Below are 43974 nucleotides of genomic sequence, written 5' to 3'. Positions count from 1 at the left end.
GGGGGGGGGGGGGGGGGGGGGGGGGGGGGGGGGGGGGGGGGGGGGGGGGGAGAGAGAGAAATGAGCGTGCGTGCACTGGTTCGTGTGATGAGCGTGATGGTGGTGGTGTTCCTTTTGCTGTTCGGGGCGTCGACCGCGGGTGCGCAGGAGTTGGCGGCTCCTGTGGATCGAGTCGAGGTGTCGACGGGCTCCTACAGGCTCGAGCTGGTCATGGACCGGCCCCTCACGGCCGCGCAGGTGGCCCGGTATGAGCAAGAGCTTCGCGGCATGCTCCGCCACGAGCAGCAGGTCGATGGGCCGGTGGACATGGACTGTGGCGCAGTCTTCAGTCCTGCGGACGAGAACGGGCGAGCACGCATCGAGCGGATCTGCGATCGGAGGCAGCTGAGGTGGACGTACCGGATTTCCTCGCAGGTGCGCATGATCATCGTTGGCCCGGTCACGGAGACGGGGTTGTGGTACTTCATCAACGGGGTGCGGCAGCCGCGGAACTCTCCGCACGTCGAGCCGTCCGACTACCTCTTCCACGGTACGATGAGTGGCGTCGATGCCGGCGTACAGGTTGACTTCCAGGACTACCTCACGTTCCGTCACAACATCGGGCCTGGCGGGGCTGGGTCGATCACGTTCGCTGGATCTGCCAGGATGGTCTGATCGTCCATCGACGTGGTTGAGTAATCCTGCAGCTGTCCGGCGCTCATCGAATATTTGGGGGCATAATGGTACGCGGGGTTGTCCGGGAGTGGCATCGCGACGATGGATGGGGAGTCATTGAATCGCCGGAGACGCCAGGTGGATGTTGGGTCCTATATTCGCACATAGACATGCGTTCACCTGCAGAGCTTGCTGTTGGCCAGCAGGTTGAATTCACGTTCGAGCAGGTCACCTCGCAGGACGGGTATCGGTGGCGTGCGATCACCGTGCTGCCCGATGGCCCTGTTTCGTCGAGTGACCGCCATGAGGTTCCCGATGGGCGAGGGGCTTTTCGTAGTTCCTTGCGGATCGAGTTCGACGAGTCGGACTCGAAAAATTCTGGCCCGGGTCGGTAGACGAAGAGGACGCTGGAAGAAATTTGGGCTGTCCGGGCTCAGTGGGTCATCAAGCTCGCCGAGGACGGTGCGGAACTCGCCTGTGTCGATCGCGCGGATCCGCGCCTGACGCGGCCGAGGCTGAGCCGGCCGCCGCCCTCGCCGCCGAGCGCTGTCGCCCGAGCGCTGGGTGAGCCTGGCGTTGCCGTCGACGTGAAGGTCTAGCGTCGCTGACGTGCGGATCGGTGAGTTGGGGCGACGCGCCGGGGTGAGCACCCGGGCGCTGCGCCACTACGAGGAGCTGGGACTGCTCGAGGCGCGGCGGCGGGCCAACGGCTACCGCGACTACGACGAGCGCGACCTGCAGGTGGTCGCCGAGATCCGGTCGCTTGTCGAGCTGGGGTTCGCGCTCGACGAGACGCGCCCGTTCGTCGAGTGCCTACGGGCCGGGCATCCCACGGGGGCGAGCTGCCCGGACTCGCGCGCCGTCCAGCGCCGCAAGCTCGCCGAGGTGGACGAGTGGATGGCGCGGCTGTCGGCCGTGCGCCGCGAGCTCGTGGCCCAGCTCGGCGATCCGCCCGTCCCGCGGTGCGCGGTGACACCCGACGAAACCTGGGAGAACCGATGATCCTCTCCGTCTCGGACGCCACGTTCGAGGAGCTGGTGCTGCACGCCGAACTGCCGGTGCTGCTCGACTTCACCGCCGACTGGTGCCCGCCGTGCAAGATGATCAAGCCGGTGCTGCGCGAGCTCGCCGAGGAGCTGGCGGGGCGGCTCGTCGTCGCCGAGCTCGACGTCGACGCGAACCCGGCCACGGCGCGCGACGCAGGGGTGCTCGGGATGCCGACGCTCAGCCTCTACGTCGGCGGGCGGGTGGTCACGCAGGTCGTGGGGGCGCGGCCGAAGGCGTCGCTCCTGCGGGCGCTCGACGAGCACCTCTCGCTGCCTGCGGCCTGACGGCCCGCACCACGACGGCGAGCCGGCAACCGTTCGGGTGGGGACTCGAGCCAACTGCGTCGCGGTCGCGGGCGCCACTCACTACGGTCCGCCGCATGGACGTGCCCGAGGTCGTACGGGCCAAGGCTCTGCAGGCGGGTGTCGGCGCCTGGCTCGGCGAGCTCCCCGACCTGGTCGCCGGGTTGGCGGGGGACTGGGGGATCACTGTCGGGCGCGCGTTCGGCGACCCGACAGAGGCCTACGTCGCCGAGGCCGTGCTCGCCGACGGCACTCCTGCGGTGCTGAAGCTGCTGGTCCCGCGGCCGGGCCTGGCGGCGGACGAGATCACGGTGCTCCGGCTCGCGGACGGCGCGGGGTGCGTGCGGCTGCTCGCGTCCGACGTCGAGCGCAGCGCGTTGCTGCTCGACCGGCTCGGGCCGTCGCTGTACGAGCTGGGCGTGCCGCTCGAACGCCGCCTGGAGGTCATGTGCGACCTGGTGGTCCGGTTGTGGCGTCCGGCCCCGGGCGCGGACCTGCGCACGGGCGCGGAGAAGGGGTGGTGGCTCGTCGAGCACATCGAGGCGATGTGGGCGCAGCTCGACGCGCCCTGCTCCCGCGCGGCCGTCGACCACGCGCTGGCCTGCGCGGAACGGCGCATCGCCGCTCACTCGCCGGAACGGGCGGTACTGGTGCACGGCGACGTCCACCGGTGGAACACCCTGCAGACCCGGGACGGCGGCTTCGCGCTCGTCGACCCGGACGGCCTGCTGGCCGAGCCCGAGTACGACCTGGGGGTCCTCATGCGGGAGGACCCGGTCGAGCTGATGGCGGGCGACCCGCGCGAACGTGCCCGCTGGCTCGCCGCGCGCACCGGGTGCGACCCGGTGGCGATCTGGGAGTGGGGCGTGATCGAGCGCGTGTCGACAGGACTGCTGGCCACGGCGATAGGCCTGCAACCGGCAGGTGTGCAGATGCTGAGGGCAGCAGACGCGATCACTGACGCCACCTTGGAGCCGTACTGCTGATTTCTCGTCGGCTGGACAGCAGTAAGGCTCCAAGGTGGCGTCAGTCGGTCGTGTGAGGTGGTTCCCTCCTCAGGCCCTTGAGCCGATCATCGAACACGTGTTCGACTCTTCCGGTGGGCTGGAACAATCCGGATGTCTCGTGGAACGAGCTGGAAGCGGCGCTGTCGGGGCGCACGCGGGACGTGCCGAACCTCGCGGGTCCGCCCGACGGCGGTGACGGTCCGGCGTGGTCGCGCAAGCGGGAGCCCTACGTGGCGCCACCGGTCGGCGAGCCCGGCGAGCGCGTGCCGTACGCCGAGCTGCACTGCCACTCCAACTTCAGCTTCCTCGACGGCGCGAGCCACCCGGAGGAACTCGTGGAGCAGGCGGCGCGGCTGGGCCTGGACGCGATCGCGCTCACCGACCACGACGGCATGTACGGGGTGGTCCGGTTCGCCGAGGCCGCGGCCGAGCTGGGCGTGCGCACGGCCTTCGGCACCGAGCTGTCCCTGGGGCTGTCCGCCGCGCAGAACGGGGTGGCCGACCCGGAGGGCAGCCACCTGCTGCTGCTCGCGCGCGGCCCGGAGGGCTACCGCGCGCTCTGCCGCACGATCAGCACCGCGCAGCTTCGCGGGCAGGAGAAGGGGCGCCCGGTCTACGACCCCGACGAGGTGGTGGCCGACACCGCGGGGCAGGTCGTGGTGCTCACCGGCTGCCGCAAGGGCAGCGTGCAGCAGGCGCTGCGCACGGGCGGACGCGACGCGGCCGGCAAGGAGCTGCGCCGGCTCGTCGAGCGGTTCGGCGCCGACCACGTGGCCGTCGAGCTCACCCACGCCGCGCTGCCCACCGACACCGAGCGCAACGACGCGCTCGCCGAGCTCGCCCGCGACGCCGGCCTGCCCACGGTGGCCACCACGGCGGCGCACTACGCCACGCCGCGCCGGTTCCGGCTGGCCACGGCGCTGGCCGCGGTGCGGGCGCGGCGCAGCCTCGACGAGGCCGACGGCTGGCTCCCGGCGGCCGGTACCGCCCACCTGCGTTCCGGCGCGGAGATGGCCGCGCGGTTCGACGCCCGCTACCCGGGCGCGGTGGCGCGGGCCGCGGACATCGGCACCACCTGCGCGTTCCCGATCCGCCTCGTGGCGCCGGACCTGCCGCCGTTCCCGGTGCCGCCGGGGCACGACGAGGCGAGCTGGCTGTGGGAGCTGATCCGGCGCGGGATGGCCCAGCGCTACGGCAGCCACGCCGAGCACCCCGAGGCCATCGAGACGGTGCGGCGCGAGTTCGAGATCATCACGCAGAAGAACTTCCCCGGCTACTTCCTGATCGTCCACGACATCGTCCAGTTCTGCCGGCGCGTGGACATCCTCTGCCAGGGCCGGGGCTCGGCGGCCAACTCGGCCGTCTGCTACGCCCTGGGCATCACCAACGTCGATGCCGTGGAGATGGGCCTGCTGTTCGAGCGGTTCCTGTCCCCGGCCCGGGAGGGCTACCCGGACATCGACCTCGACATCGAGTCCGGCCGCCGCGAGGAGGTGATCCAGTACGTCTACGCCACGCACGGGCGCGGCTGCGCCGCCCAGGTGGCCAACGTGATCAGCTACCGGCCGCGCTCGGCCGTGCGGGACATGGCGAAGGCGCTGGGGTTCTCGCCGGGCCAGCAGGACGCGTGGAGCAAGCAGATCGAGCAGTGGGGCGGCCCGGTCGCCACGGCACCCGGGGGAATGCCGGACCAGGTCGTCGGGCTGGCCAACGAGCTGCTCGGATTCCCGCGCCACCTCGGCATCCACTCCGGGGGCATGGTCATCTGCGACCGGCCGGTGTCGGAGGTGGTGCCCGTCGAGTGGGCCCGGATGCCCGGCCGCACCGTCGTGCAGTGGGACAAGGACGACTGCGCGTACGCCGGCCTGGTCAAGTTCGACCTGCTCGGGCTGGGCATGCTCACCGCCCTGCACCTGATGATCGACCTCGTCGCCGAGCACCACGGCAGGCGGGTCCGGCTGCACGAGCTGCAGCCCACCGACGAAGCCGTCTACGCGATGCTCGCGCGCGCCGACTCGGTCGGGGTGTTCCAGGTGGAGTCCCGCGCGCAGATGGCCACGCTGCCCCGGCTGAAGCCGCGCAAGTTCTACGACCTGGTCGTGGAGGTGGCGCTGATCCGGCCCGGCCCGATCCAGGGCGGCTCGGTGCACCCCTACGTCCGGCGGCGCAACGAGCTGGAGGACTGGGACTACGAGCATCCCCTGCTCAAGGGCGCGCTGGAGAAGACGCTGGGCGTGCCGCTGTTCCAGGAGCAGCTCATGCAGATCGCGGTGGACGTCGCCGGCTTCTCCGCCGCCGACGCCGACGAGCTGCGCCGCGCGATGGGCTCGAAGCGCTCGGAGGAGAAGATGGAGCGGCTGCGCGACCGCTTCTTCGCCGGCATGGCGGCCAACGACATCACCGGTGAGGTCGCCGACGGGATCTTCCGCAAGATGATCGCGTTCGCCAACTTCGGGTTCCCGGAGAGCCACGCGATCAGCTTCGCCTCGCTGGTCTACTACAGCGCCTGGTTCAAGCACTACTACCCGGCCGCGTTCTGCGCGGCGCTGCTCAACTCCCAGCCGATGGGCTTCTACTCACCCCAGTCGCTGGTGGCCGACGCGCGCCGGCACGGGGTGCTCACCCGCGGCGCCGACGTCAACCTCGGCCGGGCCGACGCCGTGCTGCAGCCCGACCCGCTCTCCGCGGGCGGGCAGGCCATCCGGCTCGGCCTCGCGGAGGTCCGCGGCATCGGGGAGGAGCTGGCCGGGCAGATCGACGCCGAGCGCGACCGCGGCGGTCCCTACCGCGACCTCGCCGACCTCGCCCGACGCGTGCGGCTCACCGTGCCGCAGGCCGAGGCGCTGGCCACGGCGGGCGCGTTCGGCAGCTTCGGGATCGACCGCCGCTCCGCGCTGTGGGCGGCCGGGGTGGTGGCGGCCGTGCGACCCGAGCAGCTGCCGGGCACCGCCGTCGGGATGGAGGCCCCCGCGCTGCCCGGGCTCACCGACGTGGAGCTCACCGCCGCCGACGTGTGGGCCACCGGTGTCTCGCCCGGCGCCCACCCCATGCAGCACCTGCGTGAGCGGCTCGACGGCCTCGGCGCCGTCCGCATCGACGGCCTCGACGCGATCGGTCGCGCCGTCCCGCCCGGCGACTCCGAGCACGTCATGCCGCGGGTGCTGGTCGGCGGGCTCGTCACCCACCGGCAGCGGCCGGCGACCGCTCGCGGCGTCACCTTCGTCAACCTGGAGGACGAGAGCGGCATGCTCAACGTCACCTGCTCGGAGGGGCTGTGGGCGCGCTACCGCACGGTGGCGGTCAGTAGCTCGGCGCTGCTGGTGCGCGGGCGGCTGGAGCGCAGCCCGGAGGGGGTGCTGAACCTGGTGGCCGACCGGCTGCAGAAGCTCGCCCTCACGGTGCCGGTGAAGTCGCGCGACTTCCGCTGACGCGCCCGCACACCGACTCGTGTCCTGACACACCGACTGCAGTCGATGTGTGAGCACCACAATCGGTGTGCGAAGGCGACACGGTCCCGGCGGCCCCTGACACACCGACTTCGGCGTGAGACACCGACTTCGGCGTGAGACACCGACTTCGGCGCTGACGCACCGACTGCAGTCGGTGTGCCAGCGACGTAGTCGGTGCGTGAGTGGCGGAGTCGGTGTGCCAGCCGGGGCTCAGGCGGGCAGCTCCAGCGTGCGGGTCAGCGGCACGCCGGGCCGGTAGGCCAGGTGCCGGTAGGACGGCGCGGCCAGGACGCACAGGTCGGCGCGGGCGCCGATGCCGAGGTGGCCGACGTCGCTGCGACGGAGCGCGGCCGCGCCCCCGGCGGTCGCGGCCCGGACCGCCTCGGCGGGCGTCATCCGCATCTCCCGCACCGCCAGTGCCACGCAGAGCGCCATGGACGACGAGAAGCACGTGCCGGGGTTGCAGTCGGTCGCGAGTGCCACCGTGACGCCGGCGTCGAGCAGGCGGCGGGCGTCCGGGTAGGGCTGGCGGGTCGAGAACTCGACGCCCGGCAGCAGCGTCGCGACCGTGTCGCCGGACGCGAGCGCGTCGACGTCGGCGTCGGTGAGGAACGTGCAGTGGTCGACGCTGGCCGCGTCCAGCTCCACCGCGAGCGCCACGCCGGGGCCCGGCCCGAGCTGGTTGCCGTGCACGCGCAGGCCCAGCCCGGCGTCCCGGCCCGCCACCAGCACCGCGCGGCTCGCGTCGCCGTCGAACGCGTGCGGGGACGCGGGCTCGCAGAACACGTCGACCCACCGCGCGTGCGGGGCGCAGGCCGCCAGCATCGGCCCGGTGACCAGCGCGACGTACTCGTCGGTGCGGCCGGTGTACTCGGCGGGCACCACATGGGCGCCGAGGAAGGTCGTCTCGGCGGTCACCTCGCCGGCCAGGCGCAGTGCGCGCACCTCGTCGGCCGTGGTGAGGCCGTAGCCGCTCTTGACCTCGACCGTGGTGGTGCCCTGCGCCCGCATCTCCGCGACCAGCTCGCGCAGGCGGGCGCGCAGCACGTTCTCGCCGGCCTCGCGGGTGGCGCGCACGGTGGAGGCGATGCCGCCACCGTCGTAGGGGACGCCCGACATCCGGGCCTCGAACTCCGCGGAGCGCTCCCCGCCGAACACGAGGTGCGCGTGGCTGTCGACGAAACCCGGCAGCACCGCGCGACCTCCGACGTCCACGCGCGCGTCCGCTGCGGGCGCCGCGGCGGCGGGACCGACCCACGCCACGGCGCCGTCCTGCACGACGAGCGCCGCGTCGGGCACCAGTCCCAGCGGACCGTCTCCCAGCGACCCGTCGTTGGTGACGAGCTCGCGGATACCCGTGACGAGCGTGCTCACGATCCCTCCCAGAACGGTGCGATGGCGGCGGCGAGCAGCGCGCCCACGTCGCCGAGGACGTGCTGCCGGTCGCGGACGACGACGCGGCCGTCCACCACGACGGTGCGGACGTCCTCGGCGCTCGCGGCCATCACGACCTGCTCGGGTGCGACGCCCGCGGTGCGGGGCGAACCGAGCGCGATCGCGACGAGGTCGGCGCGCTGCCCGGGGGCGATCCGGCCGGCGTCGGGCCAGCCCAGGCAGTGGTGCGCCGTGAGCGCGTCGACGAGTGCGGCGGCCGGGAGGCGGCCCCGCTCGCCGGAGGCCAGCCGCTCGTGGCACTCGACGAGCCGCGCTTCGGCCAGCAGGTCGACCACGGCGTGCTGGTCGGTGCCGACGGCCAGCGGCGACCCGGCTGCCCGCAGCGCGCGGAACGGACCGATGCCGTCGGCGAGGTCGGCCTCGGTGCTGGGGCAGGCGCAGACGTTCGTGCCGGATCCACCGAGCAGCGCGATGTCGGCCTCGGACAGGTGCGTGGCGTGGACGGCGGTGGTGGCCGGCCCGAGCACACCGTGCTCGGCGAGCAGCGCGGTGGGTGTGCGCCCGTAGAACGCCTGGCACGCCGCGTTCTCCCGCGGCTGCTCCGAGAGGTGCACGTGCAGCGGGCGACCCGCGGCGGCCGCCGTGACGTCCGCCAGCTGGTCGGCCGGAACGGCGCGCACCGAGTGCACCGCGGCGCCGACCCGCGCGTGAGCGTGCTCGCCGAAACCGTCGACGCGGGCCGCCCACGCCGCGGCGTCGCGGTCGCCGAACCGGGCCTGCACGTCGTCCAGCGGGGTGTGGCCCGTGACGTCGAGCCCGCCGGCCAGGTAGCAGGTGTCCAGCAGCGTGAGCCGGATCCCGGCGTCCGCCGCGGCCTGGACGAGCGCCGCGCCCATCGCGTTCGGATCGGCGTAGGGCGCGCCGCCCGGGCCGTGGTGCAGGTAGTGGAACTCGCCGACGCACGTGACGCCGGCCAGCGCCATCTCCGCGTAGGTGGCACGGGCCAGCGCGAGGTAGGTGTCCGGGTCCAGCCGGGCGGCCACCGCGTACATCCGTTCCCGCCAGGTCCAGAACGTGCCGCCGGCGTCGTGCGTGCGGCCGCGCAGCGCCCTGTGGAAGGCGTGGCTGTGGGCGTTGGCGAAACCGGGCAGCACCAGGCCGGGTAGCCGTGCGTCGCCCGGCGCGGCGTCCACCCCGGTCTCGACGTCCGTGATCCGGCCGTCCGCGACGACCACCCGGACCCGCGGCACCGGGCCGCCGTCGATCCAGGCCCGCTCGCACCAGTACGTCACGCCAGCTCCTCCAGCACGCGGGCCAGGGCGGCGACGCCGTGGTGGCAGTCGGCGGGCTCGGCGTGCTCGTGCGGGGAGTGGGAGACGCCGGTCGGGTTGCGCACGAACAGCATCGCGGTGGGGATCCCGGCTGCGGCGAGGATCCCGGCGTCGTGCCCGGCTCCCGTCGGGAGGACGGGGGCGCCGCCGAGGAGGGTGGCGAGCCGGTCCCGCAGGCCTGCGTCGAAGGTGGTGGACGGGGTGAAGGACTCCTCGACCGGCTCGACGCCCGCGGCCGCGCCGACCGCGGCGACCACGGACCGGACGTCCGGCTCGCCGGGCCCGCGCGCGTCGAGCCACGCGGTGACCGCCGACGGGATCGCGTTGACGCCGTTGGGCTCGACCGCGAGCTTCCCGATCGTCGCCAGGATCTCGTGCTCGGTGGCGGCCGAGCGCGCCGCGGCGATGGCCTCGGCCAGCCGGAGCATCGGGTCGTCGCGGTCGGCCAGCAGCGTGGTGCCGGCGTGGTCGGCGCGTCCCCGCAGGTCCAGGCGCCACCGGCCGTGCGGCCAGATCGCGGCGGCCACCCCGACGGCCGCCCCGGTGTCGACGAGGGCGCGCCCTTGCTCGACGTGCAGCTCGACGAACGTGCCCACGCGGCGCAGGGTCTCCTCGTCCTTTCCGACCCGGCCCGGGTCGTGGCCCGCGGCCGCCATCGCCTCGGCCATGGAGGTGCCGTCGGCGTCGGACAGGGCGCGGGCGCGGTCCGCGTCGAGCACGCCGGTGAGGATGCGGCTGCCCGCGCAGGCCACCCCGAACCGGGCGCCCTCCTCGTCGGCGAAGACCGCGATCCCCAACGGCCGCCTCGGTGCCCAGCCGCGGGCGCGCAGGGCGTCGAGCGCGGCGAGGGCCGAGACGACGCCGAGCGGCCCGTCGAAGGCTCCGCCGTCGGGCACCGAGTCGAGGTGGCTGCCGACCACCAGGCCGGGCCCGTCCGCGTCCGGGTCGCCCGCCCAGGCCCACAGGTTGCCGGCGCGGTCGGTGGTGACGTCCAGCCCGCGGGCCTGTGCCGCGCCCGCGAACCACCCGCGCAGTGCCGCGTCGGCGCTCGTCCAGGCGAACCGGCGGTAGCCGCCCGAGCGGGCGTCGCGGCCGACCGGTTCGAGCTCGGCCCACATCGCGTCGAAGGTCATCGCGCACCCGCCTCCTGCCCGACGACGCCGGGCGGGTAGATCATCTCGGCAGGCACGTCGGTCGTCCGCCTGGCCCACGGGTGGTAGACGGCCGCGGTGACGATCAGGCCGACGATCCACGAGATGTCGGCGCCACCGAGCAGTTCGGTGACCGGACCGGTGTAGAGCGCCTGCGCCATGAACGGGATCTGCGCGAGCACACCGACGCCGTAGGAGACGAGCGCCACGCGGTTCCACCGCCCGTAGCGGGCGTCCGGGTCGTAGAGCGCGGGGACGTCGACCCGCTCCCGCGAGACCAGGTAGTAGTCGATCAGGTTGATCGCGCTCCACGGCGTGAAGACCATCAGCAGGGCCAGGATGAACTGCCGGAAGTTGTCCAGGAAGTTCGCCGACGCGAGCAGCGCGATCAGCACCGACACCAGGAGGAACCCCGCGATGAAGGCCACCCGTCCCGGGCGCGACACCCGGACGGCGCGCGTCACGGACGTCACCGTGGTGAGCAGGCACATGAATCCGCCGTAGGCGTTGAGGCAGTTCACGGTCAGCTTGCCCACCACGATCACGAGGAAGATCGCGATCGCCGCGGCGCCACCGCCGCTGAGCTCGCCGAGGAAGCCCACCTGCTCGTCGAGGAACTGCGTGCCGGGGATGGCCGCGATCAGCGCCCCGAACGTCATCGACCACTGCGAGCCGAGCACGCTCCCCCAGAGCGTCGAGTGGAAGGTCATGCGCTCGCTGGTGTGGCGGGGCAGGTAGCGCGAGTAGTCGGCGACGTAGGGGCCGAAGGTCAGCTGCCAGCCGGCACCGAGGGAGATGGCGAGCAGGAAGGTCGAGGCCTCGAACGGGACGACGCCGAGCAGCGACCCCACGTCGTACCCGGTGAACAGCCGGATCCCGAGGTAGGTGAAGCCGACGATCCCGACGACCGTGGCGAGGCGCCCGAGCATGTGGATGTGGCGGTAGCCCAGCGTCGCCACGATCGCGGTGAGGACGCCGAAGGTGATGATGCCGACCGCGGGCGCCTCGACGTGCAGGATCTCGTTGACGGCCTGCCCCGCGAGGACCGTGCCGGTGGCGGCGAAGCCTAGGTACAACAGCACCACGAGGACGAGCGGGACGACGGCGCCGAACACCCCGAACTGGGCCCGGCTCGAGATCATCTGGGGGAGACCGAGCCGCGGCCCCTGCGCGGAGTGCAGCGCCATCACGCAGCCGCCCGCGAGGTTGCCGATCAGCAGCCCGACGATCGCCCACAGCGCGTCGGCCCCGAACACCACGGCCAGCGCCCCGTCGACGATCGCCGTGATCTGCATGTTCGCGCCGAACCAGAGCGTGAACTGGCTCAGCGGCGAGCCGTGCCGCTCGGCGTCGGGGACGACGTCGATGGAGCGTGCCTCGATCCGGCTCACTCCGCGGCGCTCCCGGTCATCGGCACGCGCAGGCCGTGCACCTGCGCCGTCTCGGCCGCCGTGTCGTACCCGGCGTCGACGTGGCGCAGGACGCCGGTGGCGGGGTCGTTGGTGAGCACCCGCTCGATCTTCGCCGCGGCCAGCTCGGTGCCGTCGGCCACGGTGACCTGCCCGGCGTGGATCGACCGGCCCATGCCGACGCCGCCGCCCTGGTGGATCGACACCCACGTCGCGCCGGACGCCGTGCTGACCAGCGCGTTGAGCAACGGCCAGTCGGCGATGGCGTCGGAGCCGTCGGCCATGCCCTCGGTCTCGCGGTAGGGGGAGGCCACCGAGCCGGTGTCGAGGTGGTCGCGGCCGATCACGATCGGTGCGCTGATCGCCCCTGAGGCCACCAGCTCGTTGAACCGCAGCCCGGCGCGGTCGCGCTCCCCCTGCCCCAGCCAGCAGATCCGCGCCGGAAGCCCCTGGAACGCCACGCGCTCGCGGGCCGCCCGGATCCAGCGGTGCAACCGGTCGTGATCGGGGAAGAGCTCGAGCACGGCCTCGTCGGTGACGGCGATGTCGGCCGGGTCCCCGGACAGGGCCGCCCACCGGAACGGGCCCTTGCCCTCGCAGAACAGCGGGCGGATGTAGGCGGGCACGAAACCGGGGAAGGCGAACGCGCGGTCGTAGCCGCCCTGGCGGGCCTCGTCGCGCAGGGAGTTGCCGTAGTCGAACACCTCGGCGCCCGCGTCGAGGAACCCGACCATCGCCTCGACGTGGCGCGCCATCGACTCGCGCGCCCGGTCGGTGAACTCCTCGGGCTTCTTCGCGGCGTAGTCGTCCCAGTCGTCGAGGTCGACGCCGTCGGGGAGGTAGGACAGCGGATCGTGGGCCGAGGTCTGGTCGGTGACGATGTCGACCTCCACCCCGCGGCGCAGCAGTTCCGGCAGCACCCGTGCGCAGTTGCCGACGAGCCCGACCGACAGCGCCCGCCGCTCGCGCCTGGCCGTCTCGCAGCGGGCGACGGCGTCGTCGAGATCGGTGGCCAGCTCGTCGAGGTAGCGGTGCTCGACGCGGCGCCGCAGCCGGGCGGCGTCGACGTCGATCACCAGGCAGACACCGTCGTTGAGCGTGACGGCGAGCGGCTGCGCGCCGCCCATGCCGCCGCAGCCGCCGGTGACGGTGAGGGTGCCCGCGAGCGTGCCCCCGAAGCGCTTCTCGGCCACGGCGGCGAACGTCTCATAGGTGCCCTGCAGGATGCCCTGGGTGCCGATGTAGATCCACGAGCCCGCGGTCATCTGCCCGTACATGGTCAGCCCGAGCTTCTCGAGCCTGCGGAACTCCGGCCAGCTCGCCCAGTCGCCGACGAGGTTGGAGTTGGCGATCAGCACCCGCGGCGCCCACTCGTGCGTGCGCAGCACCCCGACCGGACGGCCGGACTGCACGAGCATCGTCTCGTCGTCGGCGAGCGTGGTGAGCGTGGCGACCATGGCGTCGAACGAGCGCCAGTCGCGGGCCGCGCGGCCGGTGCCGCCGTAGACGACGAGGTCGTCGGGCCGCTCGGCTACCTCGGGGTCGAGGTTGTTGCAGAGCATCCGAAGCGGGGCCTCGGTCTGCCACGAACGGGCTGTGAGTGCCGTGCCGCGTGCGGCTCGGACCGGTCGGGCGCCTTCCACGGTGTTCCTCTCGCCGATGAGAACTCCCTGCATGGGACACCCGCGGCGGCCCGTTCCACCATGGCTGCACACGCATAGGTGTCCGGGATCCCGGACAGTTGCTACGGTCGCCGCCGTGCCCCGTCCGGCGAAGGTCCCCGCGGCCGAGCAGGTGCTGGCGATCCTCGGCCACCTGGCCCGGCAGGCCGGTCCGCTGCCCGCCGCGGCGATCGCCCGCGACCTCGACCTCCCCCGATCCACCGCGTACCAGCTGCTCGGCGCGCTGGTGGACCAGGGATTCGTCGTGCACCTCTCCGACGAGCGCCGCTACGGCCTCGGGGTGGCGGCCTACGAGCTCGCCACCGGATACGCGCGGCAGGCGCCGCTGCAACGCGTGGCCCGGGTGCCGCTCGCCCGGCTCGTCGACGTCACGGCGCACACCGCGCACCTCGCGGTGCTGCACGGCAGGGAGGCCGTCTACGTGATCGAGGAGCGCGCGCCGGGCCGCCCGCCGCTGGTCACCGACGTCGGGGTCCGGCTGCCCGCCCACCTCACCGCGAGCGGGCGGGCGATGCTCGCGGCCCTGCCCGCAGCCCAGGTGAGGGCGCTGTTCCCGCAGCCCGACGCCTTCGTGACCCGCCACGACGAGGGCCCCCGTTCGCTGTCGGCGCTGCGCAGGCTGCTCGCGGAGACACGGCGTTGCGGCCACGCCGTCGAGGAGGGGGAGGTGACACCGGGTTTCGTCTCGATCGCGACGGCCGTCCTCGACCACACGCGCCACCCGGTCGCCGCAGTCGCCGTGACCGTGCCGAGATCCGAGCTGAACGCACAGCTGCACGAGACGGTCCTCGCGGAGGTAGGCCGCACGGCACGCGCCATAGCCGCCCGGATCAGCGCCCGCAGCCCGACGTGATCGCGGTCCGCCTACTGCACACACCCAGCAGCCACTTCACACAAGGCCCGCCGTGTGTGGAGTGCACGGTGGGTGTGTGCAGTGACGCTGCTGGGCCGTGGGAGGGTCCCCCGGTGGACTTCGGGGACGATTGCGAGTACGCCGATCTCGATCTCTCCGACGTGCGGGCGGGTGACTCGTCGTGGCGGCGGCGCCGGTTCTCGCGCTGCAGCTTCGCCGACGCCGACCTGCGGGGCCTGGTCACCGAGTCCTGCACATTCGACGAGTGCGACTTCACCGGCGCCGACCTCGGTGACTCCGTGCACAAGGGCAGCGCGTTCCGGACGTGCACGATCGTGCGGGCCACGCTCGGCGGATCCGCGTTCCGCGGCTGCTCCCTGCTGGGGACCTCGCTGATCGACTGCCGGCTGCGCCCGATCACGTTCACCGACTGCGACCTGACGCTGGCCGCACTCGGCCGGGCCGACCTGCGCAGGACGGACCTGTCGGGACTGCGGCTGCGCGAGGCGAACCTCGTGGAGGCCGACCTGCGGGAGGCCGACCTGCAGGGCGCCGACCTCACGGGTGCGCGGCTGCTGCGCGCCCGGCTGGAAGGTGCCGATCTGCGGGGCGCCCGGCTCGGCGCGGACGCGATGGTGCAGGCGGGCCTGGCCGGCGCCACCGTCGACGTCGAGCAGGCCATCGCCTTCGCCGCCGCCCACGGCCTGCGCGTCGCCTGATACACCGACTACTGGGCTCGCGCACCGACTGCAGTCGGTGTGCGAGCACCACGATCGGTGTGTGAGCGAGGCGGGCGCACACCTCGGCGGCGCACCGGCCGATGGACGACATCGCCGGGGCTGGGAGGATGGGCACCGTGACGGCGACGGTGATGGACGGCAAGGCCACGCTGCAGGAGATCCTGGGCGAGCTGGCGGGGCGGGTCGAGAAGCTGCAGGCTGCGGGCGTCGCGCCGGGGCTGGGCACGCTGCTCGTCGGCGACGACCCGGGCTCGCACTCCTACGTGCGGGGCAAGCACCGCGACTGCGCCAAGGTCGGGATCACCTCGATCCAGCGGGAGCTGCCGGCCGACGCGAGCCAGGCCGACGTCGAGCGGGCCATCGACGAGCTCAACGCCGACCCCGCCTGCACCGGGTTCATCGTGCAGCTGCCGCTGCCGAAGGGTCTCGACTCCGGAGCGGCGCTGGAGCGGATCGACCCGCTGAAGGATGCCGACGGGCTCGCGCCGGTGAGCCTCGGGCGGCTCGTGCTCGGCGAGCCGGGACCGCTGCCGTGCACGCCGCGCGGGATCGTCGAGCTGTGCCGGCGCTACGGGGTCGACCTGAAGGGCGCGCGCGTCACCGTGGTCGGCCGCGGCGTGACGGTGGGTCGCCCGCTCGGGCTGCTGCTCACCCGCCGCTCCGAGAACGCCACCGTGACGCTCTGCCACACCGGCACGAAGGACCTGGCCGCCGAGGTGCGCCGCGCCGACGTGGTGGTGGCCGCTGCCGGCGTGCAGGGACTGATCACCGCGGACATGGTCGCTCCGGGTGCCGCGGTGCTCGACGTCGGCGTCACGCGTACGGACATCGGCCTGGTCGGCGACGTCGCGCCCGAGGTGGCCGAGGTGGCCGGGCTGCTGGCCCCGATGCCAGGTGGCGTCGGCCCGATGACGCGGGCGATGCTGCTGACGAACGTGGTGGAAGCAGCCGAACGGGCAGCTGGGGGATGACGGTGTCGGACCTGCGCTCGCGGCTTCCGGTGCACGCACCGCTGACGTTCGTGCTGCTCATCGCGGCCGCGGGCATGGTCAGGACCCTCACCCAGCACTGGAGGGAAGGCGCGGTGCTGCTCGGCGGCGCGCTGATCGTGGCCGCCGTGCTGCGGGTGCTGCTGCCCACCGACCGGGTCGGGCTGCTCGCGATCCGCAGCCGCCCCGTGGACGTGCTCTGCTACGGCGGCCTCGGCGTCGTCATCTCCGCGCTGGCGATGACGATCACAGCGAGCCTGCTCAACGGAGGCTGACGCAGGCATGATCGGGTCATGACCGACCGCTCGGAACGGATCGTGGCCACCCTCGTCGACGCCTTCTCCGACCTGATGACGGCTGACCCGGCTGCGTTCCGGACGAAGTTCCGCAAGATGGCGGCCGATCCGTTCGCCTTCTACCGCGGCAGCGCGTGCCTGTTCTACGCCGACGTCGCGCTCCGGGACGACCCGTGGGCGGACGAGCGGACCAGCCGGATCTGGATCCAGGGCGACCTGCACGCGGAGAACTTCGGCACGTACATGGACGGCGACGGCGTGCTGATCTTCGACGTGAACGACTTCGACGAGGCCTACATCGGGCACTTCACCTGGGACGTCACCCGGTTCGCGGCGAGCATGGCCCTGCTGGGCTGGCGCAAGGCGATCTCCGACGACGACATCACGATCCTGGTGCAGCGCTACGCGCGCTCCTACCTGGACCAGGTGCGGACCTTCGTCGACCAGGCCGACGACCGCAGCTTCTCGTTGCGCCTGAACACCACCGAGGGTGCCGTCCACCAGGTGCTGGAGCTGGCGAAGCTGCGCACCCGCGTGGGGTTGCTGGACGGCATCACCGAGACGGAGGGCTTCGACCGGGTGCTGCGCGAGGTGCCGGGCCTGCGGCGCCTCGAGGACGCCGAGCGCACCGCGGTCACGGACGCGTTCGAGCGCTACCTGGAGTCGATCCCGCCGGCCAAGCGGCAGCGCGGGGTGGCCTACACGGTGAAGGACGTGGCGGGCCGCTCCGGGTTCGGCATCGGCAGCGCGGGCCTGCCCGCGTACACGGTGCTGATCGAGGGCTACAACCAGGCGCTGGACAACGACGTGGTGCTGTCGATGAAGCAGGGCAACGTCGCGGCGCCGTCGCGGGTGGTGACCGACCCGGCGGTCGCGGGCGCGTTCCGGCACCACGGGCACCGCACGGCGGTCTCCCAGCGGGCGCTGCAGGCCCACGCCGACCCGCTGCTGGGCTGGACCGACCTGTCCGGCGTGGGGTTCGTCGTGAGCGAGGTGTCGCCGTACGAGGCGGACCTGGACTGGTCGGAGCTCACCGAACCGGCGGAGATCGCGCCGGTGGTGGACTCGCTGGGCCGGGCGACCGCGAAGGTGCACTGCGTCGCCGACTCCGACTCCGACGACTCGCTGGTCCCGTTCCAGACGGAAGAAGCGATCATGCAGGTCGTGTCCGGGCGGGAGGACGAGTTCGTCGCGTGGGTGGTGGAGTTCGCCCACGAGTACGCGGCGCAGGTGCGGGCCGACCACGCCCTGTTCGTCGACGCGTTCCGGCACGGGCGGATCCCGGGAGTGGCCGCATCCGTCGGGCCGTGAGTGGATACAGGGGTGCGGGAGCACCCGTATCCACTCACGGCGGGGCGTAGAGCGTGCGGACGAGGTCCTCGATGGACGGCTCGACGACGGAGACGTCGCGCAGCTCCACCCGCGCTGCGACCGCGGCGATCAGCGCGGCGGCGGTGGTGTCGCCCGGCGCGAACACCAGCCGTTGGCGCAGGCCGTCGGCCTCCACCCGGACCTCGGCCACCCCGGGCAGGTCGGACAGCGGCGCGGCGGGTGCCACCAGCTCGACCACGACCTCGCGGGCGCCGCCGGAGCGGGTGCGCAACGCGTCGATGGCGTCGTCGGCGACCACCCGGCCGCCGCTCATCTCGGCATCGCGAGGACCGCGCCAGCCGTCGTCGCGCAGCCGTGGGTCGCAGTCGATGACGACGACCCGACGGCAGAGCCGCTCGACGTCGGGCAGGTCGTGCGTGGTGAGCAGGATCGTCACGCCGTCGACCAGGTTGACCTCCTGCAGGAACGTGCGCAGCCGTTCCTTGCTCACCAGGTCGAGCCCGACGGTCGGTTCGTCGAGCACCAGCAGGCGCGGGCCGTGGAGCAGGGCCGCGGTGACCTCGCCGCGCATCCGCTGGCCCAGGGAGAGCTGCCGGACCGGCACGTCCAGGAACGGGCCGAGCTGCAGCACGTCGACGCAGCGCTCCAGCCGCACGCGGTGCTCCGGATCCGGGACGCGGTGGATCGCTCCCAGCAGCGCGAAGCTGTCGCGCAACGGCAGGTCCCACCACAGCTGGCTGCGCTGCCCGAAGACGACGCCGAGGTGGCGGGCGAGCTCGCGGCGCTGCCTGGCGGGCTCGAGCCCGCAGACCCGCACCCGGCCCGCCGTCGGGACGAGGATCCCGGTGAGCATCTTGATCGTCGTCGACTTGCCGGCTCCGTTCGGACCGAGGAAGCCCACGGCCTCACCGGCCGCGATGTGCAGGTCGACGTCGCTCACCGCGACGACACGGCGCCCAGCGCGACGGCGGCCGACGGTGAACTCCCGACGCAGGTTCTCGACTTCGACAACGGGCTCCGCAGCAGCGGTCATGATCCGGTTCCCTGGTAGTGGCGGACGGCGGTGCGCCAGACGAGCGCCGCCACGGCCACGGCGGCGACGGCGACGAGTGGCGAGGCGTAGCGCAGGGCGTGCGGCAACCCCAGCGGGTCGGGGCGGTCGAGCAGCGCGAGGGTCGGGAAGTACGCGACGAACGCGGACGGCACGGCATAGCACAGCAGGCGGCGCAGCCAGGGGCCGAACACGGTGATCGGGTAGGCGGTCGTGAGGGTGGAACCGTAGGTGAACGCGTTGGCCAGCTCGCGGCCCTCGACGACCCAGAACGACACCGCGCAGGTCGCCACCCAGATCGAGCTGGTGATCGTCGCGCCGATGAGGGGCGTGACCAGGACGAGCAGTGTGTTCAGCGGGGTCGGCTCCACCTGCCCCTGGGCGAGCACCGCGACGAGCACGATCACGCCGACGGCCACCCGGCCGAGCCGGCGCAGCTGCAGGTCGCTCGTGACGAGCTGGGGGAGCACCCCGAGCGGCCGTGCCAGCAGCACGTCCAGCTCACCGGTGCGGATCCAGCGGGGCAGTTCGTCGAGCTGCCCGACGGCGAGGTCGGCGAGCCCGAACGCGATCCCGGAGAGCGCGTAGATCAGCAGGACCTCGTCGCGGGCGAAGCCACCCAGTGTCTCGACCTGGGCGAACACGGCGAGGATCACGACCAGCTCGCCGGCCTGGGCGAGTGCCTGCCCGAGGACGTCGAGGCCGAACGACACGGGGTAGGCGAGCTGGCTGCGCACGCGGGAGCCGAGGATCCGCAAGTAGACGGGAGTGCGGTCAGCCACCCTGCACCACCAGCTTGCGGGTGGCCCGTGCGAGGACGAGCTGCCCCGCGGCCAGCGCCACGGCGGCCCAGAGTGCCTGGTGGGCGAGCAGGGCGACCGGGTTCCCGCGCTCGCTGAACACATCGATCGGTGTCTGCAGCATGGCCGGGAACGGCGTGGCGTAGAGCGTGATCCGCAGGGTGTCGGAGAAGAAGGCGAGGGGGACCGTCAACCCGCACAGCACACCCGTGGCGGAGGCGTAGACGGTGGCGACGCCGCGGGAGTCGAGCAGCCAGAACGTGGTGAGGTCGAGGAGGAACCGCATCGCGAAGCTGATCACCACCGCGAGGGCGGTCGACACCGCGAAGAGCAGCACCGACCACGGGTTCTCCGGCCAGCGGAACGGCAGCACGAGCGCGCCGAACGCCACCGGCGGGGCGAGCCGGACCAGCACGGCGTGCCCCGCGCGGCCGAGGTCCTGCGCCAGGAGCGCCACCTGCAGGTTCCAGGGCCGGGAGAGGTCGACGGCGATGTCCCCGGACCGCACGCGCAGGGCGAGCTCCCGGTCCGGCCAGAGCAGGACCACCGCGAGCAGCCCCTGCCCCAGCCAGACGAACGTGCCGGTGTCGGCCGCGTCGTAGCCCGCGGCGCTGCCGGTCTCCCCGACGACGGCGAGCAGCACAGCGACCCGCAGGAGCCCGAAGACGGTGTTGGTGAACAGACCGGCGAGGCTTGCGGCGAGGTAGGTGGAGTGGCGGCGGAAGCCTGCCCTGACCAGGCGGAGGTAGGGCCTGAGCACGTCGGTCGACGTTACGGCCCCCCGCAACCGGTTTTCCGGTCTCCGGCGCCTCAGGCGAGGCCGGCGTCGTGCACGAGGAGCGCGACCTGCGTGCGGTTGCCCAGGTCCAGCTTCGTGAGCACGTGCGACACGTGCGCCTTGACGGTGGCCACGGTCATGCCGAGGCCGGCGGCGATCTCGGCGTTCGACCGGCCGCGGGCCAGCTCGAGCGCCACCTCGTGCTCGCGCGGGCTCAGGGCGCGCAGGGTGCGGGCCGCGCGGTCGGCGTCGCCCGCCTCCGCGGTGACCCGGGCCATCAGCCGCCGGGTGACGGCCGGCGACAGGATCGGCTCGCCCGCGGCGACCCGGCGGACCGCCTCGACGATCTGCGGCGGCGGTGTGTCCTTGAGCAGGAAGCCGCTCGCACCAGCGCGCAGCGCGCGCACCACGTTCTCGTCGGTGTCGAACGTGGTCAGCACGATCACCTCCGGGGGCCGTGGGCGTGCCCGCAGCCGTTGGGTGGCCACGATCCCGTTGACCCGCGGCATCCGCAGGTCCATCAGCACGACGTGGGGCGCGTGCGCGTCGACGATGGGCGGCACCTCGTCGCCGTCACCCGCCTCGCCGACGACCGCGATGCCGTCGGCGCCGTCCAGCATCATCGTCAGGGCCCCGCGCACCAGCGGGTCGTCGTCGACGACCAGCACGCGGAGGCTCACGGCGGCCACGGTAGTGCGGCGTGCAGCCGGAATTCCCCACCAGGGGTGATCTCGTGGCCGAGGGTGCCGCCGGCCAGCTGGGCGCGCTCGGCCAGCCCGACGAGGCCGGTGCCGCTGCCGGGCGGTGCCGCGGGCGGTCCACCGGGCAGCGGGTTGCGCACCTCGATCAGCAGCCCGTCACCGGGCCCGCCCTCGAGCAGCACGTGCGCGGCGGCGCCCGGTGCGTGCTTGCGGGCGTTGGTCAGGCCCTCCTGCACGATCCGGTACGCGGTGCGCCCGGCGATGTCGGGGACGGCGGCCGCGTCCGGGATGCGGTCGTCGACCCGCACGTCCACGCCGACGTCGCGGGATTCGGCGAGCAGCGCGGGCAGGTCGGCGAGCACCGGCTGCGGGCGGTCGGTCGCGGGGTCGGTGCCGTCGGCGCGCAGGACGCCGATGACCTCGCGCAACTCCTCGAGCGCCTGGTGCACGCCGGCGCGCACCACACCGGCCGCCCGCGCGATCTTCTCGGGCGGGGCGTCGGGCCGGTACTCCAAGGCCCCGGCAGAGGCCGCCACCAGGGAGAGCCGGTGGGCGAGCACGTCGTGCATCTCCCGGGCGATGAGCGTGCGCTCGTGGGTGCGGGCGGCGGCTACCCGTTGCGCCTGCTCGGCCTCGGCGCGCCGGGCCCGCTCGCGCAGCGAGGCGAGGAGCGCGCCCCAGGCCACCAGCGCCGCGTGCGCCGCAAGGGCCAGTACCAGCCACCACTCGAAGTCCAGGCCGGCCGTGGGGCGCCAGAGCCCCTGGAGGGCGTGGCCCGCGAACCCCGCGGCACCGGCGGCGATGGCCACGACCAGCGGGCGGCGTTGCGCCACGAGCACGACGGCGCAGGTGGCCGGTGGCGTCGCGACCGGGGAGATCGCCGCCAGGACCGCGAGCACGAGCACCACCGGCACCGGCCTGCGCAGCAGCAGCGGCAGCGATGCGCAGGCGAGCACGGCGACGGTGACGTCGAGGGCCAGCAGCCCGCGCGCCGCGCTGTCGTCGAACCGCGACACGAGGGTCAGGGCGGCGAGGATCCCGACCGCGACGACGAGCACGACACCGCCGCGACCCTGCCCGCAGTCCTCGTCCCTCCCGGTCACCCGCACGACCGGAGCGTAGAGCGGCACGGGGAGCGCGGACACCGACCGAAGTCGTAGGCCGGTGCTACCGGTTGCCGATGTGGCGCGCGCCCGGGACCGGCCACAGTGCCGCCATGACCGCGACCCCTCGGACCGCCGGTGCCGCCGCCCGGGCCCGTGCGGCCTGGTACGACACTCGCTCGGCGCTGCTGGGCCCCTCCGGGGACGCACCGCGACGGCGCCGAGCCGCGCGGACGCTGCTGCTCGGCCTCGCCGCTCCGTTGGTGGCCTACTACGTGCTGCGCGCCGCCGGCGTGCCGGACGTGGTCGCCCTCGCCCTGGGCGCGGTGCCGCCCGCCGTCAGCGCCGTGCTGACGGCCGTGCGCGAGCGGCGGGTCGAACCCGTCGCGGTGCTCGTGCTCGCCGCGGTGGTGCTGGGGCTCGCCGCGACCGCGATCACCGGTGACCCGCGCGAGCTGCTCGTCCGCCACGCCTGGTTGAGCCTGCCGTTCGGGCTCTGGTTGCTCGTGTCGCTGCGGGGCTCACGGCCGTTCTGCTTCGCCGCCACCCGCACGCTGCTGCCGCACCGGGCGGCCGCGCTGGACGAGCTGTGGACGTGCGATGCGGCGTTCCGCCGGGCGTGGCGGCAGATCACCGCGGTGTGGGCCGGCGGGATGCTGGCCGACACCGCACTGCGCGTGCTGATGGCCTCGACGCTCCCGGTGCCGGTCGTACCGGCGCTCGACACCGCCCTGACCGTGACGACACTGCTCGTCCTCCAGGTGCCGACGCACCTGCTCCTGCACCGCTCCGGCTGCTGGGACCTGATCTTCCGCCCGTACGTCCGACGAGGAGCCGGCCATGACCACCGCCACTGACCGCTCGACCCTGCCCGCCCGCGCCGGGGCCGTCGCCGCCGCGGTGCTCGCCGCGCTGGCCGTCTGGGTGCTGGCCGTCCCGGTCCTGGGGGCCGCACCGGCCGCCGTCCCGATCGGCGGGCCCGTGCAGGAGGTCGGGCCGGTTGCCGTGGCCGCGGGGTCCCTGTGCGCAGGCTTGTCCGGTTGGGCCCTGCTGGCGGTGCTCGAGCGGCGCGCGGCCCGACCGCGGCGGAGCTGGACGGCCGTCGCGATCATCGTGCTCGTGCTCTCGCTCGTCACGCCGCTGCTCGGGGGCGTGGGATCGGCGGCCACGGTCACTCTCGCAGCCATGCACGTCGTCGCGGGCGGCGTGTTGATCGCGCTGCTGCCACGCCGGTGACGAGCACCGTCGCGCTGCCCGGGAAGGCGGAGCACCTCGCGCCGAGGACGTTCCGCGCGGGGACCGTTCGGCCGTCGCCACACCGGTCCGGGCGCCCACCCGGGCGTACGCCGCGGTCCGGCTGCGACCGCGTGGACCGATAACGGCTGGAGGCGGGTCCCGCCGACCTCCTACCGTGCCGGGGTGCCGGCTTGGTTGTGGGCGCTCGCTTCTGCGGCGTTCGTGTTCTTCACCGACGACTACGTGATCGCGGGGGTGCTCCCCGAGATCGCAGCCGAGTTCGCCGTCACGGAGGCGGTCGCCGGCCAGCTGATCACGGTCTTCTCGTTGACGGTCGCGATCGCGGCCCCGGTCGCCGCGGTGGTCACGGCGTCGTGGCCGCGCCGCCGGCTGTTGCTCACGGCGTCCGCGGTCTTCGTCGCGGCGAACGTCGCCGCGGCGCTCACGCCGTCGTTCGGGCTCCTGATGGCGTTGCGGGTCCTCGCCGCGCTCGCGGCGGCCGCGGCGACGCCGACCCTCTTCGCGGTCACCGCGGCACTCGCACCGGAGGAGCGCCGAGGCCGGTACCTGGGCGTCGTCTCGATCGGGGTGACCGGGTCGATCGCCGCGGGCGTCCCGATCGGCACCTGGATCGGCGGTGAGTTCGGGTGGCGGGCGACGTTCGCCACGATCGCGGTGGCCGGCGCCCTCGCCGGGCTCGCCATCCTCGCGAGCGTGCCGGCGACGCCGAGCGGACCGGTACCCCGGCTCGGCGAGCAGTTCGCCGTCCTCGCCCGGCGGCCGATCACGCTCGGGTTGCTCGCCAACGCCGTCACGCTCGCAGGCAGCATGTTGCTGCTGAGCTACCTCGCCCCGTTCGTGCGAGAGCTGTCCGGGACCGGTCCGGACGGCCGGGCGCTGCTGTTCGCGGTCTCGGGGGTCGCGGGGATGCTCGGGGTCTGGCTCGGCGGGCTGGCCGTCGACCGCGTCGGGGCGGACCGCGCGCTGTTGATCGGCATCGGCGGCCTGGTGGCCGTGCTCGCCGTGTTCGCCGGCCTGTGGTTCGTCCGGCCGGTTCCGTTCTGGCTGGTCGTTCCGCTCTCCGTGGTGTGGGCCGGGTTCGCGTTCTGGAACTCCCCGGCGATCCAGGCCCGCCTGCTCACCCTCGCCGGCCCGGTCGGCGGACAGGCGCTGGCGCTCAACACCACCGCGACCTACCTCGGGGTGTCACTGGCCGGGGCGCTCGGCGGAATGGTGCTCGCCGGCGTCGGCCCGGGCGGGCTGGCCCCGGTCGCCGCCGTGCTCGTCGCCGCGTCGTGGGTGGTGTTCCGGCTCGCGGTGGTGGACGCGCGTACGTCCCGGAGTCCGACCGGGCACCGGTAGGTGACCTCGAACGATCACGTGAGCGCCCCGTCCGGCGGGGCCCTCAGCAGTCGCGCATGACCCGGGCGATCTCCTCGGGTCCGAGCGCGGGCACCGGCAGCGGGTGCGCCGCGGAGGCCCGCAGGCCGTCGAGGACGAACCCGAGGTGGCGGCGCCACGCGTCGTTGCGGACGTCGGCCGTGGCCGCGATCGTGCGGGTGATCGACCAGGTCACGAACGCCATGTCGGGCAGTTCGAAGTCGGGGCGCAGGTCCCCGCTGTCCTGAGCCCGGGCGACGATCCGCGTCATCAGCTCGTGGCCGCGCCGGTGGCCCGCCGTCGGGGCTGCCTGCGGGACGCTGCGGGCGGAGAGGTCGTTGTAACCGCGGTCGGCCGCCTGCATCCGGCAGACCTGCTCCACGAAGTGGGCGAACCCGGTCCAGGCGTCCTCCATCGACAGCGCGTGCTCGGCGAGGCTGATGACCGTCTCGGCACGGTCGGCGAATACGGCCGCGACGAGGTCGGCGCGCTGCGGGAAGCGGTTGTAGAGCGTCCCGATGCTCACGCCGGCGCGGCGGGCCACCTCGTCGAGCGCGACGTCGAGCCCGCGCTCGGCGAACACCGCGCGCGCGGCCTCGACGAGCCGCTCGCGGTTGCGCTGGGCGTCCTTGCGCAGGGCCACGGGTCCTTCCCCGGAAGTTGACGACGTCCTCATGTTAGCTGATAGCGTGGCAGCGTACTTGAGGGGTTCCTCAACTTTGTTCGAAGGGGATGCGCATGACCGCAACGCGCAAGGTGATCGCAGTGCTCGGCGCCGGACCCGGGCTCGGGATGGCGATGGCCCGCCGGTTCGGGCGGGAGGGGTTCGCGGTGGCTCTGGTGTCGCGCAGCGGGACACGGCACGAGGGCTATCGGGCCGAGCTCGCCGCGGAGGGTGTCGAATCGCGCAGCTACGCCGCCGACGTGACCGACGGGGTGCAGCTGCGCGCCGCGCTCGATCGGATCACGGCGGATCTCGGCGCGATCGACACGGTGTACTTCGGCCCGGTATCGCCGGACGCCGGTGCGTCCCTCGTCCCGCTGACCACGGCGGACGGAGCCGCGGTGCGCCGCCCGTTCGAGTCGGTCGTGGTACCCGCCGCCGACCTCGTCGCCGCCGCGCTCCCACCGCTGCTGGAGCGCGGCGAAGGCGCGCTGTTCTTCGGCGGCGGGCTCAGCGGCGTGCAGCCGATGCCGATGCTGGGCAGCCTGGCCCCCACCGCGGCGGCGCTGCGCATGTACGTGCTCACGCTGCACGAGGCGCTGCGCGACAGCGGCGTGCTCGCCGGGATCCTGACGATCGGCGGGCTCGTCGAACGCGGCGACATCCACCGGGCTTTCACCGAGCACGCCGCGGCGCACGGCGGGCCGGTGCCGGCCACGCTCGACCCGGACGAGATCGCCGCCGCGGCGTGGTCGATGTACGTGGACCGCGACCGCGCGGAGGAGGTGTTCGACGTGTTCACGGCGGCGACGTGACCGCCACCGAGGTTCAGGAAAGCCACATTCATGAACCTGCAGGCCCTGAATGTGGCTTTCCTGAACTCTGGAGGCTCGTCAGAACTCCGCCAGCGCTGCGTTCAGCGTCGTGCTGGGGCGCATGACCTCGTCGGCCTTGGCCTTGTCGACGTAGTAGTAGCCGCCCAGGTCCACCGGCTCGCCCTGCACGCCGTTCAGCTCCCCGACGATCGTCTCCTCGGCCGCGCCGAGCTTCTCGGCGAGCGGGGCGAAGACCTTCGCCAGCTCCGCGTCGTCGCTCTGCTCCGCGAGCGCCTCGGCCCAGTACAGGGCCAGGTAGAAGTGGCTGCCCCGGTTGTCGAGCTCGCCCGCGCGCCGCGACGGCGACCGCCCGTTCTCCAGCAGCGCCCCGGTGGCGTCGTCGAGGGTCGTGCCGAGCACCTTCGCCCGCGGGTTGTCCGTCTTGTCGGCGAGGAACTCGAAGGAGACCGCGAGCGCCAGGAACTCCCCCAGGGAGTCCCAGCGCAGGTGGTTCTCGCGCACGAGCTGCTGCACGTGCTTGGGCGCCGAGCCGCCGGCCCCGGTCTCGAACAGCCCGCCGCCGTTCATCAGCGGGACGATCGAGAGCATCTTCGCGCTGGTGCCCAGTTCCATGATCGGGAACAGGTCGGTGAGGTAGTCGCGCAGCACGTTGCCGGTGACCGAGATGGTGTCCTCGCCGCGCTTCGCCCGCTCGAGCGTGTAGCGGGTGGCTTCGGCCACCGGGAGGATCTCGATGGTCAGCCCGTCGGTGTCCTCCTCGGCGAGGTAGGCGCGCACCTTCTCGATGACCTGGGCGTCGTGCCCGCGGGTCTCGTCGAGCCAGAAGACGGCCGGGACGCCGGTGGCGCGGGCGCGCGAGACGGCGAGCTGCACCCAGTTGCGGATCGGCGCGTCCTTGGTCTGGCAGGCGCGCCAGACGTCACCCGCGGCGACCTCGTGCTCCAGCAGTGTGGCGCCGGCGGCGTCGACGACGCGGACGGTGCCCGCCGCATCGATCTCGAAGGTCTTGTCGTGGCTGCCGTACTCCTCGGCCTTCTGCGCCATCAGCCCGACGTTCGGGACGGTGCCCATGGTGGTCGGGTCGAACGCGCCGTGCTCGCGGCAGAACGCCAGGGTCTCGGCGTAGAGCGGGGCGTAGGACGAATCCGGGATGACGAACTTCGCGTCCTGCTGCTCGTTCGCGGCGTTCCACATCTGCCCCGACGAGCGGATCGCGGCCGGCATCGAGGCGTCGATGATGACGTCGCTGGGCACGTGCAGGTTCGTGATGCCGCGGTCGGAGTCGACCATGGCCAGGGACGGGCCGCTGTCGTAGGTGGCGGTGATGGCCTTCTCGATGGCGGCGCGCTTGTCGGCGGGCAGCTTCTCGAGCGCGGTGAGCACGCTGGCCAGCCCGTCGTCCGGGTCCGCTCCGACGCTCGCGAGGTCGTCCCCGTACTGCGCGAACACGTCGGCGAAGTAGATCTGGACGGCGTGCCCGAACAGGATCGGGTCGGACACCTTCATCATCGTGGCCTTGAGGTGCACCGAGAACAGCACACCCTTCGCCTTGGCGTCGGCCACCTGCTCGGCCAGGAACGCCCGCAGCGCCCCGGCGCGCATGACCGCGGCGTCCACGACCTCGCCCGCCTGGACCGGCACGGCCGGCTTGAGCACCGTGACGGTGCCGTCGGCGGCCACGTGCTCGATCCGCAGCTCGCCGGCCTCGGCGACGGTGACGGAGCGCTCGGAGTGGCGGAAGTCGCCGTCGGACATCGTGGAGACGTGCGACGCGGACTCGCTCGACCACGCGCCCATGGAGTGCGGGTGGGAGCGCGCGAAGTTCTTCACCGACGCCGGCGCCCGCCGGTCGGAGTTGCCTTCACGCAGGACCGGGTTGACCGCGCTGCCCTTGACCGAGTCGTACGCCGCGCGCGCGGCGCGCTCCTCGTCGGTCTGCGGGTCGTCGGGGTAGTCGGGCACCGCGTGCCCGGCGCCCTGCAGCTCCTTGATCGCCGCCTTCAGCTGCGGGATCGAGGCACTGATGTTCGGCAGCTTGATGATGTTGGCCTCGGGCGTCTTCGCCAGCGCGCCGAGCTCGCCCAGCGCGTCCGGGACCAGATCGAACGCCGCGAGGACGCGGGCGGCGAGCGAGATGTCGCGGGTCTCCACCGCGACGTCCGCCTTGCCGGCGTAGGCCTCGATGATCGGCAGGAACGAGTGCGTGGCCAGCGCCGGCGCCTCGTCGGTGTAGGTGTAGATGACCTTCATCGTCTGTCTCGGCCTGCCTCGTGACGGGTGCATCGGACTGGTGTGGCGGAGCGCGCCTCCCGCGCCACACGCTATCCCGAAGCCACACCGGTCCGCGTCACAGAGGCGCGAACGCCACAATCCCGGCTACCGTGGGAGCACACACCGTCTCGGGGAGGCAGGGCCGTGGCCAGGATCACCGTTCCGAAGCTCGAATCCTCGACCTTCAAGGGATGGGCGTTCGTGCTGGTGGCCGGGGTGGTCCTGGCGGCGATCGCGCTCCTCGACCGGGGTGGGCTGAACGAGGTGGCCGCGGCCGACGGCTCCACCGGGTGCCGGCTCGAGGTGTCCGCCGACGAGCTCAACATCCGCACCGGACCGAGCCCGGGTGCCGCGCTCGTCGAGACCCTCGCCCGCGGCGCGGTGGTCGACGGCACGCGCATCGTCACCGACGGGTTCCGCGAGCTGGAACAAGGGCGCTGGGCCGCGGACCAGTTCCTGACCCCCCTGCCGAACACCAACTGCGCTTGAGCAGACTCAGCACGATGATCACGGTTCGCGCGACCGGTCCCGCCGCGTGACCGGCATCAGCCCCACCCGCGTCATCGGCGGTCGGTACGTGGTGCTGGGCGAGCTCGCCCGCGGCTCCGCCGGCGTCGTCTGGCGTGCCCAGGACCGGGTGACGGGCCGGCAGGTCGCGGTGAAGGAGCTGCACCCACCTGCGGGGCAGGGCTCCGAGGAACGCCTGCTGTTCCGCGAGCGGCTGCTGAAGGCGGCCCGCGCGGCGGGCCGGACCGACGCGCCGGGCATCGTCACCGTGCACGACGTCGTGACAGACGACGGGGTCGACCACATCGTCACCGAACTCGTCGAGGCGCCGACCCTGGCCGATCAGGTGGCCTCCGCCGGACCGCTCGACCAGCGCGCGGTCGCCGCGCTCGCCGGGCAGCTCGCCGCGGCGCTGCAGGCGATCCACGCCGCCGGCATCGTGCACGGCGGCCTGGCACCGGCGGCCGTGCTGCTCGGTCCGGGCACGCAGGTGCGCCTCGCCGACCTCGGGATGTCCGAGGCCGCGGGCGAGTGCGCGAGCCCTCCGGCGCCCGGCTACCTCGCGCCGGAGCTGCGCGACGGTGGCCCGGCCACCGCGGAGTCGGACGTGTGGGCGTTGGGCGCCACGCTGTGCCACGCGCTGCACGGCAGGCCCCCCGAGGCCGGCGCCTCGCGCGCGGACACCGGCGGCCCGCTCTCGGCGCTGCTGGCCGGGATGCTGCACCGTGAGCCGCGGGCCCGGCTGACGGCCCTGCAGGTGACGGCCCTGCTCGAGTCGGAGGCCCCGCCGCCGTCGCGGTCCCGCGCCACGCGCCGGTGGTGGCTCGCCGCAGCCGCCGTGCTGGCGGTGCTCGCCGGCGGCGTCGGCGGGTTCGCGCTGGCGCGCCCGGGTGCACCGGAGGTCCGCACGCTCACCCACGGGGAGGGCGGCGAGGTGCCGCTCACCTCGCTGAGCGACGCCGCCTGCCTGCGCGGCCCGCTCGCCGAGGCGGCCTCCGTGAGCTGCGCGGAGCCGCACGAGCTGGAGGTGGTCGCGACGCTCGACCCGTTCGGACCCACGGCGCGCGACCCCGGAACCGACCGGGTCCAACGGTTCGCGTCGGCTGCCTGCGCCGCGGCGGTCGAGGCGCTCGTCGCGCAGCGGGACGGGCTGGAGATCGTCGCCCTCGTCCCGGCGCGCGCCGTGTCCGCGGCTGACGGTGCTCCCGGCGACCGTGCGGTGCACTGCCTGGTCCGAGAGGACGACGGCGCCCCCATGGTCGGCAGCCGGATCTCGGGTGTGGGCGGCTGAGCGGCGTGGTCTGATGGCGGGGTGAGTAGTACCGCCACCCACCGCAACGTCGAACTGGTCGTGTCCGCCCTCACCGCGGGCGGCGCCGACCCGGCACGGATCGGGCGCCTGAAGGTGCTGCCCGACGCCGTCACCACCGCGGCGGCTGCCGCGGCCGCCCTGGGTGTCGAGGTCGGCCAGATTGCGAACTCGCTGGTCTTCGACGCCGACGGCGAGCCGCTGCTCGTGCTCACCTCCGGCGGCCACCGCGTCGACACCACCGCGGTCGCGGAGCGGATCGGCGTGCAGCGCCTGCGCCGCGCGTCGCCGGACTTCGTGCTCGCGGCCACCGGGCAGGCGATCGGCGGGGTCGCCCCGGTGGGGCACCCGGCGCCGCTGCGCACGCTCGTCGACCGGGCGCTGGCGGCCTACGACGAGGTGTGGGCGGCGGGCGGCATCCCGCACGCCGTCTTCCCGAGCACCTTCGCCGAGCTGGAGGCGGTCACCGGAGGCGAGCCGGCAGACGTGGCGTGACGGGCGCAGTCGCGTTCACCGATCAGCGGCCAGCACCGCCGCGAGGCCTTCTTGCAGGTCCTTGACGAAATACCCGGGAACCTCCAGCGACGGGAAGTGTCCCCCGGACTCGGCGAACCTCCATCGGACGATCTGCCGGTACCGCTCCTGTGCCCAGGGGCGCGGACACTTCTCGACGTCGCGGGGATACCCGGTGATCGCTGACGGGACGTCGACCCGGAGTTCGGGATCGAGCGAGTTGTGGCTCTCGTAGTAGATGCGGGCCGCCGACGCGCCGGTCCGCGTCAGCCAGTACAGGGTGACGTCGTCGAGGATCCTGTCCCTGGAAATCGTCTCGAACGGGCTGTCTCCGGTGTCCGTCCACTCGGCGAACTTGTCGAGGATCCAGGCGAGGAGCCCGACCGGTGAGTCGACGAGGGAGTAGCCGATGGTCTGCGGTCGGGTCGCCTGCAGCTTCGCGTACGCCGCGCGGCGGAGCCAGAAATCGCGGGTTTCCTCGGCCCATTTGCGCTCGTCCGCCGTCAGCCCGTCCGTCGTCAACCCGGGTGGCCCCTCCGCGAACGTGGTGTGGATGCCGAGGACGTGCGCCGGGAACCTGCCGCCGAGGACCGTGGTGATATTGCCTCCCCAGTCGCCGCCGTGGGCTGCGAACCTGTTGTAGCCGAGCCGCCCCATCAGTTCCACCCATGCGGCCGCGATCTTCTCGGTTCCCCACCCGGTGGTGGCCGGCTTGTCGCTGTAACCGAATCCCGGCAGCGACGGGACCACGACGTGGAACGCCGGCGCGTCGACATCTTTCGGGTCTGCCAACTCGTCCACCACGTCGATGAACCGCACAACGCTGTCCGGCCAGCCGTGCGTCAAGATGAGAGGAGTGGCATCCGCGCGCGTGGACCGGCGGTGCAGGAAGTGGATTCCCAGACCGTCGATGGTCGTGCGGAACTGGCCGATCCGGTTGAGGCGCTCTTCGAACGACCGCCAGTCGTACCCGGTGCGCCAGTAGTCCACGAGATCGACGAGGTCGGCGAGAGGAACGCCTTGATCCCATCGGCGGGGGTCGGGCGCGGCGCGATGGACCGTCTCCGCCTCCGGTAGCCGCGCCGCGGCCAATCGCGCGCGCAGATCGTCGAGGTCGGCGTCGGTCGCGTGGGCTTCGAACGCTCGCACGTCGCTGGTGGGGCGGGACATGAGACCTCCTGGCATTGCGGAACCGGCTTAGACGGTTCTAGCATGGCCTCGTGCCGGTGAGCAACGAGCGCATCCCCGCCCGCGGCCAGGACGGTCGAGACCGGCGATCGGGGCTAAGGTGGTTCCATGCGTGCGGGATTCCCCGACTTCCGCCTCGGCAGCGTGCTGGCGACGAGCTTCACCGGAACCCTGACGGAGCGTCATGGCGACGCTGTGGAGCGCATTCCCACGCCGCAACGACTCGTCGACTGGCTGGCGGTGAACGGCCTGGCGGTGGACTCCTGCACCGCCGCCCAACTCGAACTCGCGCGGGAACTGAGAGAATCGATTCACGCCGCTGCGACAGCGGCCGCGAGCCAGGGTGCTCTCCCTGCGTCTGCTGTCGACATCATCAACGACCGCAGCGTTCAGGGTCGGGCCGCGGCTGTTCTGACGCCCGACGGCGAGCGTCAATGGCAGCTCAGCTCGGCTTCCCGCGTAGAAGATGCCCTCGGTGTGATCGCCGCCGACGCGATCGGCATCATCGCGGGCGAACGAGACGGGAAGTTGGCCTTGTGCGCATCGCCGACCTGCCGGGCCGCATTCTTCGACACCAGTCAGAGCCGAACCCGAAGATGGTGTGACATGAACACGTGCGGGAACCGTCAGAAGAAGGCGCGCTTCAACGCCAACCAGCGCAAGGCCACCTGACGCTTCCGCCCGGCGTGGGCGTCGACCTGACGGTGCTCGCGCACCGGCCCTGCGAGGACGGTTGAAACTCAAGCCGCTCGAGGTCCCAGAGTGGGCACCATGAACGACAACCACCTGTACTCCATCGGGCACGCGGCACGCCGCACCGGGCTGAGCGTGAGCGCCATCAGGTACTACGCCGACGCCGGCGTCATCGCGCCCGCCGAGCAGACCGTCGGCGGGCACCGGCTCTACGACATCGATGCCATCGCGCGGCTGGAACTCGTCCGCACCCTGCGGGAGCTGGGCGCGGGCCTGGAGGGCATCCGCGGGCTGCTGGCCGAGGAGACCAACCTGCACGACCTGGCCGCGACCCACCTGCAGGTGGTCGAGCGGCACCTGCGTGACCTGCGCGCCCGGCGCGCCGTCCTGCGCACCATCGTCAACCAGCCCACCACCATCGACCAGGTGGCCCTCATGCACGGCCTCGTGCCCATGTCCGACGACAGCCGCAACCTGCTCCTGGACGAGTTCTGGGGCGAGGTGACCGAGTGCAGGCCGGGGAGGCCGAGCGGTCCGGAGTGCCGCCGGAGTCACCGCGGGCACAGGAGATCGCCGAAGCCGTCCTGGCCTCGCTCGCCGACCTCGCCGCCGATGCCACCGGCGCGCCCCTCGGCGAGCAGGAACTCGTCGACCTGCGGCGGTCCATGACCCACCCGGATCCGGACTGCGCAGCGCGTGAGCACGCCGAGCGGGCCGTGTCCAGATTCGACGAGCTGCTCGGCACCTACCTGTCCCTGATGGCCACCATCAACGAGACCTCGCCGGACGAGTGGCACGTGACCGGGCCGAGCGACGAGTGGATCGCCGCCGCCCTCCGCGCTCCCGCCGACGCGTGACTGGCCGGGCGTGCTAATTTCTGGCCATGCGGCCAGAAATTGAGCCTGATGGTCAGAAACGGACGTCCTACATCGAGGAGGCCCGCCGTGCCCAGATCATCGAGAGCGCCATCGAGACCTTCGCGGAGCTGGGCTACGCCAACACGTCGCTCGCCCGCATCGCCGAGCGCGTGGGCATCAGCAAGGGCGTGATCTCCTACCACTTCGCAGGCAAGGCCGAGCTGATGGAACAGCTGGTCGAGCAGGTCTACCGCGAGATCACCCGGTTCGTCCTGCCGAGGATGGAGCAGGAGACGACGGCCACCGGCGCGCTGCGGGCGAACATCCGCGCGGTCGCCGCGTACATGCGGGACCAGCCCGCCCGGCTGCTCGCTCTCGGGGAGATCTTCAACAACCTCCGCACCCCCGACGGCAAGCGGCGCTACGGCGTCGTCTCGAACGAGCCGATCTACGCGGCGCGGGCGGAGCAGTTCCGGCTCGGTCAGCAGACCGGCGAGCTCCGCCCCTTCGACCCCCTCGTCATGTCCATCACCGTGCAGGACGCCATCGACGGCATGTTCGCCTACTGGGTGACCTACCCGGACCACGACCTGGAAGCGCACGCGGACGAACTGGCGGACCTGTTCGTGCACGCCACCCGCGCCGAACGCCCGGGAGGAACGGGAACCCCATGACGCAACCCGCCGGCCGTCCGACCGTCTCGCCCACAGCTCGCCCCCGGCTCCTCTACGTCGACAACCTGCGCACCGCCCTGACGGTCCTCGTGGTGATCCACCACGCAGCCATCACCTACAGCAACATCCCGCAGTGGTACTACGCCGAGGCGCCGACCGACTCCTCGGGAACGCTCCTGGACGTGCTGCTCCTGCTCAACCAGGCGTTCTTCATGGGCGCCTTCTTCCTCATCTCCGCGCTGTTCGTGCCGGGCTCCTACGACCGCAAGGGCGCGAGGCGCTTCCTCGCGGAACGGCTGCTGCGCCTGGGGGTCCCCCTGCTGATCTGGCTGCTGGTGCTCCGTCCCGTGGTGACCGTCGGCCGCTACGCCGCCGCGTGGGACGCCGCCGCCCAGCAGGGGATCGACCTGCCCTACTGGCAGTACTACCTGCACTCGTTCACACCGGGACCGATGTGGTTCGTCGAGGTGCTGTTCGTGTTCAGTGCGCTCTACGTCCTCTGGCGGCGCCTGGCCGTCGGGGAGCGGCGCGGATCCGGATCGGTGCCGGCCACGGACCGGGCGCCCGGCGCCGTCGCGATCGTCGGGTTCACCGTCGGGTTGGCGCTGGTGACCTACTTGTGGCGCATGGTGGTGCCGATGGGTGTATCGGTCCTGGGGCTGCCCACGCCCGCCTACCTGCCGCAGTACGCGGCGATGTTCACCGTCGGGCTGGTCGCGGCCCGGCGCGGCTGGCCGGCGGGCCTCTCGAGGGCGGCGGGCCGGGCCGGGTTCGCCACCGCGGCCTTCGCCGCGGTGGCGCTGGTCCTCGTCCTGGTCTCCGCAGGCGAGGCGATATTGGGCCGCGGAACCTGGCCGTCCTTGATGGCGGCGACCTGCGAGTCGGCGCTCGCGGTCGGCGTCACCCTGGGCCTCCTGGTGCTGTTCCGGGAGCGCGGGAACCGGCAGGGACGGGTCCACCGGTACCTGTCGGCGCACGCCTACACCGTCTACGTGATCCACCCGGTCGTGCTGGTCGGCGTGGGCTACGCCCTCAGCGGCGTGCCGGCGCCGGCGGTGGCGAAGTTCGTGCTGCTCGCCGTTCTCGCGGTGCCGCTGTGCTGGGCGATGGCGTTGCCGGTACGCGCCCTGCCGGGCGCCCGGAAGGTGTTCTAGCGGTACAGCCGGACTTCGTGATCTGCGCGACGGGTGCCGTGGCGGCGCCGGAAGCGCCGGCCAGACCGGTGATCATCGCAGCTCCGGGGCATGCGCGGTGACGGTGATCGGTGGAATCGGGACCTCGCAGCCACTGGGGTCAGGTGCTTCTCGGAGTGATCACCATCCGCCATCCGGCGCCCGGTCGGCAACGCTACCGAGCGCACCGCCGGCACGCTCCGCCCCGCGTCTCCCGATGACCGGATGATGACTTGGTTGCGCCGGTAGCCGTCCCCGACTGAGGAGCACGCCGGACCGGCGATCATGACTGGCGCCATCACCATCTACCGCTGTACCAGCTGTGACACAGCACACCTCACGATGCGCGCTGTCACAACGATCGGGTCGCCGGCATCTCGTGTTCGTTCGTTGTTCGACACCACGAGTGAGGACGAGGCCATGGACTCCCGGTTCAACCTGATGGACAGCCCGACGGCCGCGAAGGTCGTCAAGCGGTTCTACAACGCTTCTCTTGCCCTGGACCAGTCGACGCTGCCGAAGGCGCTGCGGGAACTGGTGGAGCTGCGCGTCAGCCAGATCAACGGCTGCGGTTTCTGCACCGACCTGCACGCCACGGAGGCCGCGGCTGCGGGTGAGTCGTCGGTCCGGCTCAACCTGGTCGCCGCCTGGCGCGAGTCCTCCGTGTTCACCGAGCCCGAGCGGGCGGCGCTGGCGCTGGCCGAGGAGGGAACCCGGCTCGGCGACGCCCACCGGGGTGTTTCCGCGGAGACCTGGACCGAGGTGCGCAAGCACTACGACGACGACCAGATCGGTGCACTGGTCTGCGCCGTTGCCATGATCAACGCGTCCACGCGGATGAACGTCATCGTGCGGAACCCGGGGGGTTCGTACGCGCCCGGCATGTTCGCCGCGCTCGTTCAGGACTGATCGGAGGGTGAGCGCCGGACGGCGTACCGGACGTGGACGGCGTAGGGCGAGTGGTGCACCGAGAGGATCTCGAGGTCGACGTCGTGGTCGAACCCCTCGAAGAGCCGCTTCCCGCGGCCGAGCAGGACGGGAGCGGTGGTGATCCCGAGCTCGTCGACGACCCCGGCCGCGAGGGCCTGCCGGATGGTGTCGGCTCCGCCGCCGATCGCGACGCCACCGTCGCCCGCCTCCCTCCGGGCGGCCGCCAGCGCCTCGTCGAATCCTTCGACCAGGAGGAAACCCGCGTCCGGGTCGGGCTGGTCCGCCGTGCGGTGCGTCAGGACGATCATGGTGCCGCCGAACGGGTTGTGGCCGCCCCAGGCGCCGGAGCTGTCGTACATGCCTCGGCCGCACAGGCCACCGGTCGTCCCCTCGAGCAGCGCGTCGTAGTAGGCCCGGTCGGCGTCGGTCATGCCGGCTCCGGGTTCGCGGTCGGTGGCGTAGGTCCACGGGCCGCCCATCACCCAGTAGTGGAGCCGCTCGCCGCCGACGCCGAGCCCCTGGCCCGCGCGGTCGTCGGGGCCGGTGATGTAGCCGTCCAGCGACACGGTGATGGCGGCCTTGACCGGGCCGGGGTTCTCGGCGGTGCCCATGGGTGCCTCCTCGGAGTGGGATGCAGGTCGGACCGATCGCCGGGCCCGAATTCATCGGTCGCACCACCCGACGGGATCGCTACTTCGCGGGGAGATGTGCCCTTGCGGCCGCCCGGAAGCCCGTGACCAGGGGATTCGGGTCGTCGATGCGGCTTGCCATGACGACCTTGCTGGTGGGACCGCCCTCGAGCGGGATGGTGGCCAGGTCGGGGCGGAGCGTGCTGCGCCGGTCGCCCGTCGGCAGCACCGCGATCGCCCGACCTCCCGCGACGAGTTCGAGCTTGTCCTCGAAGCTCTCGACCGCTGGCCCGGCCGGCAGCGGGCCGGGGCCGAGCAGCCGGTAGGCGCTCCACGCGCTCGCGGCGGCGGGGCAGGGGAACGGCCGCTCGTCGGCGAGGTCCTCCGGGGTCACCGATTCGCGGGCGGTCAGGGGGTGGCCGACCGGAACCACGAGCATCCGCGGTTCCTCGTACAGCACGGTCGCGCGCACCTCGTCGGTCGGGAACGGGAGCGGGCTACGAGCGACCAGGACGTCCACGCGGCCCTCGGTGAAGGCGTTCAGTTCCTTGCAGTCCAGGTGACGGGTGTCGATCTCGGCCTCCGGGTGGCGGCGGCGCAGCTCGCGGACCGCGGGGGTGATGACCAGGTCCTCGACGTAACCGATGGTGACCCGGATGGCCGGTGCGTGCGCGCGAGCGGTCCGCGCTGCCCGTCGCGCCGCGGCCAGCAGTGCGTGCGCTTGGGGGAGGAACGCCTCCCCCGCCTCCGTGAGACGGCTGCCCTGCGGTGTGCGGTCCAGGAGGCGTACCCCGAGCCGCTGCTCGAGGCGCTGGATCTGGCGGCTCAGCGACGGCTGCGCCAGGTGCAGCTCGGCGGCTGCCCTGCCGAAGTTCAGATGCTCCGCGACCGACGTGAAATAGCGCACCAGTCGCAGTTCCAGATCCTCGCCGAGGTCGTTCACCCACCTGACAGTACCGCCATGCGGTTCCGGTATGGCGGAGTGCGAACCAGATCTTGGACAGCCGTTCCGGACTGCGGTTTGACTCGTGGGCGCAGGTGGCGACGACGAGGAAGTGGAAGCGATGCCGACGAACACGATGAAGGCGATCCGGCTGCACGGGCACGGTGGTCCCGAGGTGCTGCGCTACGACGAGGTCCCGATTCCGGAGCTGGAGCCCGGCGAGGCACTCGTCCGCGTTCACGCGGTGGGTGTCAATCCTCCCGACTGGTACGTGCGCGAGGGGATGACCAACCTGCCCCCTGCGATGAGGCCGCCACTGGGCTTGCCCGCCGTTCCGGGGACGGACGTGTCGGGCGTCGTCGAGGCCGTCGCCGCGGATGTGGACGGTCTCGCCGTCGGCGACGAGGTCTTCGGTCTCCTCCGCTTCCCCGGTCCCGAGGGCGGCACCTACACCGCGAGCGCCTACGCCGAGTACGTGGCCGCGCCCGCGTCGGACCTGGCACGCAAGCCGAGCGGTGTCGATCACGTGCATGCGGCGGGGGCGCCCATGGCGGGGCTCACCGCGTGGCAGTTCCTGATCGAGCTCGGGCATGATCACCCGTCGCCGTTCCAGGCGGCCCAGCACCGCCCGATGGGTCTGAACGCCGAGAGGACGGTGCTCGTCAACGGTGCTGCGGGCGGTGTGGGGCACTTCGCGGTGCAGTTGGCGAAGTGGAAGGGGGCACGTGTCATCGCGGTGGCGTCGGCCGCGCACGAGTCCTTCCTGCGGGAACTCGGCGCCGATGAATTCATCGACTACACGAGGAATCGTCCCGAGGAGATCGCACACGACGTCGATCTCGTGCTCGATACCGTCGGAGGTCCCGACAGCGGCCGTTTACTGCGGACGCTCAAGCGCGGGGGAGCGTTGTTCCCGGTGTTCTTCGCTGAATACGACTCCGAGGAGACTGCGAAGCTCGGCGTCACGACCTCGGGCACCCAGGTACGCGCGAACGGCACACAACTGGCAGAACTCGGACGCCTGCTCGATGCCGGAACGCTGCGCGTGGCCGTGGACAGCACCTTTCCGCTTTCGGACGCTCGACGGGCGCACGAACGGGCCGCCCGCGGGCACCTCCAAGGCAAGATCGTGCTCACGGCTGTGTGAGGAGCGCGCGCAGGTGATCGACGACGACCCGGACCGCGGGTCCCGTGCTCCGGTCCGGATGGGTGACGAGGTGGACGGTGCATGCGGCCACCGGCGGCCCGGCCAGGGCGACGAGGGTGCCGTCCTGCAGTTCCGCGGCGGCGGTGACGGCGGGCAGGACCGTCCAGCCGAGGCCGGCGGCCACGCACCGCTTCACGGCTTCGATGCTGCCGAAGCGGGTGCGGCGGGCAGCGGGTTGACCGGCGGCCAGGAGCCTGCGGGCGGCGTCGTCGCTGTAGCTGCATCCCTCCTCGAGCAGGAGCGCGTCGCGGCCGGCGAGGTCGGACCAGGTGACGGGCGCGGCGGTCCGGTCCCGGTCCGGTGCGTCGAGCAGGACCACGTCCTCGGTGCCCACCGCGTCGAGGTGCAGGTCGGCCACGGTGAGCACGGGTTCCAGTACGAGTGCGATGTCGGTGCTCGCCCGGCGCACGGCGTCCAGCGCGGCGGCAGTGCCACCGGGGGCCAGCGCGAGCCGGACGGCGGGCTCCGCGGCGCGCACCGCAGCGACCAGGGCCGGGAGCCGCGAGGCGCACAGGGACTCCGGCGCGATGAGCCGCACGGTGCCGGCGGGTCGCCCGGCGCGGGAGGGCACCTCGGCGACCATCCGGGCCTGCAGGCTCAGCAGCTGTTCGGCGTAGGGCAGCAGCCGCAGCCCCGCCTCGGTGGGGACCGCTCCCGCCGGGAGCCGGTCGAGCAGCCGGGCGCCGAGGCGCCGTTCGAGGGTCTGGACGTGGCCGGTCACGGTGGACTGGACGTATCCCAGCTCCCGGGCCGCGGCCGTGAAGCCGTGGCTCTGCACGACCGCGACGAAGGTGCGCAGCAGTTCGGTGTCCACCGGCCGCCTTTCCGTTCCGTGATGGGTTCGATCGGTCTTCATCGTTGGACGCGATGGGAGGCAGAGGCAAGTATCGGGGCATGACCGAGATCGATGTTCCTGCCCGCGGGCTGCCCGTCGCGGTGCTGCGCTACGCCGCCTTCACCTCGGAGCAGGGGCGGGGCGGCAACCCGGCGGGCGTCGTGCTGGATGCGGCCGGCCTGGACGGCGCGGCGCGGCTCGCGGTGGCGGCCGAGGTGGGCTACTCCGAGACCGCGTTCGTCGAGGAGACCGGCACGCCGGGGCGCTACCGCGTCCGCTACTGCAGCCCCCAGGCCGAGGTCGCGTTCTGCGGGCACGCCACGATCGCGACGGCCGTGGCGATCGCCGAGCGGCACGGCGCGGGCCCGCTGGAGTTCGAGACGGCGGCCGGGCTGGTGCCGGTGCGCACGGCGGCGACCGGTGCGGGCTTCACGGCCACGTTGACCAGCGTGGCGTCCCGCACACGGCCGGCCGGGGCCGAGGAGCTCCACGCCGCGCTCGCGGCACTGCGGTGGACCGCGCAGGACCTCGACCCCCGCTACCCGGCCCACGTCGCGTTCGCCGGCAACGAGCACCTCGTACTGGCGGTGCGCGACCGCGACCGGCTGGCCGCGCTGGACTACGACTACCCCGCCCTCGACGCCCTGATGTCGCGGACCGGCTGGACCACCGTGCACCTGGTGTGGGCCGAGGGCCCGACGTCGTTCCACGCGCGCGACCCGTTCCCGCCGGGCGGGGTGGTGGAGGACGCCGCCACCGGGGCGGCGGCCGCGGCGTTCGGCGGGTACCTGCGCGCGCTGGGCCTGGTCGAGCTCCCCGCCCGCGTCGCGATCAGGCAGGGGGAGGACATGGGCCGCCCGAGCGACCTGCTCGTCGACGTACCGGCCGACGACGACCGCATCTCGGTGACGGGCACCGCCGCTCCGATCCGCTGAGAAGGCGCCATAGGAACCCCCTATGTCGCCTGCTGGCTTTTGGTCTTTGCTGCCGGCTCCTTTCCGGACGTACCGTGAAACGCGTCGACGAGGTGCTCACCGCGATTTCTCGAAAAGATTCGCGCGCTACGCACGTCGATCCTCCTTCCGCGGGGCGGACGAAACGAAATCGAGAGGACCGGTGGCATGACCACGATCGAGAACGGATCGGGAACGCGAGAACTCGCGGGAAAGCGAGCCCTGGTCACGGGTGGCTCCCGCGGAATCGGAGCGGCCATCGTGCGCCAGCTCCTGGACGCGGGCGCCGAGGTGCTCACGACCGCCAGGTCGGCGACGAGCACGGTGCCGGAGGGCGCCACGTTCGTGGCCGCCGACGTGCGGAGCCGGGCCGGCGCGGAGGCGGTGGCCGCGGCCGCGCATGAGACGTTCGGTGGGGTGGACATCCTGGTCCACAACGCGGGTGGGGCGCAATTCCACAGATCCGCCCTGGCCATCCCCGACGAGGAGTGGCAGGACTCGCTGGACCTGAACTTCCTGGCGTCGGTGCGGCTGAACGCCCTGCTGGCACCGGGGATGCGGGACCGGCGTTCGGGGGCGATCGTGCACGTGTCCACGGCCGCGGTGGTCCCCCCGGCACCGATTGTCCTGCACTACCAGGCGGCGAAAGTGGCGCTGGAGAACTACAGCCGCGGGCTGGCCGCCGAGCTGGCCCCGTCCGGGGTGCGCGTCAACACCGTGAGCCCGGGCCGGACCGCCACACCCGGCGGCGAAGCGACGCGGAAGAAGTGGGCGAGCCTCGACCTGGGGCCGGGCGCGACCGACACCCCGCCGCTGGGGCGCGACGGTCAGCCCGACGACATCGCCCACGCAGTGCTGTTCTTCGTGTCCGACCGGGCGAGCTGGCTGACCGGGCAGGTCCTCGTCGTCGACGGCGGCGAATACCCCCGTGGGTGACGAGGACGTGACCCCGTACAGCGACAAGAACGTAGTGATCACGGGCGGCGGCGCCGGCATGGGGTTCGCGTTGGCCGAGCTGCTGGTGGACGGCGGAGCCCGGGTCGTCATCACCGGTCGGTCCCAGGCCACGCTCGACGCGGCGCGGCATCTCGGCGAGAACGCGGTGGCCGTCCGGGGCGATGTGGCCTCGCTGCCCGATCTGGATGCCTTGGCCGATCGGGTGAAGAGCGAACTCGGCTCGATCGACGCCCTGTTCGTGAACGCCGGCATCGCACGCACCACGCCCTTCGATTCGACGACCGAGGAGGTGTTCGACGAGATGCTCGCGATCAATGTCAAGGGCGCCTTCTTCACCGTGCAGAAGCTCGCCCCGCTGCTGAGCACGGGCGCGGGAGTCGTCTTCACCACGTCGGCCGCCAACGTCATCGGGATGCGGGACACCAGCGTCTACGCAGCAGGCAAAGCGGCGTTGCGCTCGATGGCCCGCAGCTTCTCCCGCGAGCTTCTCCCGCGCGGGATCCGGGTCAACGCGGTCAGTCCCGGTCCCATCGACACGGGGATCCTGGAGAAGGTGATGACCGGGGAGGCGGCCGAGCAGTTCAAGGCGCAGGTGCTCGCGGACAATCCCATGCAGCGCTTCGGCACCCTCGACGAGTTCGCCAGAGCGGCTGCATTCCTCGCCTTCGAGGCCACCTACACCACCGGTGCGGAGTTCGCCGTCGACGGCGGCCGCACCCAGCTCTGAGGGGCCCTGATCGGCCGTCAGGACACCAGCGCGAGGGCTGCGGACTCGTTCCAGGTCTCCTGGCGCAGGAGCTCGAGCAACGCCGTTTCCGCCGGGCCCGCGGGGTGCCGGACCACGGCGATGACGGGTTGGGACACCACCGGGGACAGCGGGCGCGCGAGGTGCTCGTACCCGTGGGGCACCACGGACGCCGGGACGAGCGTCACCCCCAGCCCCTGGGCGGCCCAGCGCACCGCCGTCGCCGTCTGGGACACGCGGGCGACCGTGGCCGGGGTCAGCTCGCTGTTCCGCAGCACGTCCAGCAGCACGCCGTCGAGCGCGCTGTCGCGATCGAACCTCACCCACGGCTCCTGCTCCAGCTCACGCAGGTCGACCCGGTCTGCGGCGAGCTGCCGGTGCCCGGCGCCCAGCACCACGACGAACTCCTCGTCGCCGAGGTGGTGGGCGTCGTCGGGGGTCTGCTCGCAGGCCGCCATGAGGGCGAGGTCCAGCACGCCCCGGCGGCCCAGCCGCTCCAGCTCGGCGGAGCTGGGCTCCTCGAAGACGGTGACCTCCAGCCGCGGGAAGCGGCGGCGCAGCGCGCCCAGCGCGCCCGGCAGCTGCCGCGTGCCGAACCCCATCTGCACCGCGACCGACAGCTCGCCCACCAGCTCGTCGGCACCGGCCCGCGCCGTCGCCCTCGCCCGCCGCGACGCGCTCACCGCGACCTCCGCCTCCCGCAGGAACGCGCGGCCGACCACGGTGGGCACCGATCCGGTCGGTGTGCGGGAGAACAGCGTCACGCCGAGCTCCCGCTCCAGGTTGCGGATCTGCTGGGACATCGACGGTTGGGCGACGTGCAGCAGCTCCGCCGCCGCTGTCACCGAGCCCGCCTCGGCGACGGCCAGGGCGTACTCGTACTGGCGAAGGCTCATCCGCTCCCGGCTTCCTCCCTGCGGTGAACTGCCGCCCACCGTTGCATCGGTGTAATCATAGGCCCGTTCTGCACGTGCGGGACGACATCGCCCGGCTCAACGGCCCACCGCGGTCTCCCGCTCGACCCGCGACAGCTTCTCGGGGTTGCGGACGACGTAGAGCCCCGTGATCAGGCCGTCGTCGATCCGCACCGCCACGATGTTGTCGATCTCCCCGTCGATCCGCACGATCAGAGCGGGGCAGCCGTTGATCTGCGCCGGCTCGGCCGCCGCCATGCCGACGATCTTGGGCAGGCCCGCGGCCAGCAGCCGCGCCACCTTGTCGGCGCCCGCGACGGGGCGCAGCACGGCCTGCACGACCCCGCCCCCGTCGCCCAGCAGGACGACGTCCGGCGCGAGCATGTCGACCAGGCTCTGCAGATCCCCCGTGTCGATCGCCCGTTGGAACGCCGCGAGCGCGTCCCGGGACTCGGCGGAGGTGACGGCGCCGCGCGGCCGGCGCGCAGCGA

At 72.8% G+C, this 43974-nt stretch carries 45 protein-coding genes (1 of these 45 running past the window's edge); 27 read left to right on the top strand and 18 right to left on the bottom strand.

Annotation, left to right across the window (positions count from 1 at the left end):
- The first annotated feature begins 60 nt into the window (after nucleotides 1-60).
- The 5 genes from CFP66_RS35225 (at nucleotide 61) to CFP66_RS35200 (ending at nucleotide 6438) form a co-directional block, all read left to right on the top strand.
- Nucleotides 61-654, top strand: a complete 594-nt coding sequence (locus tag CFP66_RS35225) for a hypothetical protein (RefSeq protein WP_143517464.1) — start codon at nucleotides 61-63, stop codon at nucleotides 652-654.
- Nucleotides 655-1263: 609 nt separating this feature from the next.
- A complete protein-coding gene (locus tag CFP66_RS35215) occupies nucleotides 1264-1656 on the top strand; it encodes a MerR family transcriptional regulator (protein WP_094929652.1) in 393 nt (130 codons plus the stop codon).
- Nucleotides 1653-1985, top strand: a complete 333-nt coding sequence (locus tag CFP66_RS35210) for a co-chaperone YbbN (protein WP_094929651.1) — start codon at nucleotides 1653-1655, stop codon at nucleotides 1983-1985. The genes CFP66_RS35215 and CFP66_RS35210 overlap by 4 nt, the downstream gene beginning before the upstream one ends.
- A gap of 95 nt (nucleotides 1986-2080) precedes the next feature.
- Nucleotides 2081-2989, top strand: coding sequence for an aminoglycoside phosphotransferase family protein (locus CFP66_RS35205; RefSeq protein ID WP_094929650.1), 909 nt, complete (start codon nucleotides 2081-2083; stop codon nucleotides 2987-2989).
- A 113-nt stretch (nucleotides 2990-3102) separates the two neighbouring features.
- On the top strand, nucleotides 3103-6438 hold the full coding sequence (locus CFP66_RS35200) for an error-prone DNA polymerase (RefSeq protein WP_094929649.1): 3336 nt from the start codon (nucleotides 3103-3105) through the stop codon (nucleotides 6436-6438).
- A 231-nt stretch (nucleotides 6439-6669) separates the two neighbouring features.
- Here CFP66_RS35200 and hutI read toward each other — a convergent pair whose 3' ends face one another.
- Genes hutI through CFP66_RS35175 form a run of 5 tightly spaced genes read right to left on the bottom strand, consistent with a single transcriptional unit; the run spans nucleotide 6670 to nucleotide 13388 of the window.
- On the bottom strand, nucleotides 6670-7836 hold the full coding sequence (hutI, locus tag CFP66_RS35195) for an imidazolonepropionase (protein ID WP_198961877.1): 1167 nt from the start codon (nucleotides 7834-7836) through the stop codon (nucleotides 6670-6672).
- The gene (locus tag CFP66_RS35190; RefSeq protein ID WP_094929647.1) at nucleotides 7830-9146 is read right to left on the bottom strand and encodes a formimidoylglutamate deiminase; all 1317 of its coding nucleotides are present in this window, start codon (nucleotides 9144-9146) and stop codon (nucleotides 7830-7832) included. The genes hutI and CFP66_RS35190 overlap by 7 nt, the downstream gene beginning before the upstream one ends.
- Nucleotides 9143-10318: an allantoate amidohydrolase gene (locus tag CFP66_RS35185; RefSeq protein WP_094929646.1), complete on the bottom strand. Its 1176-nt coding sequence runs from the start codon at nucleotides 10316-10318 to the stop codon at nucleotides 9143-9145. The genes CFP66_RS35190 and CFP66_RS35185 overlap by 4 nt, the downstream gene beginning before the upstream one ends.
- Complete coding sequence (locus CFP66_RS35180; protein WP_094929645.1) at nucleotides 10315-11727, bottom strand: cytosine permease; 1413 nt, start codon at nucleotides 11725-11727, stop codon at nucleotides 10315-10317. The genes CFP66_RS35185 and CFP66_RS35180 overlap by 4 nt, the downstream gene beginning before the upstream one ends.
- The gene (locus CFP66_RS35175) at nucleotides 11724-13388 is read right to left on the bottom strand and encodes a urocanate hydratase (protein ID WP_094929684.1); all 1665 of its coding nucleotides are present in this window, start codon (nucleotides 13386-13388) and stop codon (nucleotides 11724-11726) included. The genes CFP66_RS35180 and CFP66_RS35175 overlap by 4 nt, the downstream gene beginning before the upstream one ends.
- 115 nt (nucleotides 13389-13503) lie before the next feature.
- Between CFP66_RS35175 and CFP66_RS35170 the strand changes: the two genes are divergently transcribed.
- From CFP66_RS35170 to CFP66_RS35150, 5 genes are all read left to right on the top strand, one after another.
- Nucleotides 13504-14280 (top strand): IclR family transcriptional regulator, encoded by a 777-nt coding sequence (locus CFP66_RS35170; RefSeq protein WP_233159968.1) that lies wholly within the window; start codon nucleotides 13504-13506, stop codon nucleotides 14278-14280.
- 113 nt (nucleotides 14281-14393) lie between these two features.
- Nucleotides 14394-14999, top strand: a complete 606-nt coding sequence (locus CFP66_RS35165; RefSeq protein WP_369805242.1) for a pentapeptide repeat-containing protein — start codon at nucleotides 14394-14396, stop codon at nucleotides 14997-14999.
- 137 nt (nucleotides 15000-15136) lie between these two features.
- Complete coding sequence (locus CFP66_RS35160) at nucleotides 15137-15991, top strand: bifunctional methylenetetrahydrofolate dehydrogenase/methenyltetrahydrofolate cyclohydrolase (protein WP_094929682.1); 855 nt, start codon at nucleotides 15137-15139, stop codon at nucleotides 15989-15991.
- Nucleotides 15988-16284, top strand: a complete 297-nt coding sequence (locus tag CFP66_RS35155; protein ID WP_094929643.1) for a DUF3017 domain-containing protein — start codon at nucleotides 15988-15990, stop codon at nucleotides 16282-16284. The genes CFP66_RS35160 and CFP66_RS35155 overlap by 4 nt, the downstream gene beginning before the upstream one ends.
- Nucleotides 16285-16302: 18 nt before the next feature.
- Entirely contained in the window at nucleotides 16303-17616 is a 1314-nt protein-coding gene (locus CFP66_RS35150; RefSeq protein ID WP_094929642.1) for a DUF2252 domain-containing protein, read from the top strand.
- A gap of 34 nt (nucleotides 17617-17650) precedes the next feature.
- Here the strand turns inward: CFP66_RS35150 and CFP66_RS35145 are convergent, their stop codons facing one another.
- From CFP66_RS35145 to CFP66_RS35125, 5 genes are read right to left on the bottom strand one after another with little or no spacing between them, the layout of a single operon-like run.
- The gene (locus CFP66_RS35145) at nucleotides 17651-18670 is read right to left on the bottom strand and encodes an ATP-binding cassette domain-containing protein (protein ID WP_094929641.1); all 1020 of its coding nucleotides are present in this window, start codon (nucleotides 18668-18670) and stop codon (nucleotides 17651-17653) included.
- Nucleotides 18667-19470, bottom strand: a complete 804-nt coding sequence (locus CFP66_RS35140) for an ABC transporter permease (RefSeq protein WP_094929640.1) — start codon at nucleotides 19468-19470, stop codon at nucleotides 18667-18669. The genes CFP66_RS35145 and CFP66_RS35140 overlap by 4 nt, the downstream gene beginning before the upstream one ends.
- Nucleotides 19463-20248: an ABC-2 family transporter protein gene (locus CFP66_RS49460; protein WP_094929639.1), complete on the bottom strand. Its 786-nt coding sequence runs from the start codon at nucleotides 20246-20248 to the stop codon at nucleotides 19463-19465. The genes CFP66_RS35140 and CFP66_RS49460 overlap by 8 nt, the downstream gene beginning before the upstream one ends.
- A gap of 50 nt (nucleotides 20249-20298) precedes the next feature.
- A complete protein-coding gene (locus tag CFP66_RS35130) occupies nucleotides 20299-20955 on the bottom strand; it encodes a response regulator transcription factor (protein ID WP_094929638.1) in 657 nt (218 codons plus the stop codon).
- The gene (locus CFP66_RS35125; RefSeq protein WP_233159967.1) at nucleotides 20943-22112 is read right to left on the bottom strand and encodes a sensor histidine kinase; all 1170 of its coding nucleotides are present in this window, start codon (nucleotides 22110-22112) and stop codon (nucleotides 20943-20945) included. Before CFP66_RS35125 ends, CFP66_RS35130 begins: the two co-directional genes overlap by 13 nt.
- Before the next feature lie 71 nt (nucleotides 22113-22183).
- Between CFP66_RS35125 and CFP66_RS35120 the strand changes: the two genes are divergently transcribed.
- From CFP66_RS35120 to CFP66_RS35110, 3 genes are all read left to right on the top strand, one after another.
- A complete protein-coding gene (locus CFP66_RS35120; protein ID WP_094929637.1) occupies nucleotides 22184-22927 on the top strand; it encodes a VC0807 family protein in 744 nt (247 codons plus the stop codon).
- Entirely contained in the window at nucleotides 22911-23306 is a 396-nt protein-coding gene (locus CFP66_RS35115; protein ID WP_094929636.1) for a DUF6069 family protein, read from the top strand. The genes CFP66_RS35120 and CFP66_RS35115 overlap by 17 nt, the downstream gene beginning before the upstream one ends.
- 183 nt (nucleotides 23307-23489) lie before the next feature.
- On the top strand, nucleotides 23490-24668 hold the full coding sequence (locus CFP66_RS35110; RefSeq protein ID WP_094929635.1) for an MFS transporter: 1179 nt from the start codon (nucleotides 23490-23492) through the stop codon (nucleotides 24666-24668).
- Nucleotides 24669-24711: 43 nt separating this feature from the next.
- Here CFP66_RS35110 and CFP66_RS35105 read toward each other — a convergent pair whose 3' ends face one another.
- Nucleotides 24712-25329, bottom strand: a complete 618-nt coding sequence (locus CFP66_RS35105) for a TetR/AcrR family transcriptional regulator (RefSeq protein WP_369805241.1) — start codon at nucleotides 25327-25329, stop codon at nucleotides 24712-24714.
- 95 nt (nucleotides 25330-25424) lie between these two features.
- Between CFP66_RS35105 and CFP66_RS35100 the strand changes: the two genes are divergently transcribed.
- Nucleotides 25425-26165 (top strand): SDR family oxidoreductase, encoded by a 741-nt coding sequence (locus CFP66_RS35100; protein ID WP_198961871.1) that lies wholly within the window; start codon nucleotides 25425-25427, stop codon nucleotides 26163-26165.
- 78 nt (nucleotides 26166-26243) lie between these two features.
- Here the strand turns inward: CFP66_RS35100 and CFP66_RS35095 are convergent, their stop codons facing one another.
- Nucleotides 26244-28436, bottom strand: a complete 2193-nt coding sequence (locus tag CFP66_RS35095) for an NADP-dependent isocitrate dehydrogenase (protein ID WP_094929632.1) — start codon at nucleotides 28434-28436, stop codon at nucleotides 26244-26246.
- Between the two features lie 165 nt (nucleotides 28437-28601).
- Between CFP66_RS35095 and CFP66_RS35090 the strand changes: the two genes are divergently transcribed.
- From CFP66_RS35090 to CFP66_RS35080, 3 genes are read left to right on the top strand one after another with little or no spacing between them, the layout of a single operon-like run.
- Nucleotides 28602-28946, top strand: a complete 345-nt coding sequence (locus CFP66_RS35090; RefSeq protein WP_094929631.1) for a hypothetical protein — start codon at nucleotides 28602-28604, stop codon at nucleotides 28944-28946.
- A gap of 46 nt (nucleotides 28947-28992) precedes the next feature.
- Entirely contained in the window at nucleotides 28993-30255 is a 1263-nt protein-coding gene (locus CFP66_RS35085) for a serine/threonine-protein kinase (protein ID WP_094929630.1), read from the top strand.
- Nucleotides 30256-30276: 21 nt separating this feature from the next.
- A complete protein-coding gene (locus CFP66_RS35080) occupies nucleotides 30277-30768 on the top strand; it encodes a YbaK/EbsC family protein (RefSeq protein WP_233159966.1) in 492 nt (163 codons plus the stop codon).
- A 15-nt stretch (nucleotides 30769-30783) separates the two neighbouring features.
- On the opposite strand, the gene CFP66_RS35075 is transcribed toward CFP66_RS35080, so the two are convergent.
- The gene (locus CFP66_RS35075; RefSeq protein ID WP_094929629.1) at nucleotides 30784-31956 is read right to left on the bottom strand and encodes an epoxide hydrolase family protein; all 1173 of its coding nucleotides are present in this window, start codon (nucleotides 31954-31956) and stop codon (nucleotides 30784-30786) included.
- Between the two features lie 126 nt (nucleotides 31957-32082).
- On the opposite strand from CFP66_RS35075, the gene CFP66_RS35070 reads away from it, so the two are divergent.
- The 6 genes from CFP66_RS35070 (at nucleotide 32083) to CFP66_RS35045 (ending at nucleotide 36279) form a co-directional block, all read left to right on the top strand.
- Nucleotides 32083-32646 (top strand): ABATE domain-containing protein, encoded by a 564-nt coding sequence (locus tag CFP66_RS35070; protein ID WP_094929628.1) that lies wholly within the window; start codon nucleotides 32083-32085, stop codon nucleotides 32644-32646.
- Nucleotides 32647-32745: 99 nt separating this feature from the next.
- Nucleotides 32746-33336 (top strand): MerR family transcriptional regulator, encoded by a 591-nt coding sequence (locus CFP66_RS35065; protein ID WP_094929679.1) that lies wholly within the window; start codon nucleotides 32746-32748, stop codon nucleotides 33334-33336.
- A gap of 47 nt (nucleotides 33337-33383) precedes the next feature.
- On the top strand, nucleotides 33384-33524 hold the full coding sequence (locus tag CFP66_RS49455) for a hypothetical protein (protein WP_158228326.1): 141 nt from the start codon (nucleotides 33384-33386) through the stop codon (nucleotides 33522-33524).
- A gap of 26 nt (nucleotides 33525-33550) precedes the next feature.
- Nucleotides 33551-34198: a TetR/AcrR family transcriptional regulator gene (locus CFP66_RS35055; RefSeq protein ID WP_094929626.1), complete on the top strand. Its 648-nt coding sequence runs from the start codon at nucleotides 33551-33553 to the stop codon at nucleotides 34196-34198.
- The gene (locus CFP66_RS35050; protein WP_094929625.1) at nucleotides 34195-35352 is read left to right on the top strand and encodes an acyltransferase; all 1158 of its coding nucleotides are present in this window, start codon (nucleotides 34195-34197) and stop codon (nucleotides 35350-35352) included. Before CFP66_RS35055 ends, CFP66_RS35050 begins: the two co-directional genes overlap by 4 nt.
- Nucleotides 35353-35790: 438 nt before the next feature.
- On the top strand, nucleotides 35791-36279 hold the full coding sequence (locus tag CFP66_RS35045) for a carboxymuconolactone decarboxylase family protein (protein ID WP_094929678.1): 489 nt from the start codon (nucleotides 35791-35793) through the stop codon (nucleotides 36277-36279).
- On the opposite strand, the gene CFP66_RS35040 is transcribed toward CFP66_RS35045, so the two are convergent.
- Together CFP66_RS35040 and CFP66_RS35035 are read right to left on the bottom strand one after the other, a co-directional pair.
- Entirely contained in the window at nucleotides 36270-36911 is a 642-nt protein-coding gene (locus CFP66_RS35040) for a dihydrofolate reductase family protein (protein ID WP_094929624.1), read from the bottom strand. The two genes, CFP66_RS35045 and CFP66_RS35040, sit on opposite strands and share 10 nt — an antisense overlap.
- A 79-nt stretch (nucleotides 36912-36990) precedes the next feature.
- Entirely contained in the window at nucleotides 36991-37872 is an 882-nt protein-coding gene (locus CFP66_RS35035) for a LysR family transcriptional regulator (protein WP_094929623.1), read from the bottom strand.
- A gap of 175 nt (nucleotides 37873-38047) precedes the next feature.
- Here CFP66_RS35035 and CFP66_RS35030 point away from each other — a divergent pair, with 175 nt between their 5' ends.
- Complete coding sequence (locus tag CFP66_RS35030; RefSeq protein ID WP_369805239.1) at nucleotides 38048-39019, top strand: NADP-dependent oxidoreductase; 972 nt, start codon at nucleotides 38048-38050, stop codon at nucleotides 39017-39019.
- Here the strand turns inward: CFP66_RS35030 and CFP66_RS35025 are convergent.
- Nucleotides 39006-39893, bottom strand: coding sequence for a LysR family transcriptional regulator (locus tag CFP66_RS35025; RefSeq protein ID WP_158228325.1), 888 nt, complete (start codon nucleotides 39891-39893; stop codon nucleotides 39006-39008). The genes CFP66_RS35030 and CFP66_RS35025 overlap by 14 nt on opposite strands.
- 80 nt (nucleotides 39894-39973) lie before the next feature.
- Here CFP66_RS35025 and CFP66_RS35020 point away from each other — a divergent pair, with 80 nt between their 5' ends.
- The 3 genes from CFP66_RS35020 to CFP66_RS35010 all read left to right on the top strand — a co-directional run bounded on the left by CFP66_RS35020 (nucleotide 39974) and on the right by CFP66_RS35010 (nucleotide 42551).
- Complete coding sequence (locus tag CFP66_RS35020) at nucleotides 39974-40849, top strand: PhzF family phenazine biosynthesis isomerase (RefSeq protein ID WP_094929621.1); 876 nt, start codon at nucleotides 39974-39976, stop codon at nucleotides 40847-40849.
- A gap of 186 nt (nucleotides 40850-41035) precedes the next feature.
- Entirely contained in the window at nucleotides 41036-41803 is a 768-nt protein-coding gene (locus tag CFP66_RS35015; protein ID WP_094929620.1) for an oxidoreductase, read from the top strand.
- On the top strand, nucleotides 41796-42551 hold the full coding sequence (locus CFP66_RS35010) for an SDR family oxidoreductase (RefSeq protein ID WP_255413915.1): 756 nt from the start codon (nucleotides 41796-41798) through the stop codon (nucleotides 42549-42551). The genes CFP66_RS35015 and CFP66_RS35010 overlap by 8 nt, the downstream gene beginning before the upstream one ends.
- Nucleotides 42552-42568: 17 nt before the next feature.
- On the opposite strand, the gene CFP66_RS35005 is transcribed toward CFP66_RS35010, so the two are convergent.
- Both CFP66_RS35005 and CFP66_RS35000 read right to left on the bottom strand, forming a co-directional pair.
- Entirely contained in the window at nucleotides 42569-43465 is an 897-nt protein-coding gene (locus CFP66_RS35005; protein WP_094929619.1) for a LysR family transcriptional regulator, read from the bottom strand.
- A 96-nt stretch (nucleotides 43466-43561) separates the two neighbouring features.
- Nucleotides 43562-43974, bottom strand: the 3' end of a protein-coding gene (locus tag CFP66_RS35000) for an RNA polymerase sigma-70 factor (RefSeq protein ID WP_094929675.1). Its footprint extends 466 nt past the window's final position; 413 of the gene's 879 nt are visible here — the last part of the coding sequence; its start codon lies beyond the right edge, outside the window; its stop codon occupies nucleotides 43562-43564.

This window comes from Pseudonocardia sp. MH-G8 (assembly GCF_002262885.1).
Classification (GTDB): Bacteria; Actinomycetota; Actinomycetes; order Mycobacteriales; family Pseudonocardiaceae; genus Pseudonocardia.
This window is presented reverse-complemented; position numbering and strand designations above follow the sequence as displayed.

Excerpts from the sequence above, each read along its gene's own strand:
- CFP66_RS35225 (WP_143517464.1), top strand. The coding sequence starts at position 61 with ATGAGCGTGCGTGCACTGGTTCGTGTGATGAGCGTGATGGTGGTGGTG.
- CFP66_RS35210 (WP_094929651.1), top strand. The coding sequence starts at position 1,653 with ATGATCCTCTCCGTCTCGGACGCCACGTTCGAGGAGCTGGTGCTGCAC.
- CFP66_RS35205 (WP_094929650.1), top strand. The coding sequence starts at position 2,081 with ATGGACGTGCCCGAGGTCGTACGGGCCAAGGCTCTGCAGGCGGGTGTC.
- CFP66_RS35185 (WP_094929646.1), bottom strand. The coding sequence starts at position 10,318 with ATGACCTTCGACGCGATGTGGGCCGAGCTCGAACCGGTCGGCCGCGAC.
- CFP66_RS35155 (WP_094929643.1), top strand. The coding sequence starts at position 15,988 with ATGACGGTGTCGGACCTGCGCTCGCGGCTTCCGGTGCACGCACCGCTG.
- CFP66_RS35150 (WP_094929642.1), top strand. The coding sequence starts at position 16,303 with ATGACCGACCGCTCGGAACGGATCGTGGCCACCCTCGTCGACGCCTTC.
- CFP66_RS35145 (WP_094929641.1), bottom strand. The coding sequence starts at position 18,670 with ATGACCGCTGCTGCGGAGCCCGTTGTCGAAGTCGAGAACCTGCGTCGG.
- CFP66_RS35120 (WP_094929637.1), top strand. The coding sequence starts at position 22,184 with ATGACCGCGACCCCTCGGACCGCCGGTGCCGCCGCCCGGGCCCGTGCG.
- CFP66_RS35115 (WP_094929636.1), top strand. The coding sequence starts at position 22,911 with ATGACCACCGCCACTGACCGCTCGACCCTGCCCGCCCGCGCCGGGGCC.
- CFP66_RS35100 (WP_198961871.1), top strand. The coding sequence starts at position 25,425 with ATGACCGCAACGCGCAAGGTGATCGCAGTGCTCGGCGCCGGACCCGGG.
- CFP66_RS35095 (WP_094929632.1), bottom strand. The coding sequence starts at position 28,436 with ATGAAGGTCATCTACACCTACACCGACGAGGCGCCGGCGCTGGCCACG.
- CFP66_RS35075 (WP_094929629.1), bottom strand. The coding sequence starts at position 31,956 with ATGTCCCGCCCCACCAGCGACGTGCGAGCGTTCGAAGCCCACGCGACC.
- CFP66_RS35070 (WP_094929628.1), top strand. The coding sequence starts at position 32,083 with ATGCGTGCGGGATTCCCCGACTTCCGCCTCGGCAGCGTGCTGGCGACG.
- CFP66_RS35065 (WP_094929679.1), top strand. The coding sequence starts at position 32,746 with ATGAACGACAACCACCTGTACTCCATCGGGCACGCGGCACGCCGCACC.
- CFP66_RS35055 (WP_094929626.1), top strand. The coding sequence starts at position 33,551 with ATGCGGCCAGAAATTGAGCCTGATGGTCAGAAACGGACGTCCTACATC.
- CFP66_RS35050 (WP_094929625.1), top strand. The coding sequence starts at position 34,195 with ATGACGCAACCCGCCGGCCGTCCGACCGTCTCGCCCACAGCTCGCCCC.
- CFP66_RS35045 (WP_094929678.1), top strand. The coding sequence starts at position 35,791 with ATGGACTCCCGGTTCAACCTGATGGACAGCCCGACGGCCGCGAAGGTC.
- CFP66_RS35040 (WP_094929624.1), bottom strand. The coding sequence starts at position 36,911 with ATGGGCACCGCCGAGAACCCCGGCCCGGTCAAGGCCGCCATCACCGTG.
- CFP66_RS35020 (WP_094929621.1), top strand. The coding sequence starts at position 39,974 with ATGACCGAGATCGATGTTCCTGCCCGCGGGCTGCCCGTCGCGGTGCTG.
- CFP66_RS35015 (WP_094929620.1), top strand. The coding sequence starts at position 41,036 with ATGACCACGATCGAGAACGGATCGGGAACGCGAGAACTCGCGGGAAAG.
- CFP66_RS35005 (WP_094929619.1), bottom strand. The coding sequence starts at position 43,465 with ATGAGCCTTCGCCAGTACGAGTACGCCCTGGCCGTCGCCGAGGCGGGC.